Here is a 57,671-nt window from a genome sequence, read left to right on the forward strand (position 1 = left end):
ATCCGCCAGCGACACCTCCGGCCGCTCACCCAGCAAGGCCAGCAACCGCGCCGCCTGCCCCGGCAACGCCGCCTCACTCTTCGCCGACACCACCAGCGGCACGGCGCCGCCCTCGACCGGCTCGGCCGCGGCAGCCACCTCGACCGGCGCGTACTCCAGGATGGTGTGGGCGTTGGTGCCACTGATACCGAAGGAGGAGACCGCCGCGCGGCGCGGCCGGCCGGTCTGCGGCCACTCCCGCGCCTCGGTCAGCAGCTCCACCGCACCCGAGGCCCAATCCACCTTCGGGGACGGCTCGTTCACGTGCAGAGTCTGCGGCAGCACACCGTGCCGCATCGCCATCACCATCTTGATGATGCCGCCGACACCCGCCGCCGCCTGGGTGTGCCCGATGTTCGACTTCAACGAACCCAGCCACAACGGCCGCTCCGCCGACCGCTCCTGACCATAGGTCGCGAGCAGCGCCTGCGCCTCGATCGGGTCACCCAGCGGCGTCCCGGTGCCGTGCGCCTCGACCGCGTCGATCTCCTCGGCCGGCAGACCCGCGTTCGCCAGCGCCTGCCGGATCACCCGCTGCTGCGACGGACCGTTCGGCGCCGTCAGACCGTTGCTCGCACCGTCCTGGTTGACCGCCGAACCACGCACCACCGCCAGCACCGGGTGCCCGTTGCGCCGCGCGTCGGAGAGCCGCTCGACGAGCAGCATGCCCACACCCTCACCCCAGCCCGTGCCGTCCGCATCGGACGAGAACGCCTTGCAGCGCCCGTCCGCCGACAGACCGCGCTGGCGGCTGAAGTCCACGAAGGTCTCGGGCGTGGCCATCACGGTCACGCCGCCCGCGAGCGCCATCGTGCACTCGCCGTTGCGCAGTGCCTGGATCGCCCAGTGCAGTGCGACCAGCGAGGAGGAGCAGGCGGTGTCGACCGTGACGGCCGGGCCCTCCAGACCGAAGGTGTAGGCCACCCGCCCGGAGGCGATGCTGCCGGACACACCGGTGCCCAGGTAGCCCTCGACGCCGTCCGGCAGCTCGCTGATCCCGGTGGCGTAGTCGTGGTACATCACACCGGCGAAGACGCCGGTCCGGCTGCCCTTGAGCGTGGCCGGGTCGATGCCGGCCCGCTCGATCGCCTCCCAGGAGGTCTCCAACAGCAGGCGCTGCTGCGGGTCCATCGCCAACGCCTCGCGCGGCGAGATCCCGAAGAACGCCGAGTCGAAGAGACCGGCGTCGTGCAGGAAGCCGCCCTCGCGGGAGTAGGTGGTGCCCTGGTGGTCCGGGTCCGGGTGGTAGAGACCGTCCAGGTCCCAGCCACGGCCGGTCGGGAAGCCGGAGACCGCGTCGCCGGCCTCGAAGACCAGCCGCCACAGGTCCTCGGGCGACTCCACGCCACCGGGGTAGCGGCAGGCCATCCCGACGATCGCGATCGGCTCGTCGACCGCCACGGCGGCGGCCGGGCCGGTCGCGGCGGTGTCCGAAGCGTCGCCCAGCAGCTCGGCGAGCAGGAAGGCGGCCAGCGCCAGCGGGCTCGGGTAGTCGAAGACCAGCGTCGCGGGCAGCCGCAGACCGGTCACACCGTTCAGCTCGTTGCGCAGCTCGACCGCGGTCAGCGAGTCGAAGCCCAACTCCTTGAACGCCCGACCGGCCTCCACGGCGGTCGCATCGGCGTAACCCAGCACCGCCGCCACCCGACCGCACACCAGGTCGAGCAGCGCGGCCTCCCGCTCGCCCGCCGGCAGCGCCAGCAGCCGACCGGCCAGCTCCGAGCCGCCGGCCGAGCCGGCCCGCGCGACCCGGCGGGCGGGGACCCGGACCAGACCGCGCAGCAGAGCGGGCAGCGTGCCGGCGGCGGCCTGGGCCCGCAGCGCGGCGAGGTCGAGGCGCATCGGCACCAGCGCGGCCTCGCCCGTGGCGGTGGCGGCGTCGAGCAGGGTCAGGCCCTCCGCCGAGGAGAGCCCGTGGATGCCACCGCGGCTCATCCGCTGGACGTCGAGTTCGTCCAGGCTGCCGACCATGCCGCTGCTGTCGGCCCACGGGCCCCAGGCGAGCGAGGTGGCGGCGAGGCCCTGGGCGCGGCGCTGCTGCGCCAGCGCGTCCAGGAAGACGTTCGCCGCGGCGTAGTTGCCCTGGCCGGGGCTGCTCAGGGTGCCGGCGGCCGAGGAGAAGAGCACGAACGCCGACAGCCCGTCGGTGAGTTCGTGCAGGTTGAGCGCCGCGTCCAGCTTCGGACGCAGCACCGTGTCGAGCCGCTCGGGGGTGAGCGAGGAGACGATCCCGTCGTCCAACACACCGGCCGTGTGCACCACGCCCGTCACCGGGTGCTCCGCGAGCAGCGCGGCCAACGCGTCACGGTCCGCCACGTCACACGCGGCGACGATCGCGTGGGCACCCAACTCGGCCAGCTCGGCGACCAGTTCGACCGCACCCGGCGCGTCCACACCGCGCCGCGAGACCAGCAGCAGGCTCCGCACGCCGTGTTCGACCACCAGGTGCCGGGCGACCAGACCGCCCAGCATCCCGGACGCGCCGGTCACCAGCACCGTGCCGTCAGCGTCGAACACCGGCGCCGGCTCCACGGCGGCGACCCGCGCCAGCCGGGGCGCGCGCAGGGCGCCGGCACGGACCGCCAGTTCCGGCTCACCCGCGGCGAGCGCGGCCGACAGGGCCTCGCGGGAGAAGTCGCCGCCGTCGAGGTCCAGCAGCACCAGCCGGTCGGGGTTCTCCCCCTGCGCGGCGCGGACCAGGCCCCAGACCGGGGCGTGGGTGAGGTCCGCGAGGCCGTTCCCGTCGGCCGCGACCGCGCCCCGGGTCACCAGGACCAGGCGGGAGGCGGCGAACCGGTCGTCCGCCAGCCAGTCCTGGACGACGGCGAGCGCGCCGTGCAACGCGGACCGGACCGCCTCGGCCGGGTCGGTGGCGTCGGTGTCAGCATCGGCGTGCAGCGTCAGGAACACCGCGTCGGGGGCGGTCAGGCCACCGTCCACCGCCGCACCCAGCGCAGCGAGGTCGGCGAAGGCGGTGGTGGTGCCGCCGGCCACGGCCAGCGGGTCGGTACCCAGCACGGCCCAGCGGCCGGCCGGCGCCGCCGACACCGGCAGAGCGACCCACTCCACCCGGAACAGCGACTCCACGAAGCCACCGCGGGCGCTGCGCACCTGGCTGTCGGAGACCTCGCGGGAGACCAGCGACTCGACCGCGGCGACCGGCTGGCCGGCCTCGTCGGCCAGCAGCAGCGCGGCGGCGTCCTGGTTGCGCTCGGAGAGCCGCAGCCGCAGCGCGGTGGCGCCGGTGGCGTACAGGGTCACGCCGTTCCAGGCGAACGGAATGCGCGCCTGACGGGGGGCTTCCTCGCCCACCGGGCCGGTGATGTCCAGGCCGAGCGCGTGCAGCGCGGAGTCCAGCAGCGCCGGGTGCAGACCGTAGAGCGCGGCCTCCTCGTGCGCGGCCTCCGGCAGGCGGAGCTCGGCGTAGACGTCGCCGTCGTGGCGCCAGGCGGCGCGCAGGCCCTGGAAGACCGGGCCGTAGCCGAAGCCGGCCGCGGCCAGCCGCTCGTACAGGTCCTCGACGGCGACCTCGACCGCGCCGGCCGGCGGCCACTCGGTCAGCTCGAACGCCGGCTCGGCGCCCGTGGCGGGGGCGAGCACACCGGTGGCGTGCCGGGCCCACGGCTCTCCCCCAGCCTGGAGGCTGGCATGTGCCCCCACGGCCAGCGCGTCCTCCAGTCGCGAGTGCACGGTGAGCGGACGGCGTCCGGACTCGTCCGCGGCACCCAGCGCCAGCCTCAGCTGGACACCACCACGCTCGGGCAGGACGAGCGGCGCCTCCAGCGTCAGCTCCTCCAGCACCTCACAGCCCACGCCGTCACCGGCCCGGATGGCCAGCTCGACGAAAGCGGTGCCCGGCAGCAGGATCGAGCCCATCACGACGTGTTCGGCCAGCCACGGGTGCGACTGCACCGACAGGCGGCCGGTGAACACCACACCGTCGGCGTCCGGCAGTTCGATGCTGGCGCCGAGCAGCGGGTGCCCGGCGGCGCCGAGACCGATCGACGTCACGTCACCCATCGCCAGCAGCGGCGTGCGCGGCCAGTAGCGCTGGCGCTGGAAGGCGTAGGTCGGCAGGTCGACGCGCCGGGCGCCGGCACCGGCGTAGAACGCCGTCCAGTCGACGTTCGCACCGCGCACGTACGCCTGGGCGAGCGCGGCGGTCAGCGTGCGGACCTCCGGGCGCTCGGCCCGCTGGACCGGCGCGAGCGCGGTGCCGTCCTCGGTGACGCAGTCCTGGCCCATCGCGGTGAGCACACCGTCCGGGCCGAGCTCCAGGAAGGTGCGGACGCCCTGGCTCTCCAGGGCCTGGACGGCGTCGCGGAAGCGGACCGCCTCGCGGACGTGGCGCACCCAGTACTCGGGGGTGGTGAGGTCGGCCTCCTGGTCGAGGGTGGAGACGATCGGGATCCGCGGCGCGTGGAACTCCAACGACTCCGCGACGGCCCGGAACTCCTCCAACATCGGGTCCATCAGCGGCGAGTGGAACGCGTGGCTCACCGTGAGCCGCTTCGTCTTGCGACCCTGCTCAGCCAGCTCGCCCGCGACCTCCAGCACCGCCGCCTCGGCACCCGAAAGCACCACGGACATCGGCCCGTTGACCGCCGCGATCCCCAACTCGGCCTCCCGGCCGGCCAGCAGCGGCAGCACCTCGTCCTCGGCCGCCTGCACCGCCACCATCGCACCACCGGCCGGCAGCGCCTGCATCAGCCGACCACGCGCCGCCACCAGGGTCGCGGCGTCCGCCAGCGACAACACACCGGCGACATGCGCGGCCGCGATCTCACCGATCGAGTGACCCGCCAGGAAGTCCGGCAGCACACCCCAGGACTCCAGCAGACGGAACAGCGCCACCTCGATCGCGAACAACGCCGGCTGCGTGAAGCCGGTCTCGTGGATCGACTCGCCCTCGGCGGCGAACATCAACTCGCGCAGCGGACGGTCCAGGTACTGGTCCAGGTGCGCGAACACCTCGTCCAGCGCGTCCGCGAACACCGGGAAGGCCTCGTACAGTTCACGGCCCATCCCGGCCCGCTGGCTGCCCTGACCGGTGAAGAGGAAGGCGAGCCGGCCCTCGACGGCCGGGCCCTCGACCACGTTCGCCGCGGACTCGCCCGCCGCCAACGCGCCCAGCCCGCGCAGCAGTTCCTCCCGCTCACCGGCGATCACCACCGCGCGGCGCTCAAGCGCCGCCCGGCCGGTCGCCAACGAGTACGCCAGGTCGACGAGTTCGCCGTCCCCGGCAACCGGCAGCAGCCGCTCCGCCTGGCCCCGCAGCGCGGTGTCGTGCTTCGCGGAGAGCACCACCGGCAGCACCGACGGCGCCACCGACGCCTCGATGGCCGCCTGCTCCGCGAGCTCCGGCGCCTGCTCCAGGATGGTGTGCGCGTTCGTCCCGCTGAACCCGAAGGACGAGATGCCGACCCGGCGCGGCGCACCGGTCCGCGGCCACTCGGTGGCCTCGGTCAGCAGCTCCACCGCGCCCGTCGACCAGTCGACGTGCGGCGTCGGCTGCTCCGCGTGCAGGGTCTGCGGCAGCACGCCGTGCCGCATCGCCATGACCATCTTGATCACACCGGCCACGCCGGCCGCGGCCTGGGTGTGCCCGATGTTGGACTTGATCGAGCCCAGCCAGAGCGGCTGGTCGGCCGGCCGCTGCCCGTAGGTGGCGAGCAGGGCCTGCGCCTCGATCGGGTCACCGAGCGCCGTGCCGGTGCCGTGCGCCTCGACCGCGTCGACCTGGTCGGCCGTCAGCCCGGCCGAAGCCAGCGCCTGGCGGATCACCCGCTGCTGCGACGGACCGTTCGGGGCGGTCAGACCGTTGCTGGCACCGTCCTGGTTGACGGCGCTACCGCGAACGATCGCCAGCACCGGGTGCCCGTTGCGCCGGGCGTCGGAGAGCCGCTCCACCAGCAGCATGCCCGCGCCCTCGCCCCAGGCGGTGCCGTCGGCGGCGGCGGAGAAGGCCTTGCAGCGGCCGTCCGCCGACAGCCCGCGCTGGCGGCTGAAGTCGAGGAAGGTGTCGGGCGTGGCCATCACGGTGACGCCACCGGCGAGGGCGAGCTCGCACTCGCCGTTGCGCAGCGCCTGCACCGCCAGGTGCAGCGCGACCAGCGAGGAGGAGCAGGCGGTGTCGACGGAGACCGCCGGGCCCTCCAGGCCGAAGGTGTAGGAGAGGCGACCGGCCAGCACGCTGGCCGAGGTGCCGGTGCCGAGGTGGCCTTCCAGCTCCTCGGGCGAGTTCATCAGCAGCGCGAGGTAGTCCTGGCCGTTGGTGCCGGCGAAGACGCCGGTTCGGCTGCCGCGCAGCGTGCCCGGGTCGATGCCCGCCCGCTCGAACGCCTCCCAGCTGGTCTCCAGCAGCAGGCGCTGCTGCGGGTCCATGGACAGCGCCTCGCGCGGCGAGATACCGAAGAAGGCGGGGTCGAACTCGGCCGCGTCGTAGAGGAATCCGCCCTCACGGGTGTAGATCCTGCCGACCCGCTCCGGGTCCGGGTCGTAGAGCGTGTCGACGTTCCAGCCGCGGTCGTCCGGCAGACCGGACATCGCGTCGGTGCCCGCGACGAGCAGCTGCCACAGCTGCTCGGGGGTGCTGACGCCACCGGGGAAGCGGCAGCTCATCGCGACGATGGCGATCGGCTCGTCGTCCACCGCGGCGGACGTCACGTTCGGCGTCGCCGCGCCGGCCGCCTGCTGGCCGAGCAGCTCGGAGCGCAGGTGCTCGGCGAGCGCGTCGGCCGTCGGGTAGTCGAAGACCAGGCTGCTCGGCAGGCTCAGGCCGGTGGTCGCGTTGAGGCGGTTGCGCAGCTCGACGGCGGTCAGCGAGTCGAAACCGAGCTCCTTGAAGGCCCGGCCGGACTCCACCGTCTCCGTGCCGGTGTGGGCCAGGACGGCGGCGACGTTGGCGCGCACCAGCTCGAGCAGGGCGCGCCGCTGCTCGGCCTCGGACAGGCCGGCCAGCTGGCCGGTCGGCGAGCCGGCGGCGACCGGCGCCTCGGCGCCGGCGGCCGGGCGGGCCTCCGGGAGGTCCCCGAAGAGCTCGCTGGGGCGGGCGGCCGTCATGACGGACAGGAAGCGGTCCCAGGCGATGTCGGCGACCGTGAGGGCGTCGTCACCGTGGTCCAGGGCCTGCTGGAGGGCGGCGACGGCCAGCGCCGGAGCCATCGGCGGGACACCGTCGCGGCGCAGCCGCTGCTCGAGGGTCGCGTCGGCGGCCATGCCGCCCTGCGCCCACGGGCCCCAGGCGATCGAGGTGGCCGGCAGGCCGTCGGCGCGACGCTGCTCGGCGAGCGCGTCCAGGAACGCGTTGGCGGCGGCGTAGTTGCCCTGGCCGGCGTTGCCGACCGTGCCGGCGATCGAGGAGAAGAGCACGAACGCCGAGAGTCCGTCGGTGAGTTCGTGCAGGTTGCGGGCCGCGTCCACCTTCGGACGGGTGACGCCGGCGAAGCGCTCGGCGGTCAGGCCGTCCACCATGCCGTCGTCCAGCACGCCGGCGGTGTGGAACACCGCCGACACCGGCTGCTCCAGCGACGCGAGCAGCGCGGCCAGCGCGTCACGGTCGGCCACGTCACACGCGGCGACGGTGGCGGTAGCGCCGAGCGCGGCCAGCTCCTCCCGCAGTTCGGCGGCGCCCGGAGCGTCCGGGCCGCGCCGGCTGGTGAGCAGCAGGTGCTCGGCGCCGTTGCGGGCCAGCCAGCGGGCCACCTCCGCGCCCAGCGCACCGGTGCCGCCGGTGACCAGCACGGTGCCGGACGGCTGCCAGGTGACGGCCTCGCCTCGGGACGAACGCACCAGGCGGCGGGCGAAGACACCCGACGCGCGAACCGCGACCTGGTCCTCGCCACCGACGCCGGCCAGCACACCGGCCAGCCGCGCGAGGACCCGCTCGTCGATCGAGGAGGTCGCGGGGAGGTCGACCAGACCACCCCAGCGCTCCGGGTGCTCCAGCGCCACCACCCGGCCCAGACCCCAGACCTGCGCCTGTGCGGGGTTGGCCAGCCGGTCCGAGCGGCCCGTCGACACCGCGCCGCGCGTCACGCACCACAGCGGCGCGACGACACCCGCGTCTCCCAGCGCCTGCACGAGCGTCGCGGTGAGCATCGGCTCCCCGTCCGGCGCCGGCAGCCACACCACGCCGGCGACCGCGGTGGCGTCATCCACCGCGTCACGCAGCAGCCGCGCGACCGAGTCGCGCTCCACGGCCGCGCCGTCGACCTCGACCTGCCGGACCTCGACGCCACGCGCGGACAGCGCGCGCAGCACGGCGAGCACGGCGGTGTCCTCCGCCGACCCGGCCGGGAACGCCACCAGCCAGCTGCCCGAGAGGGCACCCGAGGCGGCCTGGCGCAGCGGCTTCCAGGTGATCCGGTAGCGCCAGCCGTCCACCGTCGCCTGCTCGCGGCTCTTGCGGCGCCAGGCCGAGAGCGCGGGCAGCACCGAGCTGAACGGCTGGTCGCCGCCCAGCTCGAGGGCCGAGGAGAGGGCGTCCAGGTCACCGCTGTCGACGGCCGCCCAGAAGCTGGCGTCCACCGCGTCGGTCTGCGTCTCGGCCGGGACCGCCGGGGCGGCGGCGTTCTCCAGCCAGTACCACTCCCGCTGGAAGGCGTAGGTCGGCAGGTCCACCCGCCGCGCACCGCGTCCGGCGAACACCGCCGGCCAGTCCACGGCCACACCGCGCACGTGGAGTTGGCCGAGGGCGGTGGTCAGCGTGCGGGCCTCGGGACGGTCGGCGCGCAGCACCGACGCGAACACCGCGCCCTCGGTGGCGCAGTCCTGGCCCATCGCGGAGAGCACACCGTCCGGGCCGAGCTCCAGGAAGGTGCGGACGCCCTGGCCCTCCAGGGCCTGGACGGCGTCGCGGAAGCGCACCGCCTCGCGCACGTGCCGCACCCAGTACTCGGGCTCGGTCAGCTCGACCGTCTGGTCGAGGGTGGAGACGATCGGGATCCGCGGCGCGTGGAAGGCCAGACCCGCCACGACGGCCCGGAACTCCTCCAACATCGGGTCCATCAGCGGCGAGTGGAACGCGTGGCTCACCGTGAGCCGCTTCGTCTTGCGACCCTGCTCAGCCAGCTCGCCCGCGACCTCCAGCACCGCCGCCTCGGCACCCGAAAGCACCACGGACGTCGGCCCGTTGACCGCCGCGATCCCCAACTCGGCCTCCCGGCCGGCCAGCAGCGGCAACACCTCGTCCTCGGCCGCCTGCACCGCCACCATCGCACCACCGGCGGGCAGTTGCTGCATCAGCCGACCACGCGCCGCCACCAGGGTCGCGGCATCGCCCAGCGAGAGCACACCCGCGACGTGCGCGGCGGCCAGCTCACCGATCGAGTGACCCGCCAGGAAGTCCGGGCGGACGCCCCAGGACTCGACGAGCCGGAACAGCGCCACCTCGACCGCGAACAGCGCCGGCTGGGTGTACGCCGTCTCGTCGATCCGCTCGCCCGTGAGGACGACATCCTTCAGCGGGCGGTCCAGGTGGCGGTCCAGCTCCATGCAGACCGCGTCGAAGGCCTCCGCGAACACCGGGAACACGGCGTGGAGTTCGGCCCCCATGCCGACCCGCTGGCTGCCCTGACCGGTGAACAGGAACGCCGTCCGGCCCGCCGTACCGGCGGTGCCGAGCAGCGCGTCGGCAGCCGGCTCACCGGCGGCCAGCGCGGCCAGCGCACGGACGAACTCCGCGCGCTCGCCGGCGACCAGCACCGCGCGGTGCTCCAGCATCGCCCGGCCGGTCGCCAACGAGTAGGCCAGGTCGCCGGTGGTCGGCCCGGTCTCCGTGTCGAGCTGGGTGAGGTGGGTGAGCAGCGCCCGCGCCTGGTCGCGCAGGGCCTCCTCGCCGCGGGCCGAGAGGAGCCACGGCTGGACGGCGGGCATCGGCGCGCCGGCGGCCTCGACCTCGGCGTCCTCGAAGACGGGTGCCTGCTCCACGATGGTGTGGGCGTTGGTGCCGCTGAAGCCGAAGGACGACACACCGGCCCGGCGCGGCCGGCCGGTCCGCGGCCATTCGCGCGCCTCGGTGAGCAGCTCGACCGCGCCCGCCGACCAGTCGACGTTCGCGGAGCGCTCGTCCGCGTGCAGGGTGCGCGGCAGCACGCCGTGGCGCATCGCCATCACCATCTTGATGATGCCGCCGACACCCGCCGCCGCCTGGGTGTGCCCGATGTTGGACTTCAACGAGCCCAGCCAGAGCGGCTGGTCGGCCGCCCGGTCCTGCCCGTACGTCGCCAGCAGCGCGTGCGCCTCGATCGGGTCGCCCAGCGGGGTTCCGGTGCCGTGCGCCTCGACCACGTTCACCTGGTCGGCCGTCAGTCCGGCGTCCTTGAGCGCCTGGCGGATCACCCGCTGCTGCGACGGACCGTTCGGCGCCGTCAGACCGTTGCTCGCGCCGTCCTGGTTGATCGCCGAGCCGCGCACGATCGCCAGCACCGGGTGCCCGTTGCGCCGGGCGTCGGAGAGCCGCTCCACCAGCAGCATGCCGGCTCCCTCGGCCCAGCCCGTGCCGTCCGCGCCGGCCGAGAACGCCTTGCAGCGCCCGTCCGAGGCCAGGCCGCGCTGGCGGCTGAAGTCGATGAACGCCTCCGGCGTGGCCATGACGGTGGCGCCACCGGCGAGCGCCATCGTGCACTCGCCCTGACGCAGCGCCTGCACCGCCAGGTGCAGGGCGACCAGCGAGGAGGAGCAGGCGGTGTCGACGGTGACGGCCGGGCCCTCCAGGCCCAGGGTGTAGGCGACGCGCCCGGAGGCGACGCTGCCGGCGGTACCGGTGCCCAGGTAGCCCTCGACCCCGTCCGGCAGCTCGCTGACCGCGGTGGCGTAGTCGTGGTACATCACCCCCGCGAAGACGCCGGTGCGGCTGCCCTTGAGCACGGCCGGGTCCATGCCGGCCCGCTCGATCGCCTCCCAGGAGACCTCCAGCAGCAGGCGCTGCTGCGGGTCCATCGCGATGGCCTCGCGCGGCGAGATGCCGAAGAACGCCGGGTCGAACAGGCCCGCGTCGTGCAGGAAGCCACCCTCGCAGGAGTACGAGGTGCCCTTGTGGTCCGGGTCCGGGTGGTAGAGGTTCTCCACGTCCCAGCCACGGCCGGCCGGGAAGCCGGAGATCGCGTCGCCGCCCTCGGTGACCAGCCGCCACAGGTCCTCCGGCGACTGGACGCCGCCCGGGTAGCGGCAGGCCATGCCGACGATGGCGATCGGCTCGTCGACCGCCCGGGCCGGTGCCGAGCTGGTGGCCGCGGCCGCCGGGTGGGCGCCGACGATCTGGGTGCGCAGGTAGTCGGCGAGCGCGGCGGGGGTCGGGTAGTCGAAGATCAGGGTGGGCGGCAGGCGCAGGCCGGTCGCCGTGTTGAGCGCGTTGCGCAGCTCGACGGAGGTCAGCGAGTCGAAACCGAGGTCCTTGAACGCGCGGCCGGCCTCGATCACCTCGGGCGAGGCGTGGCCCAGTACGGCGGCCACCCGCACGCGCAGGACCTCGAGCAGCTCGCGCTCCAGCTCGGCCTCGGAGAGGCCGGCCAGTCGGCGCATGAGCTCCGAACCACCGCCCGCGCCGGCCAGCGCGGCCCGACGGGCGGGGACCCGGACCAGACCGCGCAGCAGGGCGGGCAGCGTGCCGGCGGCGGCCCGGGTGCGCAGGGCGGTCACGTCGAGGCGCATCGGGACCACGACGGCGTGGCCGAGGCCGGCGGCGGTGTCGAGCAGGGCCAGGCCCTCGGCGTTGGCGAGGCCGGACATGCCGTCGCGCGCCAGGCGCTGGAGATCGGCGGCGTCCAGGGTGCTCGCCATGCCGCCGTCGGCCCACGGGCCCCAGGCCAGCGAGAGCGCGGGCAGGCCGAGCTGGGCCCGGTGGATGGCCAGCGCGTCCAGGAAGGCGTTGGCGGCGGCGTAGTTGGCCTGGCCGGCGCCGCCGAGGGTGGCGGCGTTCGAGGAGTAGAGCACGAAGGCGGCCAGGTCGAGCCCGGCGGTCAGCTCGTGCAGGTTGAGCGCGGCGTCCACCTTGGGCCGCAGCACGGCGTCGAGCCGCTCCTCGGTGAGCGAAGAGAGCACGCCGTCGTCCAGGACGCCCGCCGTGTGCACGACGGCGGTGAGCGGACGCTCCAGCGAGCCGAGCAGTTCGGCGACCGCCGCACGGTCGGCCACGTCGCACGCCGCCACCGTCACGGTGGCGCCCAACTCGGTCAGCTCATCGGTCAGTTCGGCCGCTCCCGGGGCGTCGGCGCCGCGCCGGCTGGTGAGCAGCAGGTGCCGGGCGCCGTGCTCGGTGACCAGGTGCCGGGCGGCCACGGCGCCCAGCGCGCCGGTACCACCCGTGATCAGGACGGTGCCGTCCTGGTCCAGCCGCCAGGCCGTACCGCCCTGCGACTCGGTCAGCGCCTCGTCCGTGGCGACCCGGGCCAGCCGCGGCACGTGGCAGCCACCCTCACGGATCGCCAACTCCGGCTCACCACTGGCCAACCCAGCCGCCACCGAAGCCACCGAGGACCCAGCCGCGTCCAGATCCAGCAGCACGAACCGCTCCGGATTCTCAGCCTGCGCGGAGCGAACCAGACCCCACACCGCCGCACCCACCGGATCGGCCAACACCTCACCCGCCAACGGCGCCACCGCACCCCGGGTCACCACCACCAACCGCGCGTCCGCGAACCGATCCTCGGCCAACCACGCCCGCACCAACCCCAGAACCCGGTGCGTCACCTCCCGCACCGCACCCGCCGACAACTCACCCACCGACGCCGCACCCGACACGAACACCACGTCCGGCACCACCTCGGCCGCCGCCAACCCCGCCAGATCAGCGAAGCCCCCGACAACCACACCAGCCGCCGCAAAAGCATCCGACAGACCCAGACCACCACCGACGACCGACCAACCACCACCCTCGACCACACCCGCCGCAGCCGGCAACGCGGCCCACTCCACCCGGAACAACGACTCGTGATGAGCACCGCGAGCAGCACCCAGCTGCTCGACGGAGATCTCGCGCAGCGCCAGGGAGCGCACCGACATCACCGGCCGGCCGGTGCCGTCGGCGAGGTCCAGGGCGATCTCGCCGCGGCCCAGCGGGGTGATCCGCACGCGCAGCGTGGACGCACCGGTGGCGTGCAGGGTGACGCCGCTCCAGGCGAACGGCAGGCCGCCGCGGAGCGCGTCGTCGGAGGTGTCGGCACCCAGCGCGTGCAGGGCGGCGTCCAGCAGGGCGGGGTGCAGACCGAACCGGTCGGCGTCGTCCTCGGCCCCGGTGGGCAGGGCGATCTCGGCGAGGATCTCGGTGCCGCGCAGCCAGGCGGCCCGCAGGCCCTGGAAGGCGGGCCCGTAGCCGAAGCCGGCCTCGACCAGGTCGGTGTGGATCTGCTGGACGTCGACCGGGCGGGCGTCGGCGGGCGGCCAGGCGGCGAGGTCGAAGCCGGCCGGCGCGGCGCCGGCGCTGAGCACACCGGTGGCGTGCCGGCTCCACGGCTCGTCGGCCGGGGCGCCCTCGATCCGGGAGTGCAGGCTGAGCGAGCGGCTGCCGTTCTCGTCGGCGCCGCTGACCACGATCTGCAGCTGCACACCGCCCTGCTCGGGCAGCAACAGCGGCGCCTCGAGGGTGAGTTCCTCGATCAGGTCGCAGCCCACCTGGTCACCGGCGCGGATCGCCAGGTCGACGAAGGCGGTGCCGGGCAGCAGTACGGTGCCCCGCACGGCGTGATCGGCCAGCCAGGGGTGGGTGTCCAGGGCGAGCCGGCCGGTGAACAGGAAGCCGTCGACGTCGGCGAGGGCCACCGCGGCACCCAGCAACGGGTGGTCGGCGGAGTCGAGGCCGATCGCGGCGACGTCACCGAGCGGGTTGCCGCCCTCCAGCCAGTAGCGCTCGCGCTGGAAGGCGTAGGTCGGCAGGTCCGCCCGACGGGCGCCCTGGCCGGCGAAGACCCCGTCCCAGTCGAGGGCCTGGCCGCGGACGTGCGCCTCGGCCAGCGCGGTGGTGAAGGTGCGGACCTCGGGGCGCTCGGCGCGCAGCACCGGCAGGAACGCGACGGGCTCGGTGACGCAGGACTGGCCCATCGCCGAGAGCACGCCGTCGGGGCCCAACTCCACGACGGTGCTGACGCCTTCGCGCTCCAGTACGCGCATCGCGTGGTGGAAGCGGACGGCCTCGCGGACGTGCCGCACCCAGTACTCGGGGGTGCCGATCTCCTCGGCGGTGACCAGCTCGCCGGTGAGGGTGGAGACGATCGGGACGGTCGGGGCGGCGTAGTTCACCACCTGGGCGCAGCGCCGGAATTCGGCGAGCATGCCGTCCATGTGCGGGGAGTGGAAGGCGTGGCTGACCCGCAGCCGCCTGGTCTTGCGGCCCTCGGCCTGCCAGTGGGCGGCGACGGCGAGCACGGCGTCCTCGTCGCCGGCGATCACCACGGCCTCGGGTCCGTTGACGGCGGCGACGGCGACCTGGCCCTCGCGGCCGGCGATGCTCGCCAGCACCTCGGCCTCGGTGGCCTGGAGCGCCACCATGGCGCCGCCGCCGGGCAGTTCCTGCATCAGCCGGCCACGGGCGGCGACCAGCAGCGCGGCGTCCTGCAGGGTGAGGACGCCGGCGACGTGGGCCGCGGCCAGCTCGCCGATCGAGTGACCGGCCAGGAAGTCGGGACGCAGGCCCCAGGACTCGGCGAGGCGGAAGAGCGCCACCTCGAGCGCGAACAGCGCCGGCTGGGTGTAGGCGGTCTGGTGCAGCAGCTCGGCCTCGGCCGAGCCCTCGGCCGCGAACAGCACCTCGCGCAGCGGGCGCTCCAGCTGGAGGTCGAGGTGACCGCACGCCTGGTCGAGGGCCTTGGCGAAGACCGGGAACGTCTCGTACAGCTCGCGGCCCATGGCCAGGCGCTGGCTGCCCTGGCCGGTGAAGAGGAAGGCGGTGCGGCCCGCGTCCGGCGTGCCCTGGACGAGGCCGGGCAGACCGGTGCCGTCGGCCAGCGCGCGCAGCGCCTGCTCGAACTCCGCGCGGTCGCCGGCCACCAGCGCGGCCCGGTGCTCGAAGCTCGCGCGGGTGGTGGCCAGCGAGTGACCGAGGTCGGCGGGGCTCTGCCCGGGGTCGGCCGCCAGGTGCGCGTGCAGCCGCTCGGCCTGCTCGCGCAGGGCCTCGGGGGTCTTGGCGGAGAGCACCCAGGGCAGCACCGCAGGTGTGACGGCGACCGGCTCGGCGTCCGCGACCGGCTCGGTGGCCTGCGGGGCCTGCTCGATGACGGTGTGGGCGTTGGTGCCGCTCATGCCGAAGGAGGAGACGCCGGCGCGGCGCGGGCGGCCGGTCTCGGGCCACGGCGTCGCCTCGGTGAGCAACTCGACGGCGCCGGCGCTCCAGTCGACGTGCTCGCTGGGCGTGTCGACGTGCAGGGTGCGCGGCAGCACGCCGTGCCGCATCGCCATCACCATCTTGATGACGCCGCCGATGCCGGCGGCGGCCTGGGTGTGGCCGATGTTGGACTTCAGCGAGCCGAGCCGGAGCGGCCGTTCGGCGGGGCGGTCCTGGCCGTAGGTGGCGAGCAGCGCCTGGGCCTCGATCGGGTCGCCGAGGGTGGTGCCGGTGCCGTGTGCCTCGACCGCGTCGACCTCACCGGCCGTCAGACCGGCGTCGGCCAGGGCCTGCCGGATCACCCGCTGCTGCGAGGGGCCGTTGGGGGCGGTCAGGCCGTTGCTGGCGCCGTCCTGGTTGATCGCCGAGCCGCGCACGATCGCCAGCACCGGATGACCGTTGCGCCGGGCGTCGCTGAGCCGCTCGACCAGCAGCATGCCCACGCCCTCGCCCCAGGCGGTGCCGTCGGCGGCGTTGGCGAACGGCTTGCAGCGGCCGTCGGGAGCCAGGCCGCGCTGGCGGCTGAAGGCGATGAACGAGCCGGGGTTGGCCATCACGGCCACGCCGCCGGCCAGCGCCACGCCGCACTCACCGCGGCGCAGCGACTGCACGGCCAGGTGCAGGGCGACCAGCGAGGAGGAGCAGGCGGTGTCGACGGTGACCGCCGGGCCCTGGAAGCCGAAGGTGTAGGAGAGCCGGCCCGAGGCGACGCTGCCGGCGGTGCCGGTGACCAGGTAGCCCTCCATGCCCTCGGCGGCCTCGTGCAGGCGCGGACCGTAGTCCTGGGCCTCGGCACCGATGAAGACGCCGGTACGGGACTCGCGCAGGGTGCCCGGGTCGATGCCGGCGCGCTCGAACGCCTCCCACGCGGTCTCCAGCAGCAGTCGCTGCTGCGGGTCCATGGCCAGCGCCTCGCGGGGGCTGATGCCGAAGAAGCCGGGGTCGAAGGTGTCGGCGTCGTGCAGGAAGCCGCCGGCCTGCGCGTAGCTGGTGCCCGGGTGGTCCGGGTCCGGGTCGTAGAGCCCGCCGAGGTCCCAGCCACGGCCGGCCGGGAAGGCCGAGATCGCGTCGACGCCGTCGGCGACCAGCTGCCACAACTGCTCGGGGCTGTTCGCGTCGCCGGGGAACCGGCAGGCCATGGCGACGATCGCGATGGGCTCGTCGTCGGCGGAGCCGAGCGGCTCGGGAAGGTCGCCGGCGGCGGCCAGGCCCAGGATCTCGGCACGCAGGTGCCGGGCGAGCGAGGCGGCGGTGGGGTGGTCGAAGACCAGGGTGACCGGCAGGCGCAGCCCGGTCGCGGCCTGCAGCCGGCTGTGCAGGTCGACGGCGGCCAGCGAGTCGAAGCCGAGCTCCAGGAACGGCCGGTCGGCCTCGACGGCGGCGGACGGCCTGCCGCGCAGGGATTCGTTCGCGTGTTCCAGCACGAGGTTCAGCAGCAGGCGCTGCTGATCGGCCTCGGAGCGCCCGGTCAGCCGCTGCCGCAAGGACGACAGCGCGCCCGAATTTCCGGTACCCGTACCGTCCGGCCCCGAAATAAGACCCTCGGACTGGTTCATCATCGCGCGCTCCACCACCCAGCAGACGGTATCTAAAACCATCGGCCAGCCTGCCATCGGCGGTGAACAGCAGATACCCCTACGTCCCCCTAGGCACCCCTACCCAATCCTCCGGGTACCCCTGGGTATATCCGGGCGCCCTGGAAGGCATTTCCACCGGACCGGTCGCCTAATCACGCGAAAATACCTTCCGGCCACCCGCGGGAAAGTCGGAATTCTTATTGCGAGGCCTCGGCGGGGGCTGTCCGCCGAGGCCGATCCGGTTCGCGGACCGCGGTCAGTCCCGTTCGAGGAAGGGGGTGAGCAGGTCGGGCACGGCCTGCTCGGCGAGGGACAGCCCCTCGGCGAGGGTCACGTCGCGCACCCGGTAGGCGCCACGGCCGGCGGCCGTGGTGGCGGTGAGGGTGAGCAGGCCGCTGCGGCGTTGGAACAGGGAGCGGCTCACGGTCCAGCCGATCACACCGGTGCGCTGCAGGGCGACGGTGCGGCGGGCGAAGGTGCCCGAGCGGGTCACCAGGTAGTCGTCCACCAAGGCGTGGCCCAGGGCCCGGTGGGCATCGACGGCCAGCCACACCGCGACGGGCAGCAGGACGACGGCGACCACGCCGGCGGCCGGGAGGAATTCTGGCACCCAGATGCCGGGCAGCGCCACCACGGCCGCGGTGAGCGTGACCAGCGCCACGCCCCGGTTGATCCGGCGGCGCCGCGCCACCTTCGGGTGGGCGACCAACTCGGCTGCCACGGGCGACGGTTGGACGTCCGGACGGAGCTCGTTCGCCACCCGCAGGGCCACCGCGCGGGGCGCGGGCGGCAGCAGGGCGCCGCGGGTGCGGTTCTCCTCGGCGTTGCCGAGACCGGTGGCGACCGCGTGCAGCCTGGCCCCGCCGCCCCACCGCAGCAGCAGCGGCTCGATCAGCTCGAAGCCGCGCAACCGGCGCTCCTCGATGGAGACCGAGCGGTGGATCCACAGGCCGCGCCGCACCCGCAGGACGCCGCCGTCCTCGCGCTCCAGGCGGTACCCGGACCAGCCCTCGACGTACTGACCGACCGCCACGACCGTGCCCAGGGCGGCCAGCACCAGCAGCAGCGCCGGCAGGGAGACCCAGAGCGGCACCGCGGTGAAGGCGGCGACCAGCTGGTGCACGACGCCCAGCCGCAGCGGGTCGATCTGCATCTCGTGCAGGGTGTTGTAGCAGATGCCGAGGGCCGCCAGGAGTCCGCCGACGCCCCAGACGGTGAGCGGGGCGTAGCGCAGCCAGGACCAGGAGAGTTCGGCGACGGGGGCCGGGACGAGGGGTTCGACCGGGCCGGCGCCGGTCGGCGGGTGGGCGAGCAGGGCGGCCCGGCGGTTCAGCAGTTCCTGCTGCAGTGCGTTCGCCTGGGCGATGGTGACCCCGTCCAGCGAGAGCCCGTGGGCCGCCGAACCGCCGTGCACGGCGGCGCCGACGCTCACGGTGGCGAGTCCGAGCAGGCGGTGCAGCGGGCGGGCGGTGACCTCCGCACTGCGGATGCGCTCCAGTGGGACGGCGCGGCGGCTGCGGAAGAGCAGGCCCGAGCGCATTTCCAGCCGAGCTTCGGTGATCCGGTAGCCGGTGGTGAGGACCCGCGTCAGGTTGATGCCGGTGACGATCAGGAAGGCCACGGTGAACGAGGAGAGCGTGATCAGCCCCTGCAGGTTGAGCCGGCCGCCGGTGCCGATCAGGGTGCCGATGCCGGTGATGACGGGGGCGACCAGCCAGCTCAGGTGAAGCGGTATCAGGCGGGGACTCAGCCGATGCCAGGCGGGCTCGACGGCCGGGGGCGTACCGCGATCGGTGCCGGTGGTCACGTCCCGGGTCACGTCGCGTCCCCCGCGGTGGCCTGGGTGGCGGTGGTCAGGTGCTCGACGACCTCGGCGGCCCGCCTGCGGTCCAGGCCGCGGATGATCAGGGCACCCGCGGCGGAGGCCGTGGTGACCTTGATGCCGCTGAGGCCGAAGAGCTGCTCCAGCGGCCCGCGCACGGTGTCCACGGTCTGGATCCGCGACAGCGGGGCCACCCGCCACCGCTGCCAGAGCCAGCCGGAGCTGGTGTAGACGGCCTGGTCGGTGGTCTCCCAGCGGTGCACCCGGTAGCGCCACAGCGGCATGACGACCAGGTAGCCGAGCCCGAGCAGCGCGACCGCGAGGAAGAGCGGACCGAAGACGAACCGGGCCGGCGGGATCAACAGGTAGAGCGCACCCAGCAACAGGGCGGTGGGCAGCGGGATCAGCGCGGCGCGCACCATCCACCAGGCGATGGCGCGGCGCTCCACCCGGTGGCGGGGCGGCCGCAGACGAGGTCCGTCGGGGAGGGGCACGGTGTTGGTTCCTCTCGCTCTGCTGTCGGAGCTGCGCGGCTGTCGGAGCTACACGACCGCGGCGCGCAGCCGGCGGCGGCGGTTCATCACCACGACGGTCCGCGCCAGCACGGTGGCCAGCGCCATCAGCACCAGCGCGTTGGAGAAGACCTCGGGCCCGCTGATCCGGTACTTGACGGAGAAGGTGATGATCGCGGCGGTGTACCAGTGCTCGATACCGTAGACGAAGAGCACCCGGGCACCCGACATCGCGAGCCAGAACAGCGCGTACAGCACACCGGCCCGAGTGTAGACCTGCCCGGACGGGTCCCTCTCGGCAGGCAGCATGGCGCCGGCGGCCAGGCCGAAGATGGTGCCCAGGCCGATGCCGACCAGTTGCAGGGAAAGGTCGTTGCCGCTCAGCTGCGGGGAGTGGAAGAAGAGCACCATGACCACCGCCACCGCGACCAGCGGCCGCACCAGCCGCATCGTGTTCACCTTGCGACGGCCGAGATCGCCGCCGAGGATGACCAGCAGCACCGTCCCGCTGACCACCAGCGTGGTCATGAAAGCACTCATCGCCCGTACTCCAGAAGTCCCGTCCACCGTGCGGTTCTCGCACTGCACTCCAGGCTAGGAACGGGCGGCACGGCGCGGAACGACCGGCCGGTGGAACCGGCTGTCCACCGATCGACGGACACCGTGAGCCGGTCGTCCCGGCCGCGCCATCGCGTGGTGCGCGGCGCACCGGGCGTGGTAGGACTGGTCAGCGTGCCAGCAAGCGTTGCCCCTGACCAGCCCGTTGTCCAGCCGCCGGCCGTGGAACCGAGCCACGGCCCGGCCGAGGTGAGCCGCGACCAGGATCCGGTGCGGCGCTGGTTCAGCCTCTGGGACGCCTACTTCGGCCTCTCCTACCTGGTCACCACCGGGCTGCTGCTCACCTCGGGGAACTCGCCGGGGCGGGTGGCGGGGGCGGTGGCCGCGCTGACCCTGGTCGTCCCGTGGTACGCGGCGTTCGGCCGGCCGCTGCTGCTGCTCGGCGGCGGTGGCAAGCCGACGCGCGCACGGTGGTTCGCGGCCGGTCTGGGCGTCCTGTTCGGCACCGCCACGCTGCTCGACCTGGCCTCCTCCTTCGCGCTCTTCGCGATCTGTCCGATGCTGCTGATGAGCCTGCCCTCGGCGCCGGGCATCGCGGTGGTGCTGCTGGCCAACCTGGTTCCGCCGATCCTGCTCTGGGTCACCAGCGGCCAGTTCGGTGAGGCCGTGCTGGGCATCCTGCCGCTCACTCTGCTCGGCATCGCACTCGCCGTACTGGTCGGCCTGTGGATCACCCGGGTCGTCGAGCAGAGCCGCGAACGGGCGCTGCTGATCGAGGAGTTGGAACTGAGCCGGGGCCAGGTGGCCCGGCTCTCCCGACAGGCCGGCATCGCCGCCGAGCGCGAGCGGCTGGCCCGCGAGATCCACGACACCGTGGCGCAGGGGCTGACCAGCCTGATCGCGCTGATCCAGACGGCCGACTCGGAGCTGGCGGACGAGCCCGAACTGGCCCGCCGGCACCTGGCGTTGGCCGCCCGGGTGGCCACCGACAACCTCGCCGAGACCCGCGGCTTCGTCGCCGCGCTCACTCCGGTCGCGCTGCGCGGGAACTCGCTGGGCGAGGCCGTCCGCCGCCAGGGCGAGGCGCTGGCGGCGGAGACCGGCCTGACGGTCGACCACACCACCGAGGGCACCGAGTTCCCGCTGCCGACCGCGGTGGGCGTGGTGCTGCTGCGCGGCGCGCAGGAGGCGTTGGCCAACGTCCGCAAGCACGCCCGCGCCCAACGGGTGTCACTGCGCGTCGAGTTCACCGACGCGGCGGTGCGACTGCGGGTCGCGGACGACGGCCGCGGCCTCGCGGAGCCGTCCCACGGGCCGGGCGAGGAGCCGCCGGGGTACGGGCTGCGCGGCATGCGGGCCCGGGTCGCCGAGGTCGGCGGGACGGTCGAGGTGACCGGCACGCCGGGCCACGGCACGGTGGTGGAGGTCGTGGTCCCGCTGGGCGCCGCCACGACGAGGAACGCGGAGGGGTCACGATGAACGCCGAGCAACCGACCGCGGGGTCGATCGCCGTCCTGATCGTCGACGACCACCCGGTGGTGCGCGAGGGCCTGAGCGCGATGCTGGAGTCCGCGCCCGGCATCCGGGTGGCGGGGACGGCCGGCAGCGGCGAGGAGGCGGTGGTGCGCGCCGCGGCGCTCGAGCCCGACGTGATCCTGATGGACCTGCGGATGGGCGCGATGGACGGCGCCACCGCCACCGCCCGGATCCTGGCGCACTCACGCCGCCCCAAGGTGGTGGTGGTCACCACCTACGAGGACGACGCCGACATCCTGCGCGCGGTCGAGGCCGGCGCGGCCGGCTACCTGCTCAAGGGCAGCTCGCGGGCGGACCTGATCGAGGCGGTCCGGGCGGCCGCCCGCGGCGAGACGGTACTCTCCCCCGCCGTCGCCGGCCGGCTCTTCCGGGCCCGCTCCCAGGAGCAGCCGCCGCCGCTGTCGGGGCGCGAGTGCGACGTGCTGCGCCTGGTCGGCCGTGGCCTGACCAACGCCGACATCGGCCGCGAACTGCACATCGGCGAGGCGACGGTGAAGACCCACCTGCTGCGGGTCTTCAAGAAGCTCGACGTCTCCGACCGGACCGCCGCGGTGCTCGCCGCGATACGGCGCGGTCTGCTGGACTGACCGGCCCGGACGCGACCGGACCGGTCCGCGGACCCACGCGGACCGGTCCGTTCCCGACGCGGCGTCAGGCGAGGTCCTCGCCCTCGCTCGGGCCGGCCGCGGCCTCGGCGAGTTCGGTCATCCGGCGCTTGTCCGGCTTGCCGTTGCGGTTGAGCGGGAACTGCTCCACCACGATCACCCGGTTGGGCTGCTCGTAGGGGGGCAGCAGGTCGGCCAGGACCTGCCGCCAGTGCGCGGAGTCCCGCTGCTGCTCGTCCTCCACGAAGAAGACCAGGCTGCTGCCGCGACGCTCGTCGGACAGCGGGACGACCCGGGTCGAGCAGCCGCCGGCGGCCGCCTTGCGCTCGATGATCTCGGGGTAGAGCGTGTAACCGTTGCGGTGCACGGCGAACTTGCGGCCCAGCACGAAGAGGTTGCCGGCCGCGTCGAAGTGACCGAGGTCGCCGGTGCGGAAGACGCTCTGGTCCACCGGGTCGATCCCGCCGTCCTGCGTGAGGTAGCCGACCATCACGTCCGGGGTCTCGATCAGCAGCTCGCCCACCTCGCCGGCCGGCACCTCGCGGTCCTCGTCGTCCACCACCCGAACCCGCAGCCCGTCCATGACCTGCCCGCAGGCCACGGCGTTGTCGCTGGTCGCGAAGGCCACGTTGCCGGCCTCGGTGCTGCCGTAACTGTCCAGCAGCGGCAGGCCGAACCGCTCGACGTAGCAGTCCACCAGCGACTGGTCGAGCGGCGCGGCGCCGCTGCAGAACATCCGGACCGAGTCGAGCGAGTCGGCGAGCGCCGGCCGCTGCCGGATGATGCTCAGCATGCTGCGGTAGGTGGCCGGGGTCGCGTCCAGCACGGTCGCACCCGAGTGCCCGGCCATCCGCAGCGCGCGGTCGGGGCGCTTGTAGGGGGCGATCACCAGGGAGCCCCGGACGATCCAGGCGATCAGGACCATCGACAGGCCGTACTGGTGCGAGAAGGGCAGCAGCGGCAGCAGCACGTCGTCCGCGCAGTGGCCCATGTGGCGCGCGTTGCGCTCCAGGTTGCGCAGCATCCGGCCGCCGTTCTTGACGATGCCCTTGGGCTCGCCGGTGGACCCGGAGGACCACATGATCAACGCGTCGTCCAGGTCGGACCAGGCGCCGAAGTCGAGCCGGCGGTCCGTCACCTCCAGGTCGGGGGCGGAGGCCAGCAGTTCGTAGAGGTAGACCGGGTCGGCCTCGGCGGGCACCGGGGCGTCGTCGTCCACCAGCACCAGCTTGGTGCCGGCCCGACGGATGATGGAGGCGGTGGCCTCCTGCCTCTCCTGCTGGTCCACCAGGACCACCGAGGCACCCAGGTGCATCAGGGCGAACAGGACCGAGACGTAGCTGATCGAGTTACCGGCCTTGAGGAGCACCCGGTCACCGAGCCCGGCCCCCCGCTCACGCAGGACCTGGGCGATGCGGAGGGTGTCCTGCTCGAACTCGGCGAGGGTCGCTACGGAGGTCTCCGCGAGGATCTTGGCCGGCATCGGCTCCACTCATCCTTCTCGTACTCGACGGCCACCGCCGACGCCCGCACCCGGGCTGCCGGGGAGTGGTCGGAGGGGTTCGGGGCGGGCTGAGCCCGTACGTACCGGAGAGTATCGAGCCCCTGTCCGAGGTTAGAACCCCTATCCGACCCCACCCGCCCCGACCGCACCGGCGCGTCGGGAAACCGTCAACTCCACGGTGTCAGAAGGGATCCGGCGCGACGAACCGGCGGCCGGGCAGGCCAACGCGGCGAGCGGCCGCTACGGGCCGCTCGCCGGTGGTCGGACGGGCACGGGGCGACGCCCGCCCCGCTCGATCAGCCGCGTACCACCGTGATCGCCGTCGCCACCAGGCCGTCCGCGGCGACCCAGTGGCCCTCGAAGCCCGTCAGCCGCCGACCCTCGGCGAACGGGCCGGGCACCAGCAGCCTCGCGCTGAAGGTGCCGTCCGGGTCGATCGTCAGGGCGGCCTCGGAGAAGTCCAGCATCACCTTGGCCAGCGGGAACCACGCCTTGTAGACACTCTCCTTGGCACTGAAGAGCAGCCGGTCGCCGTGCACGGTCGGGTCCGCGCGTCGCAGGGCGGCCAGCATCGGCAGCTCCTCGGGGAGCGCGATGGCCTCCAGGACCCCCTCCGGGAGGGGCTCGTTGACCTCGGCGTCGATGCCGAGGGTCAGCACCGCCTCAGCCGGGGCCAGGGCGGCTGCGCGGTAGCCGGCGCAGTGGGTCATGCTGCCCACCACGCCCATGGGCCAACGGGGTTCGCCCTTCGGGCCGGGCAGCAGCGGGACCGGCGGCAGGCCGAGCACGGCCAGCGCGCGCCGGGCGCAGGCCCGTACCGCGCGGAACTCCTGCTGGCGGCGCGGGACCGAGCGGCTGATGTGCTCGACCTCGGCGGGGAAGAGGTCGATGGGCTCGTCCAGGGCGCGGCTCTCGGCCGACGTGACGGGCTCGGGAAGGATCAGCTCGATCAACGCTTCGTCACCTCGGGGAAGATCTGGCGCAGTCCGGTCGGCACGGCGTCGCCCCGGCGGCGCCACTCGCGCGGATAGCCCACCGAGACCTCCTCGAAGCGGACGCCGTCGTAGTGGGTGACCCGGGGGATGTGCAGGTGACCGTAGACGACCGCCGCCACGTTGAAGCGGGTGTGCCAGTCGGCGGTGGCGGTGGTGCCGCACCACTGCGCGAACTCGGGGTAGTAGAGGACGTCGGTGGGCTGGCGGACCAGCGGGTAGTGGTTGACCAGCACGGTGGGAACCGCCGGGTCCATCGCGGCCAGCCGCTCCTCGGTGGCGGCCACCCGGGCCCGGCACCAGGCCTCCCGGCTCGGGTACGGGTCGGGGTGGAGCAGGTACTCGTCGGAGCAGACCACGCCCGTCTCGTGCGCGCGGGCCAGTGCCTGCTCCTTGGTCGCGGTGCCGGCCGGCCGGAAGGTGTAGTCGTAGCCGACGAAGAGCGGGGCGATCCGCACCGGGCCCTCGGGGCCGGGCCACACCGGGTACGGGTCCTCGGGGGTGTGCACGCCCAGACGGCGGCAGACCTCCACCAGGTGCCGGTAGCGCTCGACGCCGCGCAGCTGGACGGGATCCGAGGGGTGGGTCCACAGCTCGTGGTTGCCCGGCGCCCAGACCACGGTCGCGAACCGCTCGCTGAGCAGGCCGAGCGTCCACTCGACGTCGGCGACCAGCTCGCCGATGTCACCGGCGACGATCAGCCAGTCCGCGGGCGTCCTCGGCCGCAGCTCGCGGACGATCTCGCGGTTCTCCTGGTAACTGATGTGCAGGTCGCTGGTGGCGAGCAGGGCGCCGCCCGATCCGCTGGTGCTGTTCGTCAAAGGGTCGTGCCTTTCGGTCGGCGGTCCGTCAACTCGCGGGCCGCAGGGCCGACTCCGGTGCGATGGTGGCGGTCGAGAAGTTCTCGACGGTGCACTTGAGCCGGCGCAGCAGGCGGTCCCGGCCGACGATACTGATCCGCCGCACGCCCTGCGCGGCCAGGGTGTCCACGACGCCGGGCCAGCGCATCGGACGGGTGAAGCCGCCGAGGATCCAGTCGCGGGCCTGCTCGGCGGAGTTCACCAGCGAGCCGTCCTGGTCGGAGACGATCGGCAGCACCGGGTCACGCAGCTGGTAGCCGCTCAGCACCTCGCGGTCGATCCGCTCGCGCAGCTCGCCGAAGATGCCCGCGTGCGCCGGCGGGCGCATGGTGTAGAGCGAGTAGCCGCCCGCCTCGCCGATCCGCCGCTTGAAGCCCTCCAGGGCCCGCTCACTGAGCGAGACCATGAACATGTCCCGGTCCATGTACGAGGAGATCTCGAACCACTCGCCCGCGTCCGTCAGTTCGGCCAGCAGGGTGTCCAGGGTGTCCGCCGGGACCTTGACGAAGGAGTGGGTGACGATGTCGGTGTGCTGCTCGGCGAAGTAGTCGCGCTCGCAGCGGGCGGTCTCGGCGACCAGGCGGACGGCCTCCTCGAAGGGCAGCACGCCCGCGTGGGCGGCGGCGGCCATCTTGCCGAAGCTGACTCCGGCGCAGTGGCTCTCACCGGACTGCCCGCTCCACTCGACCAGCGCGAGCGACACCACGAAGGAGGTGACCTGGGCGACCTCGGCGTAGTCGTCCTCGCTCTCCCGCAGGGCGTCGAAGACGCTGTAGCCGAGCACCTCGTCGGCGACCGCGAACCGGCTCCTGGCGGCCGCGTTGACCACCATGAACCGGCCGAAGTCGGCGAATCGAGAGGGGCCCATGGCGGGAAAGACGATAGCGTCGCTGCCCGGCTCACCGATCGTCATGTCAACCCGTTCTGTCGGCCGTCGGAGTCCGGTCGAGCCTATCCGCGCCGGCGCCGGACGCCACCCCCTGTCCACTCCCCTACCGACCCCTGCGCCGGCCGTCCCGCGCGATTCGGCAGTACCCGGACGCGCGCCGCTAGGGGGACGTTAGGGGTTGTCCGGCCTGGGCGGGATCCATAGCTTCGGTCCCGGCAATGCCCGCTCCGGATGACTCCGCAGCCGATGATTCCACCGCATCCCGAGGAAACCCGCGATGAGAATTGCTTGCTGGCAGGCCGCGTGCGGCTCCCCGAACGTTCCGCGGCTGCTGGAGCGGCTGCGGGAGGCGGCCCGGCAGGCGGCCGAGGCCGGCGCGCGGTTGCTGATCGCCCCGGAGATGACGGTGGGCGGCTACCCGCTGCGGGCGGGCACGCTGGCCGAGGCGGCCGAGCCCGTGGACGGGCCGCACGGCGCCGAGGTGGCCCGGATCGCCCGCGAGTACGGCATCGCCGTGGCCTACGGTTGGCCGGAGGACGACGGGTCCGCGGTCTACAACGCGGTCCGGCTGGTCTCCGCCGAGGGCGTCACGCTGGCCTCCTACCGCAAGGCGCACCTGTTCGGCGAGGTGGACCGCTCCCGGTTCACGCCGGGCGACCACGGCGTGGTGCGGGTACGGCTGGGCGACCTGACGGTGGGCCTGCTGGTCTGCTACGACGTCGAGTTCCCGGAGTCCGTGCGTGCGCACGCCCTGGCGGGTACCGAACTGCTGCTGGTGCCCACCGCGTTGATGCGCCCGTGGGAGGTGGTCGCCCGCACCGTGGTGCCCGCCCGGGCCTTCGAGAGCCAGCTCTACGTCGCCTACACCAACTGGATCGGCGAGCGGGGCGGCCTGGACTTCTGCGGACTGACCACGGTGGCGGCCCCGGACGGCACCCGGCTGACGCTGGAGGAGCCCGTCGAGGGCCTGCTGCTGGCCGAGATCGACCCGGCCGTGGTGGCGAAGGCGCGCGCCGACACTCCCTACCTCCATGACCGGCGCCCCGAGCTCTACCAGGACCTGCCCGACGCCCTGGGCTGACCCGGGAGCCGGGCCCCGAAAGGTGTCCCCAGATGTCCCTCAGTGCCAGTGAGTTCCGTGCCGGCGCGCATCCGACGGCGCGTGACGTGCGTGACGTGACCGCACCGCTGACCATGTTCAGCCCCGACTTCCCGTTCGCCTACGACGACTGGCTGAGCCACCCGGCCGGACTCGGGTCGGTGCCCGAGCAGCGGCACGGCACACCGGTGGCCGTGGTGGGCGGCGGCGTGGCCGGCCTGGTCGCGGGCTACGAGCTGATGCGCCTCGGGCTGCGCCCGGTGCTCTACGAGGCCGGGGAGCTGGGCGGCCGGATGCGGTCGGTGCCGTTCGAGGCGGACCCGGAGTGCACCGCCGAGCTGGGGGCGATGCGCTTCCCGGTCTCGGCCACCACGCTGTTCCACTACGTGGACGCGCTGGGTCTGCGGACCCGGCCGTTCCCCAACCCGCTCGCCGCCGGCACCCCGAGCACGCTGGTGCACCTGGGCGGCGAGCGGCACTACGCGCGGGATATCGAGGACCTGCCGTCGGTCTACCAGGAGGTGGCCGACGCCTGGGAGAAGACCCTGCGCGACCAGGCCGAGCTGGCGGTGATGGAGGACTCGGTCCGGCGACGGGACACCGCGCTGCTCAAGGCGGTCTGGAACCGGATGGTGCGGACCCTGGACGACCAGTCGTTCTACGGGTTCCTCGCCACCTCGCCGTACTTCCGGTCGTTCCGGCACCGGGAGCTGTTCGGCCAGGTCGGCTTCGGCACCGGCGGTTGGGACACCGACTTCCCCAACTCGATCCTGGAGGTGCTGCGGGTGGTGTTCACCGGCGCCGACCAGGAGCAGGTGAGCATCGTCGGCGGCACCGGCCGGCTGGTCCAGGGCCTGTGGACGCTCGCCGCCGGCCGGGCGGCGCACTGGCCGGCCGACACCTCACTGGCGTCGCTGCACGGCGACAGCCCCCGTCCGGCGGTCACCGGGCTGCGCCGGGTGGCCGACGGCGTGCTGGTCGAGGACGCCGAGGGCGGCTGCGAGACGTACCCGGCGGTGGTCTTCACACCGCACGTGTGGACGCTGCTGAACCGGATCGACTGCGACCCGTCGCTGCTCTCCACCCCGCACTGGACGGCCGTCGAACGGACCCACTACATGGGTTCCTCCAAGCTGTTCGTGCTCACCGACCGACCGTTCTGGCTGGACCGCGACCCGGTCACCGGCCGGGACACCATGAGCATGACGCTCAGCGACCGGATGCCGCGCGGGGTCTACCTGTTCGACGAGGGGCCGGACCGGCCCGGGGTGATCTGCCTCTCCTACACCTGGAACGACGACTCGCTGAAGGTCGCCACGCTGAGTGACGAGCAGCGCCTGGAGGTGCTGCTCGGCCAGCTCCGCGAGATCTACCCCGAGGTGGACCTGCGCCGGCACATCGTCGGGCCGCCGATCTCGGTGACCTGGGAGACCGAGCCGCACTTCATGGGCGCCTTCAAGGCGAACCTGCCCGGACAGTACCGCTACCAGCGGCGGCTGTTCACCCACTTCGTGCAGGACGACTTCCCGCCCGAGCAGCAGGGCCTCTTCCTGGCCGGTGACGACGTGTCATGGACCGCCGGGTTCGCCGAGGGCGCGGTCACCACGGCGCTCAACGCGGTCTGGGGAGTGGTCCGTCACCTGGGGGGCGCCGGCCACCCGGCCAACCCGGGTCCGGGGGACGTCTTCGAGCAGATCGCGCCGATCCTCCTGCCAGAGGAGTGAACCGCCGCACGGGGGAACGCACGGGGGAACAGCCATGGCACAGTTGATCAGCGCGACGGAGGCCACCTGGGTCGAACTCCTCACGGGCCTGGATCCGGCGGAGTTCGAGGAGCTGCTGCGGACGCTGCGGCCGTACGCGGAGGCCGACACGCCGCGGGCGGGGCGCCGCTGGACGCTCTCGCTGGCGGACCGGGTCCTGCTGGTGTCGCTCTACCGGCGCGCCAATCTGACGGTGCGCGAGGTCGCGGTGCTGTTCGGGATCTCCAAGTCGGCCGCCGACCGGATCGTCGGACACCTCGGACCCCTGCTCGACCTCCCGCCGCTGCGGCACCGGCGCTGCCGGCTGACCGTGCGGATGGAGCGGGTCGACGGCACGGCTCCCCCATCCGTGCCCACCGGTCGCTGAGCCCCGACCTCCGGTCCGCGATCGCGCGGGCCCGCCCGGGTCGGCGAAGCGATCGGCCGTGCTGGCCGAATATCACCCCGACTGCGACAACCCGACACCGAGCCGACGGCCGGTCGGGTCCGATGATTCCATCGGACCCGACCGGCCGTCGGCGTAACGGGCGCGAGAACTACGGGACAACCGCGTTACGGAGTTCCGTCGATGTACACGGACTCGTTATCCGCGATGGTGAACCTTTGCGGTCGATCACGCGTCGGGCCAAGCTGGCTTGTTAACGGTGTGTTTGCTCCGGCTGCTGCTTTCCGCACCTGCCGGAATCAGTCCGATTTGCCCCGTATTGCCGGGTGGTGTGCGTCACGCGACGCCCCTCGCCCGGTACTGTCGGTTCATCATCCTCAATTCCTGATCAGTTCTTGACGGCAAGCGTCGTGTCGCAGACCACGGCAGTGTTATGTTTCAGATCAGTTGTCCCGCAACTCGGTCGATGCCAACCCCGAACGGCCCGCCGACGCCCGGGATCCAGACTGTCGCGTTTCGGCAGGGGTGGCCGAACTCCGATTAGTCACCGCTCATCAGGCATTCGCCAGAATTCTCATGAAGTTCACCGGGGAGAACAGTGTCCAAGCACGGAGTACGGCCGCCGTCAGGCGTGTCGGTGGCCGTCGTGCGGGGCACCCCGCCCTCCCCCCGAAGCAGACCCCACTCCACGCAATGTCCGTCCATCACCAGACACCACCTGGGCCGGAATCAGGACCCGAAGCAAGGAGCGACCACATGACGGGCCGACCCGGCCTCATCGAGCGCGCCGAGGAGCTGCTCGCCCTCACCGCAATCACCACAGCCGCGATCCAGGGCACCGGGTCGGTCGGCCTGGTCGTCGGCCCCGTGGCGAGCGGCAAGTCCGTGCTGCTGAGCGCGGTGTGCGAGGACGCGAGCAGAGCCGGCGCCACCGTACTGCGGGCCACCGGCGCGCAGGCCGAGCAGCGCACCCCACTCAGCATCGTGGGCCAGCTGCTCCAGCAGGCCCCGCTCAGCGCCGAGCGCTGGTGGCAGGCCCAGCGCCTGCTGGAGGCGGCCACCCGGGCCGCCCGGCCGCACAACCCGGACATCGGCCAGGAGGCCGACCCCTACCAGCTGCCGAACGACCTGGTCCAGGCGCTCTGCGCGGTGCTCTTCGAACTCTCCGAGTCCGTCCCGCTGCTGATCTGCGTCGACGACGCGCACCACGCGGACGCGTACTCCCTGCAGTGGCTGCTCTTCCTGATCCGCCGGCTGGGCACCGCCCGGGTCGCCGTCGTCCTCACCGAGCGCACCGCCCGCCAGCACCCGCAGCCCGCCTTCCACGCCGAGTTGCTGCGTCAGCCGCACTGCCGCCGGATCATGCTCGGGCCGCTCACCCACGAGGGCGTGGTCCAGCTGCTCGGCACCCGGCTGGACGACCAGCGGGCCGACCAACTGGCCTCCCGGGTCGACGCCTTGACCGGAGGTAACCCGCTGCTGGTGCACAGCCTGCTGGAGGACCTGCGTTCCTGCACCCGGCTGCCCTCCGAGCGGCACCCGGCCGGTCTGGGCGGCGGGTTCGCCTTCTCCCAGGCCGTGGTCAGCTGCCTGCACCGCAGCGAGCCCGCCGCGCTCGCGGTGGCCCGCGGCATCGCCGTCTTCGGCGACCACGCCTCGGACCACCTGCTCGGCCAACTGCTCGGCCTCTTCCCCGGCCTGGTGAAGGGCGTGATCGACGGCCTGGACTCGGCCGGCCTGCTGGAGTACGGCCGGTTCCGACACCCCGCGGTGCGCACGGCCGTCCTGCACGACACCGACGCCGCCGACCTCAGCCGGCTGCACGCGCAGGCCGCCCGCCTGCTCTACGCCCAGGGCGCACCGGAACGGGCCATCGCCGAGCAGCTGTTGGCCTCCGACCAACCCGGCGAGACGTGGAGCACCCGGGTGCTGTGCGACGTCGCCCGGCAGGCGCTCTTCGACGGCGACGCGGACCTGGCCCGGCGCTGCGTCGAGCACGCCCACCGCGGCTGCTCCGACACCCGCCAGCGCGGCGAGGTGCTGACCCTGCTGGCCGGTGTCGAGTGGCAGCTCCAGCCCGGCAACGCCACCCGCCACCTGCCGATGCTCTCCGCCGCCCTGCGCGCCGGCGAGTTGGGCGACCGGCACTCGGTGGTGGTCGTCAAGTACCTGCTGCGGCACGGCCGGATCACCGAGGCCACCACCGTCCTCAACCACCTGCTGGCCCAGGACCGCCCGGTGGACGGGCGCACCAGCGCCGAGCTGCAGACCGTCAGGTTGCAGCTCTCCAGCTCCTACCCGGGCGTGCTGGCCGAGCTGCCGCCGTTCGAGGCGTCCAGCCCCACGAAGGACCGCGCCCCCGCGGCGGTGCGCGCCAACCCGCAGCTGCAGGCCGCCACCGCCCTCGACGAGGTGCTCAGCGGCCGGGCCGACGAGAACACCTTCCTGGGTGCCGAGCAGGTGCTGCGCAGCATCGGCCTGACCTACCGGCACTGGGAGCAGGTCGAGTTCGCCCTGCTGGCACTGATCTACGGCGACCAGCTGGAGCGGGCCGCGCACTGCTGCGAGCAGTTGCTCAACCGGATCGGGCGCGCCGCCGAGGGCTGGCGGCCGCCGCTGCTCGCCCTGCGCAGCCAGATCGCGGTGCGCCAGGGACAGCTGGTCGACGCCGAGCGCTACGCCAAGAGCGCGCTGGAGCAGATGCCCTGGCAGGGCTGGGGGGTGAACATCGGCCTGCCGATGGCGACCCTGCTGATGGCCCAGACCCTGATGGGCCGTTACGAGGACGCCGCCCAGCTGCTCAACCGCCCGGTCCCGCAGGCCATCTACCAGACCCGCTACGGCATGCACTACCTGCACGCCCGTGGCGAGTACCGGCTGGCCACCAACCACCCGCACGCCGCCCTGGACGACTTCCTGATCTGCGGCGAGATGATGCAGGACTGGGACCTCGACCTGCCGAGCGTGGTGCCCTGGCGCGGGGCCGCGGCCCGGGTGCACCTGCAGATGGGCAACCACCAGCAGGCCAAGGTGCTGATCGACGAACAGTTCAAGCGGCTCCAGCCGGGCTCCTCCCGCTCGCGCGGCATCACGGTGCGGCTGAGCGCGACCGTCGCCGAGCTCAAGTTCCGGCCCGCCCTGCTGCGCCAGGCGGTGGACGAGCTGCAGCGCTGCGACTCCCGGGTCGAACTGGCCCTGGCGCTGGCCGACCTGGGCTACACGCACCAGAGCCTGGGCGACCACAAGCGGTCGCGGATCATGATGAGCCGGGCCTGGCAGCTGGCCAAGGAGCACTCCGCCGAGCCGGTCCAGCGCGGCCTGTCCAGCATGTTCTCCGACCTGCGCGAGGAGGCGGCGCCCGCGGCCGCCGCTCCTGACGCCGGCGGGCTGAGCGACGCCGAGCGGCGGGTCGCCTCGCTGGCCGCGCTCGGGCACACCAACCGGGAGATAGCCCGCGAGCTGTTCATCACCGTCAGCACGGTGGAGCAGCACCTGACCCGGGTCTACCGCAAGCTCAAGGTCACCCGGCGCTCGGACCTGCCGAGCGAACTCTGCCTGGCGACCAGCGGCACCGCCTCCTGACCCGCACCGCTCCGCCCGTGCCACCGCGGCCCGGAGTGGTCGGCCGACGCCGACCGCTCCGGGCCGCGGGGGGGGGGGGGCGCCCGCCCCCCCCCCCCCCCCCCCGCCCCCCCCCCCCCCCCCCCCCCGCCCCCCCCCCCCCGCGCCCCCCCGCCCGCCCCCCCCCCCCCCCCCCCCCCCCGCCGGGGGGGGCCGCCCCCCCCCCCCCCCCCCCCCCCCCCGCCGCGTGCCGTACGGCCTCCCGCCCGCACGGCCCGCGGCGCGCCGCTCAGCCGGCCAGGGCCCGCAGCCGGTCGGTGATCTCGCCCAGCACCGCCTGCTGCTGGGTGGCCAGGTAGAAGTGGCCGCCGGGGAAGACCCGCAGCGAGAACTCGCCGGTGGTCTCCTCCGCCCACGCCTTGGCCTCCTCGACGGTGGACTTGGGGTCGTCGTCGCCGATCAGCACCACGACCGGGCTGCTCAGCGGGCCGCCCTCCGGGCGCTGGTAGGTCTCGATCGCCCGGTAGTCGTTCCGGATCGCCGGCAGGATCATCCGCAGGATCTCCTCGTCACCCAGCAGCGCGGTGTTGGTTCCGCTGAGCGACTTGAGCTCGGCCACCAGGCCGTCGTCGTCGCGCTGGTGCACGAACTCGGCGCGGTGGGTGCCCGGGCCGCGCCGCCCGGAGGCGAAGAGGACCGCCGCGGGACGCCCGTCGGCCTCCAGACGACGGGCCAGCTCGAAGCCCAGGACCGCGCCCATGCTGTGGCCGAACAGGGCCAACGGCTTGTCGTCCAGCTCGCCGAGCGCCCGGTACACCTGGTCCGCCAGCTCGGCGACGGTGCCGATGCTCGGCTCGGAGCGGCGGTCCTGACGGCCCGGGTACTGCACCGCGAGCACCTCGATCTCCGGGGCCAGCGCGGCCGAGACCGGGAAGTAGAAGCTGGCCGAACCGCCCGCGTGCGGCAGGCAGAGCAGGCGGACCTTGGCGTCCGGGGCCGGGTGGAAGCGGCGGATCCACAGGTCGTACTCGGCGCTGGTGATGGTCATCGGGTTTGTCTCGTCCTTCTCTCGTCGTGCTGAGTGGTCTGTGGGAGTGGCGGCCGCCCCGGCCCGTCGGGGGCTGGGCCGGAGCGGCGGCGGCCGCGCCGGGCGGGGGTCGCCCGCCCGGCGCCGTTGGTGGCGCGAGGCGTCAGCCCACCGAGCGCAGCCACTGGTCGATCAGCTCGGCCGTGGTGGTGGCGTGCTCCTCCATCACGGTGAAGTGGTCGCCCGGGCCGTCCACCGCGGTGTGCGGCAGCGGCCAGGACGCCCCCGCCGCGCCCGCTGGCACCTCGCCGGCGCCCGTGGCGGTGAGCGCCTCGGCGGCCTTGAGCAGCAGGGTCGGCGCGGTGATCGCGGCGGGCCGCCAGCCGGCGAACAGCCGCAGGTAGCCGCCCATCGCGGTGAGCCTGGTGTCGTCCATCGGGACGTATCCGCCATCGCGGGCGAGCATCGCGCCGGTCAGCGCGGGCAGCACCGCGGCCGCGGCGTCCAGGCCGCCCGCCTCGCCGGTGTCGGCCCCTGCCTCGCCACCGTCGGCGAAGGCGTAGGTGTCCACCAGGACGACCCCCTCCGGGCGGGCGCCCAGCTCTTCCAGCCGGCCCGCGACCGCCTGGGCCAGCAGGCCGCCGGTCGAGTGGCCGAGCAGGACGAACGGGGCTCCCGCGGTGGCCCGCAGGACCGCCCGCGCGCCCAGTTCGAGCATCGCCTGCGCCGTCTCGGGCAGCGACTCACCCTCCAGGAAGCCCGGCAGCGGCATCGCCAGGACCCTGCGCCGGCCGCGGAAGGCCGCCGCGATCCGGGCGTACTGGTGCGGGCCGGAGATCGCCAACAGCGAGGGCAGGCAGACCAGGACGGGCTGCTCGGGCCCCTCCGCCAGCTGCAGCAGCTCCGGTACCAGCTCGCTCACCGACTCCGCCGCGAAGACCGGCCGGAAGCGCGAGGCGGCGAAGAGCAGGGCCATGAACTCCTGGCTGCGCCCGCTCTCGGCGGCGGTGCGCAGCATCGCCCCGATGGTGCCGACCGGCCGGCTCTCCGGCACCGCTCCCGGCACGGTCGGAGCGTCCGCCGACGCCAGCTGCTCGCGCAGCCGGACGGCCAGTCGCCGCGGGGTGGGGTGGTCGAAGAGCAGCGTGGCCGGCAGCCGCAGACCGGTCGCCAGGGCCAGCCGGTTGCGCAGCTCCACCGAGGTCAGCGAGTCGAAGCCGATCTCCAGGAAGCCGCGTTCGGCGTCCACCGCCTCCGGGCTCGGGTGCCCGAGCGCGGCGGCGGCGTGGGCGCGCACCAGGTCGAGCAGGACGGCCTCCCGTTCCGGCTCGGTCCGGCCGGCGAGCCGCTCGGCAAGCGCGCCGGCCGACTCCTGCTCGCCGGCCGCCGCCCGGCGCACCGGCACCCGCAGCAGGCCGCGCAGCAGCGCCGGCAGCTGCCCGGTCGCGGCGGCGTGGGCGCGCAGGCCGGCCAGGTTGAGCTTGACCGGCACCAGCAGGGCCTCGTCCAGCGCGCCGGCGGCGTCGAACAGGGCCAGACCCTCCGCGTTGGAGAGCGGCGCCACACCGCCACGGGCCATCCGCTGCAGGTCCGCCTCGGCCAGGTCGCCGGTCATGCCGCTGCTCTCGGCCCACAGACCCCAGGCCAGCGAGGTCGCCGGCAGGCCGTGGGCCCTCCGGTGCTCGGCGAGCGCGTCCAGGAAGGCGTTGGCGGCGGCGTAGTTGGCCTGACCGGGACCGCCCAGGACACCGGCCACCGAGGAGAACAGCACGAAGGCGTCCAGCTTCTGATTGACCGTCAGTTCGTGGAGCAGCCAGGCCGCGTCGACCTTGGGACGCAGCACCCGGTCCACTCGCTCGGGGGTGAGCGAGACCACGGCTCCGTCGTCGAGCAGGCCGGCCGCGTGCACCACGGCGGTCAGCGGGTGCTCGGCCGGCACCGCGGCGAGCAGCTCGGCCATCGCCGTCCGGTCGGCCGCGTCGCACGCCGCGAACCGCACCTCGGCGCCGAGTTCGGCCAGCTGGTGCTTCAACTCGGCCGCACCGTCGGCGGTTTCACCGCGCCGGGAGACCAGCAACAGGTGCCGCACGCCGTGTTCGGCGACCAGGTGGCCGGCCAGCAGGCGGCCCAGCGAGCCGCTGGCACCGGTGAGCAGCACCGTGCCCGACGGGTTCCAGGCGGCCCGGTCGGGCTCGGCCGGCTGGGCGGGGAGGGCCACCCGGGTCAGCCGGGGAGCCAGGATCCGCCCGGCCCGGACGGCGAGTTGGGGCTCGTCGAGGGCGAGTGCGGCGGGCAGCGCCCGGGCGGAGTCCTCGTACTCGTCCAGGTCGATCAGGACGAACCGGTCGGGGTTCTCGGTCTGCGCGGAGCGGACCAGGCCCCAGACGGCGGCCGACGGGAGGTCGGTCACCTCCTCCCCCGGTCGGGCGGCCACGGCGCCGCGGGTGACCAGCACCAGCCGCGCGTCGGCCGTGCACTCCTGCGCGAGCCAGTGCTGGACCAGCTCCAGCGCCCGGTGCGCCACCTGGTGCGCCGCCAGCGCGACGTCCAGGCCCTGGTCGGCGAGCCGCGGGCAGCGGGCCAGGACGATCCGCGGCATCGGCGCGCCCGCGGCGACCGCCGCCGCCAGCGCGGCCGGGTCGGCGTGGACGACCGCGCCGGCTCCGCCGCCGAGGTCCTCGTGGTCCGGGCCGAGCAGCGCCCAGTCCGGGCCGCCGGCGACGGGCTCGGCGGGCGCCGGCACGGTGACCCACTCCCGGCCGAACAGCGCGTCGCCCACGCCGCCACCGGCGGCGCCGAGTTGCTCGGGCGAGACCGGGCGCAGCGCGAGCGAGTCGACGGCCGCCACCGCCGCGCCGGCGGCGTCGGCCAGTTCCAGCGCCACCGCGTCCTCACCCACCGGACGGATCCGCGCCCGCAGTTCGGACGCGCCGGTGGCGTGCAGGCGCACCCCGCTCCAGGCGAACGGCAGGCGCCCGCCACCGGTGTCCGCGAGGATCCCGCCGAGGGCCAGGGTGTGCAGCGCGGAGTCGAGCAGGGCCGGGTGCAGCCCGAAGGCCGCGGCCTGCGCCCGGTGGTCCTCGGGCAGCGCCAGCTCGGCGAAGAGCTCGTCATCGCGCCGCCAGGCGGCCCGCACGCCCCGGAAGGCCGGACCGTAGGCGAAGCCGAGCGTGGCGAAGCCGTCGTAGAGGCCGTCCACCGGGACGGGCTCGGCACCGGCCGGCGGCCACTCGGCCAGCGCGAACTCCGGAGCGGGCGAACCCGCGGCCAGTTCGCCGGTGGCGTGCCGGGTCCACGGCAGGTCGAGCGGAGCGTCCTCGAGCCGCGAGTGCAGGCTGAACCGGCAGCGCCCGGAGGTGTCCGGCGCGCCCACGGTCACCTGCACCCGCACCCCGCCGCGCTCGGGCAGCACCAGCGGCGCCTCCAGGGTCAGCTCCTCCAGCCGGTCGCAGCCGGCCTGGTCGCCGGCCCGGATCGCCAGCTCCACGAAGGCCGTGCCGGGCAGCAGGACCGCGCCCATCACGGCGTGGTCGGCCAGCCACGGGTGGGTGTCCAGGGCGAGCCGGCCGGTGAAGAGGTGGCCGTCGGCGTCGGCGAGCGCGAGCGAGGCGCCCAGCAGCGGGTGGTCCGCCGCGCCCAGGCCGGCCGAGGACACGTCCCCGAACGTCCCGGTGAACGGCTTGGGCCAGTAGCGCTCGCGCTGGAAGGCGTAGGTGGGCAGGTCGACGCGCCGAGCGCCGGTGAGGCCGGCCGACCAGTCGAGCTTGACGCCGCGCACGTACAGGCGGGCGAGGGCGCCGGTGAACGTCCCGGCCTCGGCCCGGTCGCGCCGCAGCACCGGCACGAAGTCGGCCTCCCCGGTCACGCAGTCCTGGCCGAGGGCGCTGAGGGTGCCGTCCGGGCCCAGCTCCAGGAAGGTCCGCACGCCCTCGTTCTCCAGGGTCGCGATCGCCTCGCCGAAGCGCACGGCCTCGCGCACGTTGCGCACCCAGTACTCGGGCACGGTCGGGTCCGCGGACTGGTCGACGGTGGAGACGATCGGGATCCGCGGGGCGTGGTACTCCAGGGTCTCCGCGAGGGCCCGGAACTCGGCCAGCATCGGGTCCATCAGCGGCGAGTGGGACGCGTGACTGACGGTCAGCCGCTTGGTCCTGCGGCCCTCGGCGGCCAACTTCCCGGCCACCTCCAGCACCGCCTGCTCGGCACCCGAGAGCACCACGGCCAGCGGGCCGTTGACCGCGGCGATGCCCACCTCGTCCTCGTGACCGGCCAGCAGCGGCAGCACCTCCTCCTCGGCCGCCTGCACCGCCACCATCGCACCACCGGCCGGCAGCGCCTGCATCAACCGGCAACGGGCCGCGACCAGGGTCGCCGCGTCCGCCAGCGACAGCACGCCCGCGGCGTGCGCGGCGGCCAGCTCGCCGACCGAGTGGCCGGACAGGAAGTCCGGCCTCACACCCCACGACTCGACCAGGCGGAAGAGCGCCACCTGGAGGGCGAAGAGCGCGGGCTGGGTGTGGCCGGTCTCGTCGATCCGCTCGCCGGTGAAGACGATCTCCTTCAGCGGCCGGTCGAGGTGCCGGTCCAGCTCCGCGCACACGGCGTCGAAGGCCGCCGCGAACACCGGGAACGCCTCGTACAACTCGGCGCCCATCCCGGCCCGCTGACCGCCCTGGCCGGCGAAGAGGAACGCGGTGCGACCGGCCGAACCGGCCTGCCCGGCCACCACCCGGGATGCCGACACCTCGGCGCGGGCCAGCGCCCGCAGCGCGCCGAGCAGCTCCTCGCGGTCAGCACCGATCACCGCCGCCCGGTGCTCGAAGGCGGCCCGGGAGGTCACCAGCGAGTAGGCGACGTCGGCCGAGTCCATCGCGGGCTCGGCGTCCAGCCAGGCCAACAGTCGCTCGGCCTGGTCCCGCAGGGCCGGCTCCGAGCGGGCCGACAGCACCCACGGCACCACCGCCCCGGAGGCGACGGGCGCGACGGAGGCGGCGGGAGCGGCCGGCGCCACGGGCTCGGGCGCCTGCTCGATGATCACGTGCGCGTTGGTCCCGCTGAACCCGAACGACGACACGCCCGCCCGGCGCGGCTCGTCGGTCCGCGGCCACTCCCGCTGCTCGGTCAGCAGCTCGACCGCGCCCGCCTCCCAGTCCACGTGCGGGGTCGGCTCGCTGACGTGCAGGGTGCGCGGCAGCACACCGTGCCGCATCGCCATCACCATCTTCATGATCCCGGCCGCACCCGCCGCCGCCTGGGTGTGGCCCAGGTTCGACTTGATCGAGCCCAGCCAGAGCGGCCGCTCGGCGGTGTGCTCCCGCCCGTAGGTGGCCAGCAGCGCCTGCGCCTCGATCGGGTCGCCCAGCGGCGTCCCGGTGCCGTGCGCCTCGACCACGTCGACCTCAGCGGCCGACAGCCCGGCGTTCGCCAGCGCCTGCTTGATCACCCGCTGCTGGGCCGGGCCGTTGGGGGCGGTCAGACCGTTGCTCGCGCCGTCCTGGTTGACCGCGCTGCCGCGCACGATCGCCAGCACCGGGTGCCCGTTGCGCCGCGCGTCGGAGAGCCGCTCCACCAGCAGCATGCCCACGCCCTCAGCCCAGCTGGTCCCGTCCGCGTCGGCGGAGAACGCCTTGCACCGGCCGTCGGCGGCCAGCCCACGCTGGCGGCTGAACTCGACGAACGGCGCCGGCGAGGCCATCACCACCGAACCGCCGGCCAGCGCCAGCGAGCACTCACCGGACCGCAGGGCCTGGGCGGCCAGGTGCAGCGCGACCAGCGAGGAGGAGCAGGCGGTGTCGATGGTCACCGCCGGGCCCTCCAGCCCGAAGGTGTACGAGACGCGGCCGGAGGCCACGCTGCTGGAGCTGCCGGTGCCGACGTAGCCCTCCAGGGCGTCCGCCGAGGTCATCAGCAGTGGACCGTAGTCGCCGTACATCACACCGGCGAAGACGCCGGTGCGGCTGCCCCTGAGGGTGGCCGGGTCGATGCCGGCCCGCTCGAACGCCTCCCAGGAGGTCTCCAGCAGCAGCCGGTGCTGCGGGTCGACCGAGACCGCCTCGCGCGGCGAGATCCCGAAGAAGGCCGGGTCGAACCCGGCGGCGTCGTGCAGGAAGCCGCCCTCCCGGGTGTAGGAGGTGCCGGGCTGCTCCGGGTCGCTGTGGTAGAGCGCCTCCAGCGGCCAGTCACGGTCGGTGGGGAAGCCGGAGACCCCGTCCACCCCGTCCACCACCAGGCGCCACAGGTCCTCGGGCGAGGTCACCCCGCCCGGGTAGCGGCAGGCCATACCGATGATCGCGATCGGATCGTCGTCCGTCGCCGCCACGGCGACGGCGGCGACGGCGGCGGGCAGCGAGCCCAGCAGTTCCTCGCGCAGCAGCTCGGCCAGGGCGACCGGGTTCGGGTAGTCGAACACCAGGGTGGCCGGCAACCGCAGGCCGGTGACCACGTTCAGGCGGTTGCGCAGCTCGACGGCGGTCAGCGAGTCGATGCCGAGGTCCTTGAACGCCCGGTCGCCCTCCACCGCGTGCGCGCCGGCATAGCCCAGCACCCCGGCGGCCTCGGCACGCACCAGCTCCAGCAGCGCCGCCTCGCGGTCGGCCTCCGGCAGGGCGGCGAGCCGCTGCGCCAGCTCCGAGGCGCCCGCCTCGGCCGCGGCCTGCGCCGCGCGGCGCACCGGCACCCGCACCAGACCGCGCAACAGCGGGGGCAGCAGGCCCGCCTCGGCCTGGGCGCGGAGCCCGGCCAGGTCCAGGTGGATCGGCACCAGCGCGGCCCGTTCGGTGGCCAGCGCCGCGTCCAGCAGGGCCAGACCCTCTTCGGCGGTCAGCGCGCCGACCCCGCCACGGGCCATCCGCCGCACGTTCGAGCTGTCCAACTCGCCCGCCATGCCGCCGTCCTCGGCCCACAGGCCGAAGCCCAAGGAGGTGGCGGGCAGGCCGGCCGCGCGCCGCAGCCGGGCCAGCGTGTCCAGGAAGGCGTTGGCGGCGGCGTAGTTGGCCTGCCCCGCGGTGCCGAAGGTGCCGGCCGCGGAGGAGAACAGCACGAAGGCGGCGAGGTTCTGATCCTTCGTCAGCTCGTGCAGGTGCCAGGCGGCGTCCACCTTGGGGCGCAGCACGGTGTCGATCCGCTCGGGGGTGAGCGAGGAGATGACGCCGTCGTCCAGCACGCCCGCGGTGTGCACCACCGCGGTCAACGGGTGCTCCAGCGAGCCGAGCAGCGCCGCCAGCGCGGCACGGTCGGAGACGTCGCAGGCGGCGAGCGCCACCTGGGCGCCCAGCTCGCCGAGTTCGGCCGCCAGTTCGGCGGCACCGGGCGCCTGCGCGCCGCGCCGGGAGACCAGCAGCAGTCGGCGGGCACCGTACGCGGTCACCAGGTGGCGGGCCACCAGGGCACCCAGCGAACCGGTCGCACCGGTCACCAGCACCGTGCCTTCCGGGTCGACGGCCGGCAGCGACTCCTCGGCCGCGACCGGCTCGCGCACCAGCCCGGGCGCGTGGGCGACGCCGGCGCGCAGCGCGAGCTGCGGCTCCCCGGTGTCGACGGCCCGCGCCAGGGCGCCCAGCGAGGCGGCCTCCTCGTCCAGGTCGACCAGTACGATCCGGCCCGGGTTCTCCGCCTGCGCGGACCGCACCAGGCCCCAGACCGCGGCGGACGGCAGGTCGGTGACCTCGTCACCGGTGCCGGTCACCACCGCGCCACGGGTCAGCACGACCAGCCGGCTGTCGGCGAGCGCCTCCTCGGCCAGCCACTGCTGGACCAGGGCGAGCACCCGGTGGACGCGCCGGTGCGTGGTCGCGGCGATGTCGTCCCCGGCCTCGGACTCGGCCGGCTCGCCGAGCGCGCCGACGGCGGCGACCAGGGTCCGCGGCGCCGCGGCGCCGTCGTGGACCGCCGCGAGCAGGGCCTCCAGGTCGGCGTGCGCGGCGACCCCGGCCAGGCCGAGGCCGTCGGCGGCGCCGAGCAGGGCCCACGACTCGACACCGGCGCCCGCCGGGTGAACCTCCGGCAGCGGCAGGGACATCCAGTCCAGTCGGAACAGCGCGTCGTGGTAGGCCGTGCGGCTCGCCGCCAGTTGCTCCATCGCCACCGGGCGCAGCACCAGCGACTCCACCGAGGCCACCGGTGCGCCGGTGCCGTCGGCGAGCGTCAGCGCCACGGTGTCGGGGCCCTGCGGCGCGATCCGCACCCGCAGGGCGACCGCGCCGGCCGCGTACAGCGAGACGCCCGACCAGGCGAACGGCAACCGGGCCTGACCGGTGTCCGCCAGGACGCCACCGAGACCGATGGCGTGCAGCGAGGCGTCCAGCAGCGCCGGGTGCAGACCGAAGAAGCCCGCCTCGGTGCGGCTCTCCTCCGGCAGCTCGACCTCGGCGAAGAGCTCTCCGCCGTGCCGCCAGGCGGCGCGCAGGCCCTGGAAGACCGGACCGTAGCCGTAGCCGGCGGCCGCGAAGCCGTCGTAGAGCGCCTCGACCTCGACCGGCTCGGCACCGGCCGGGGGCCAGGCGGCGAGCTCGGCGGCCGGCACCACGGTGCCGCCGGGGGCGAGCACACCGGTGGCGTGCCGGGTCCACGGCTCTGCCCCGGCCTGGAGGCCGGGGGGTGTCCCCACGTCCAGCGCGTCCTCGAGCTGGGAGTAGAGGTTGACGGTGCGACGGCCGGAGTCGTCCGCGGTGCCGACCCAGAGCTGCACCCGCACCGCGCCCTTGGCGGGCAGGAACAGCGGCGCCTCCAGCGACAGCTCGTCCAGTCGGCCGCAGCCCACCTGGTCACCCGCGCGGATCGCCAGCTCCACGAAGGCGGTACCGGGCAGCAGCACGGTGCCGTTCACCGCGTGGTCGGCCAGCCACGGGTGGCTGTCCAGCGCGAGCCGGCCGGTGAACAGGTGGCCGTCGGCGTCGGCGAGCGCGAGCGAGGCGCCCAGCAGCGGGTGGTCGGCGGCGCCCAGACCGGCGGAGGCGACGTCGCCGACCCAGCCGGTCAGCGGGCGGGGCCAGAAGTACTCCTGCTGGAAGGCGTAGGTGGGCAGGTCGACGCGCCGGGCACCGGTGCCGGCGAAGACCGCCTCCCAGTCCAGCCTGGCGCCGCGGGTGTGCAGCTGGGCGAGGGCGGTGGTGAAGCTCTCCGTCTCGGCGCGGTCGCGGCGCAGCACGGCGGCGAAGTGGGCGTCCTCGGTGACGCACCCCTGGCCGAGCGCGGTCAGGGTGCCGTCCGGGCCGAGCTCCAGGAAGGTGTGAACACCCTTTCGCTCCAGGGTCGCGACGGCGTCGCGGAAGCGCACGGCCTCGCGGACGTGGCGCACCCAGTAGTCGGGGGTGGTGAGGTCAGCGGACTGGTCGAGGGTGGAGACGATCGGGATCCGCGGGGCCTCGAAGGTCAGACCCGCCACAACCGTGCGGAACTCGTCCAACATCGGGTCCATCAGCGGCGAGTGGAACGCGTGGCTCACCGTGAGCCGCTTCGTCTTGCGGCCCTCGGCGGCCAGCTTCTCGGCCACCTCCAGCACGGCCTGCTCGGTACCCGAAAGCACCACGGAGGTGGGCCCGTTGACGGCGGCGAGGCCCAACTCGGCCTCCCGGCCGGCCAGCAGCGCCAGCACCTCGTCCTCGGCCGCCTGCACGGCCACCATCGCACCGCCAGCGGGCAGTCGCTGCATCAGCCGACCACGCGCCGCCACCAACTTCGCCGCGTCCGCCAGCGACAGCACCCCGGCGACGTGCGCGGCCGCGATCTCACCGATCGAGTGCCCGGTCAGGAAGTCCGGCCGCAGGCCCCAGGACTCGACCAGGCGGAACAGCGCCACCTCGATCGCGAACAACGCCGGCTGGGTACGGGCCGTCTCGTCGATCCGCTCGCCCGCGAAGACGACATCCTTCAGCGGCCGGTCCAGCTGCCCGTCCAGCTCCGCGCAGACCGCGTCGAATGCCTGCGCGAACACCGGGAACGCCTCGTACAGTTCACGGCCCATCCCGGCCCGCTGGCTGCCCTGACCGGCGAACAGGAAGGCCGTGCGGCCCGCCGAACCGACCCGTCCGGTGGCCACCCGGGCCGCCGACTCGCCGCGGGACAACGCCTCCAGCCCGCGCCGCAGTTCGTCGGGCCCGGCGCCGACCACGGCCGCCCGGTGCTCGAAGGCGGCCCGGGTCGTGGCCAGCGAGAAGCCGACATCCGCCGGGTCCGCCTGCGCCCCGCCGTCCAGGTGGCTCAGCAGCCGCTCGGCCTGCCCGCGCAGCGCTTCCGCCGTGCGGCCGGACAGCACCCACGGCACCAGCGGGGTCCGTCCGCCGGCCGCGGGCCGCTCCTCGCCGGCCTCCGGAGCCTCCTCCGCCGGAGCCTGCTCCAGGATGATGTGGGCGTTGGTGCCACTGAAGCCGAAGGACGACACCGCCGCGCGGCGCGGCTCGCCGCCCTGCGGCCACTCACGGGCCTCGGTCAGCAGCTCGACCGCGCCCTCGGTCCAGTCCACGTGCGTGGACGGCTCGGTGACGTGCAGGGTCTTCGGCAGCACGCCGTGCCGCATCGCCATGACCATCTTCATGATCCCGGCGGCGCCGGCGGCGGCCTGGGTGTGACCCAGGTTCGACTTGATCGAGCCGAGCCAGAGCGGCCGGTCCGCCGGACGTCCCTGGCCGTAGGTGGCCAGCAGCGCCTGCGCCTCGATCGGGTCACCCAGGGTGGTGCCGGTGCCGTGCGCCTCGACCACGTCGACCTGGTCACTGGTGAGGGCGGCTCCGGCGAGCGCCTGCTTGATCACGCGCTGCTGCGAGGGGCCGTTGGGGGCGGTCAGGCCGTTGCTCGCGCCGTCCTGGTTGACCGCGCTGCCGCGCACGATCGCCAGCACCGGGTGCCCGTTGCGCCGCGCGTCGGAGAGCCGCTCGACGAGCAGCATGCCCACGCCCTCGCCCCAGCCGGTGCCGTCCGCGTCGTCCGAGAACGCCTTGCACCGGCCGTCGGTCGCCAGACCGCGCTGCCGGCTGAACTCCACGAAGGTGCCCGGCGTCAGCATCACGGTCACCCCACCGGCCAACGCCAGCGTCGACTCACCCGACCTCAGCGACTGGCAGGCCAGGTGCAGGGCGACCAGCGAGGAGGAGCAGGCGGTGTCGATCGTCACCGCCGGGCCCTCCAGACCCAGCGTGTAGGACACCCGGCCCGAGGCGATGCTCGCCGAGGTGCCGGTGCCGACCTGACCCTCCAGGCCCTCGACCGACTGCTGGAGCAGCACGCCGTACTCGTTGTACATCACACCGACGAAGACACCCGTCCGGCTGCCCTTGAGCATGGCCGGGTCGATGCCCGCCCGCTCGAACGCCTCCCAGGACGCCTCCAGCAGCAAGCGGTGCTGCGGGTCCATCGACATCGCCTCGCGCGGGCTGATGCCGAAGAACGCCGGGTCGAACGCCCCCGCGCGGTGCAGGAAGCCACCCTCACGGGAGTAGGACGTGCCCGGGTGGTCCGGGTCCGGGTGGTACAGGTTCTCGACATCCCAGCCACGGTCCTCCGGGAAGAAGGAGACCGCGTCCCGCCCGTCGGCCACCAGGTCCCACAGGCCCTCGGGCGAGGCCACCCCGCCCGGGAACCGGCAGGCCATGCCGACGATCGCGATCGGCTCCTGTTCGCCGTCCTCGTACTCCTTCAGTCGGCGACGCGTCTCGTGGAGATCCGCCGTCACCCGCTTCAGGAAGTACCGCAGCTTCTCCTCGGCCGCCATCTCAGCCGGCATGTCAGGTCACCTCTCGGGGATGTTGCAGAAAGATCGGACGGTGGTCAGGAGATGCCGAATTCCTTGCCGATGAAGTCGAAGAGGTCGTCATCGGTGGCCTCGTCGAGTTGCTCGGCGACGACGGCCTCCTCCTCGGCCGTGACCTGCTGGTCGTTCCACCGGGCGAGCAGTGCCTGCAGGCGGCCGGCGACCCGCAGGTGGCCCTCGCCGTCCGGCACCGTGCCCAGCAGCGCGGCTTCCAGCCGGTCCAGCTCGGCCAGCAGCGGCACGACCGCCTGGGCCGGGTCGGGCACGGTCTGCGCCCGCAGCAGGTCGACCAGGGCCATGGGCGTCGGGTAGTCGAAGACCAGGGTGGCCGGCAGTCGCAGGCCGGTGACCCCACCCAGGCGGTTGCGCAGCTCGACGGCGGTCAGCGAGTCGAAGCCCAGGTCCTTGAAGGCCCGGTCGGCCTCCACCGCGTGCGGCCCGGCGTAGCCGAGGACCGCCGCGACCTCCGAGCAGACCAGTTCCAGCAGGACGGCATCGCGCTCGGCATCGGGCACGCCCGCGAGCCGCTCGGCCAGGGTCGGGCCACTCGCCTCGACCGCGCGCCGCTTGGGCACCCGGACCAGGCCGCGCAGCAGCGGCGGCAGCAGGCCCGCCTCCGCCTGCGCCCGCAGACCGGCCAGGTCGAGGCGGACCGGCACCAGGACCGGCTCGCCGGACAGCGCCGAGGCGTCCAGCAGCGCCAGACCCTCCGCCGAGGAGAGCGGCAGCACACCGCCGCGCGCCATGCGCTCGACGTCGGCCGATCCCAACTCGCCCGCCATGCCGCCGTCCTCGGCCCACAGGCCCCAGGCCAGCGAGGCCGCCGGCAGGCCGGCCGCCCGGCGGTGCTGGGCGAGCGCGTCCAGGAAGCCGTTCGCCGCCGCGTAGTTGCCCTGACCGGCCGCGCCGAACACCCCGGCCGCCGAGGAGAACAGCACGAAGGCGGCGAGGTTCTGATCTCTCGTCAGCTCGTGCAGGTGCCAGGCCGCGTCCACCTTCGGCCGCAGCACGGCGTCCATCCGCTCGGGGGTGAGGGACGAGATCACACCGTCGTCCAGCACACCGGCGGTGTGCACCACCGCGGTCAACGGGTGCTCCAGCGAGCCGAGCAGGGCCGCCAGCGCGGCACGGTCGGACACGTCACAGGCGGCGAAGCTGGCGGAGGCGCCCAACTCGCCCAACTTGGAAGCGAGTTCGGCTGCTCCGGGCGCCTCGGCACCGCGCCGGGAGACCAGCAGCAGACGGCGTGCGCCGTACTCGGTGACCAGGTGCCGAGCCACCAGGCCGCCCAGCGAACCCGTGGCACCGGTCAGCAGGACCGTGCCCTGCGGGTCCACCGACGACAGGGTTCCGTCCGCCGCGAGCGGGACCCGCGCCAGGCGCGGCGCGAGGGCGGCACCGGCGCGCAGCGCGAGCTGCGGCTCACCGGCGTCGATCGCCCGCGACAGGGCGGCCAGCGAGCCGGCCTCCTCGTCCAGGTCCACCAGCACGATCCGGCCCGGATTCTCCGACTGCGCCGAACGCACCAGACCCGACACCGCGGCCGCGGCCAGGTCACGGACGTCCTCACCGTCACCGGCGGCCACCGCACCACGCGTCACCACGACCAGCCGCGAATCCGCGAACGCGTCCTCGGCCAGCCAGCCCTGCAGCAACTCCAGCGCACGGTGCACGGCAACATGGGTCGCCGCCGCCACGTCCACACCGTCAGACTGCGGCAGCAACGGCACCACCACCGTGTCCGGCAGCAGCTCGGCCAGCTTAATCAGATCATCACACCGCTCGGCACCCGCAAGCCCGAGGTCGTCATCGCCGAGCACCGCCACCACGCCGAGCGAGGCGACCGTCGGCAGTGCCACGGCCGTCCACTCCGGACGGAACAGCGCCTCGTGCCGACCTCCGCCACCACCCAACTGCTCCGGCGAGAAGGCCCGCAACACCAACGAGTCGACCGACGCCACCGGCACACCCGCCGCATCCGCGACCGCGAGCGACACCGCGTCCGCGCCGGCCGCGGCGATCCGCACCCGCAGCTCGGCCGCACCCGCCGCATGCAGCGACACACCCGACCACGCGAACGGCAGCCGACCCTGACCCGTCTCCTCCACCAGGCCGCCCAGACCGATCGCGTGCAACGCGGCATCCAACAACGCCGGGTGCAGACCGAACAGACCCGCCTCCGACCGGCTCTCCTCCGGCAACGCCACCTCGGCGAACAACTCACCGTCCCGACGCCAAGCCGCCCGCAGGCCCTGGAACACCGGACCGTAACCGAACCCGGCCAGGGCAAAACCGTCGTACAGCCCGTCGACCGCGACGGCCTCCGCACCGGCCGGCGGCCACTGCACCAGCTCGGTGGGCGCCTCGGCCGCGCCGACCGCGAGCAGGCCGTTGGCGTGCCGGGTCCACGGCTGGTCGAGCGGCGCGTCCTCGGCCCGCGAGTAGAGGCTGATGCCGCGCCGGCCGGTGCCGTCAGGCGTGCCCACGGTGACCTGCACCTGCACCGCGCCCTTGGCGGGGAGCACCAGCGGCGCCTCCAGCGTCAGCTCCTCCAGCAGCCCGCAGCCGACCTGCTCACCGGCCCGCAGCGCCAGCTCGACGAAGGCTGTACCCGGCAGCAGCACGGTCTCGGCCACCGCGTGGTCCGCCAGCCACGGGTGGGTGTCCAGTGCGAGCCGGCCGGTGAAGACGTGGTTGTCGACGTCCGCCAGGGCGAGGGAAGCGCCCAACAACGGGTGATCCGCCGTGCCGAGACCGGCGGAGGCGACGTCGCCGACCCAGCCGGTCAGCGGGCGGGGCCAGAAGTTCTCGTGCTGGAAGGCGTAGGTGGGCAGGTCGACGCGCCGGGCGCCGCGCCCGGCGAAGACCGCCGGCCAGTCCAACTTGCCACCCCGCACGAAGAGCTGAGCCAGCGCGGCGGTGAAGGTCTCCGCCTCCACCCGGTCGCGACGCAGCACCGGCGCGAACACCGCGTCCTCCGTCACGCACTCCTGGCCGAGCGCGGACAGCGTCCCGTCCGGACCCAACTCCAGGAAGGTGCGGACACCCTGGCCCTCCAGGGTCGCGACGGCGTCGCGGAAGCGGACCGCCTCGCGGACGTGGCGCACCCAGTACTCGGGCTCGGTCAGCTCGGCCGTCTGGTCCAGCGTCGAGACGATCGGGATCCGTGGCGCGTGGAAGGTCAGACCCACCACGACCGTGCGGAACTCCTCCAACATCGGGTCCATCAGCGGCGAGTGGAACGCATGGCTCACGGTCAGCCGCTTGGTCCGCCGACCCTCGGTGGTCAGCCGCTCCGCGACCTCCAGGACGGCCTGCTCGGCACCCGAAAGCACCACCGAGGTAGGCCCGTTGACCGCCGCGAGGCCCAACTCGGCCTCCCGGCCGGCCAGCAGCGGCAGCACCTCGTCCTCGGCCGCCTGCACCGCCACCATCGCACCACCGGCGGGCAGTTGCTGCATCAGCCGACCACGCGCCACCACCAGCTTCGCCGCATCCGCCAGCGACAACACACCCGCCACATGCGCGGCCGCGATCTCACCGATCGAGTGACCCGCCAGGAAGTCCGGGCGGACGCCCCACGACTCGACCAGCCGGAACAGCGCCACCTCGACCGCGAACAACGCCGGCTGCGTGTAAGCCGTCTCGTCGATCCGCTCACCCGCGAAGACGACATCCTTCAGCGACCGGTCCAGCTGCCCGTCCAGCTCCGCGCAGACCGCGTCGAACGCCGCCGCGAACACCGGGAACGCCTCGTACAGTTCACGGCCCATCCCGGCCCGCTGGCTCCCCTGACCCGTGAACAGGAACGCCGTCCGGCCCGCCGACCCGGCCCGACCGGCCACGGACCGCGCCGACGACTCACCACGGGCCAGCGCTTCCAGCGCGCCGCGCAGCTCGGCCGGCTCGCCGCCGATCACCACCGCCCGGTGCTCGAAGGCCGCCCGGGTCGTGGCCAGCGAGAACCCGACGTCCGCCAGGTCCGCGTCCGGCTCGGTCTCCAGCCGGCTCAGCAGCCGCTCGGCCTGCCCGCGCAACGCCTCCACCGTCCGCCCCGACAGCACCCACGGCACCGCCGACGTCCGCGCCTCGACCCCGTGCTGCCCGGGTATCTCCTCGACGGCCGGCGCCTGCTCCAGCAGAACGTGCGCGTTGGTGCCGCTGATGCCGAAGGACGACACCGCCGCGCGGCGCGGCTCGCCGCCCTGCGGCCACTCACGGGCCTCCGCCAGCAGCTCGACCGCGCCCGCCGACCAGTCCACGTGCGTGGACGGCTCGGTGACGTGCAGGGTCTTCGGCAGCACGCCGTGCCGCATCGCCATGACCATCTTCATGATCCCGGCGGCGCCGGCGGCGGCCTGGGTGTGGCCCAGGTTCGACTTGACCGAGCCGAGCCAGAGCGGGGAGTCGGCGTCCCGGTCCTTGCCGTAGGTGGCGAGCAGGGCCTGTGCCTCGATCGGGTCACCCAACCGGGTCCCGGTGCCGTGCGCCTCGACCACGTCGACCTGAGCGGCCGACAGCCCGGCGTTCGCCAGCGCCTGCTTGATCACCCGCTGCTGGGCCGGGCCGTTGGGGGCGGTCAGACCGTTGCTCGCGCCGTCCTGGTTGACCGCGCTGCCACGCACGATCGCCAGCACCGGGTGCCCGTTGCGCTCGGCGTCGGAGAGCCGCTCGACCAGCAGCATGCCCACGCCCTCGCCCCAGCCGGTGCCGTCCGCGTCGTCCGAGAACGCCTTGCACCGGCCGTCCACGGACAGTCCCCGCTGGCGGCTGAACTCCACGAAGGTGCCCGGCGTCAGCATCACGGTCACCCCACCGGCCAACGCCAGCGTCGACTCGCCCTGGCGCAGCGACTGGCAGGCCAGGTGCAGGGCGACCAGCGAGGAGGAGCAGGCGGTGTCGATGGTCATCGCCGGGCCCTCCAGGCCCAGCGTGTAGGACACCCGGCCGGAGGCCACGCTGCCCGAGGTGCCGGTGCCGACCTGGCCCTCCAGGCCCTCGACCGACTGTGCGAGCAGCATGCCGTACTCGTTGTACATCACGCCGACGAAGACGCCGGTCCGGCTGCCCCTGAGGGTGGCCGGGTCGATGCCGGCCCGCTCGAAGGCCTCCCAGGAGGTCTCCAGCAGCAGCCGCTGCTGCGGGTCGATCGACATCGCCTCGCGCGGGCTGATGCCGAAGAACGCCGGGTCGAACGCCCCCGCGCGGTGCAGGAAGCCACCCTCACGGGTGTACGAGGTGCCCGGGTGGTCCGGGTCCGGGTGGTACAGGTTCTCGACATCCCAGCCACGGTCCTCCGGGAAGAAGGAGACCGCGTCCCGCCCGTCGGCCACCAGGTCCCACAGGCCCTCGGGCGAGGCCACCCCGCCCGGGAACCGGCAGGCCATGCCGACGATCGCGATCGGCTCTCCGTCGTCCTGGCTCCCCATGTCCACCATGGCGGCCGCCGTGGCCGGCAGCCCGGCGCCGGGGAGCGAGCCCAGCAACTCGGTGCCCAGCAACTCGGCGAGCGCGGTCGGGGTCGGGTAGTCGAAGACCAGGGTGGCCGGCAGTCGCAGGCCGGTGACCCCGCCCAGGCGGTTGCGCAGCTCGACGGCGGTCAGCGAGTCGAAACCGAGCTCCTTGAACGCCCGGGTGGCGTCCACCGAGGCGTGGTTCGGGTAACCGAGGACCGCCGCGACCTCCGCGCAGACCAGCTCCAGCAGCGCGGCGTCGCGCTCGGCCTCGGAGAGCGCCACCAGCCGCTGTGCCAGCGCCGAACCGGCCAGTCCGCCGGCCGCACCGGCGCTCGTGGCAGTGCGCCGCACCGGTCCGCGGACCAGACCGCGCAGCAGCGGCGGCAGCAGGCCCGCGGCGCCCTGGGCCCGCAGGCTCGCCAGATCCAGCTGAACCGGGACCAGCAGCGGCTCGGGCGACCGCACGGCCACGTCGAAGAGCAGCAAGCCGTCCTCCGCGGTCAGCGCCGTGACGCCGCCGCGCGCCATCCGCTCGACGTCCGAGCGGACCAGGGCGGCGGCCATGCCGCCGTCCTCGGCCCACAGGCCCCAGGCCAGCGAGGCCGCCGGCAGACCGACCGCCCGGCGGTGCTGGGCGAGCGCGTCCAGGAAGCTGTTGGCGGCGGCGTAGTTGCCCTGGCCGGCCGCGCCGAACACCCCGGCCGCCGAGGAGAACAGCACGAAGGCGGCGAGCTTCTGATCCTTCGTCAGTTCGTGCAGGTTCCAGGCCGCGTCGACCTTCGGCCGCAGCACGGCGTCGACCCGCTCGGGGGTGAGCGAGGAGATGATGCCGTCGTCCAGCACGCCGGCGGTGTGCACCACGGCGGTCAGCGGGTGTTCCAGAGAACCCAACAGCTCGGCCAGCGCGGCACGGTCGGACACGTCACAGGCCGCGACGGTGACCTCCGCACCCCGCGCCGCCAGGTCCGCCACCAGCTTGTCCACGCCCTCCGCCGCGCGACCGCGGCGCGAGACCAGCAGCAGCCGGCGCGCGCCGTACTCGGTGACCAGGTGGCGGGCGAACAGGCCACCGAGGGTGCCGGTGGCCCCGGTCAGCAGCACGGTGCCCTCGGGGTCCAGCGCCGGCGGGACGCTCTCGGCGCGCGCCCCCACCCGCACCAGGCGCGGGGCGAAGGCGGCACCGGCGCGCAGCGCGAGCTGCGGCTCACCGGCGTCGATCGCCCGCGACAGGACGGCCAGCGAGCCGGCCTCCTCGTCCAGGTCCACCAGCACGATCCGGCCCGGATTCTCCGACTGCGCCGAACGCACCAGACTCGACACCGCGGCCGCGGCCAGGTCACGGACGTCCTCACCGTCACCGGCGGCCACCGCACCACGCGTCACCACGACCAGCCGCGAATCCGCGAACGCGTCCTCGGCCAGCCAGCCCTGCAGCAACTCCAGCGCACGGTGCACGGCCACATGGGTGGCCGCCGCCACGTCCACACCGTCAGACTGCGGCAGCAACGGCACCACGAGCGTGCCGGGCGTCAGCTCCACGGCCGCGCCCAGCTCGGTGCAGCGCACCGCGTCGGCCAGGCCGAGGTCGTCGTCCCCGAGCACCGCCACCACGCCGAGCGAGGCGACCGTCGGCAGTGCCACGGCCGTCCACTCCGGACGGAACAGCGCCTCGTGCTGACCTCCGCCACCACCCAACTGCTCCGGCGAGAAGGCCCGCAACACCAACGAGTCGACCGACGCCACCGGCACACCCGCCGCATCCGCGACCGCGAGCGACACCGCGTCCGCGCCGGCCGCGGCGATCCGCACCCGCAGCTCGGCCGCACCCGCCGCATGCAGCGACACACCCGACCACGCGAACGGCAGCCGACCCTGACCCGTCTCCTCCACCAGGCCGCCCAGACCGATGGCGTGCAGCGAGGCATCCAGCAGCGCCGGGTGCAGACCGAACAGACCCGCCTCCGACCGGCTCTCCTCCGGCAACGCCACCTCGGCGAACAACTCACCGTCCCGACGCCAGGCCGCCCGCAGGCCCTGGAACACCGGACCGTAACCGAACCCGGCCAGGGCGAAATCGGCGTACACCGACTCGACGGAGACCGGCTCCGCGCCGGCCGGCGGCCACTGCGCCAGCTCGAAGCCCGGCGCCCGCTCGCCCTCCGCCAGCAGACCGGCCGCATGCCGCGTCCACAGTTCTCCCCCAGCCTGGAGGCTGGGAGATGCCCCCACGGCGAGCGCTTCCTCCGGCCGGGAGAACACCGACAGCTGGCGCCGGCCGGCCTCGTCGGGCGCGCCCACCGAAACCTGCACCTGGACGCCGCCGCGCTCGGGCAGGACGAGCGGCGCCTCCAGCGTCAGTTCCTCCAGCAGCCCGCAGCCGACCTGGTCGCCGGCCCGGATCGCCAGCTCGACGAAGGCCGTTCCGGGCAGCAGTACGGTCTCGGCCACCGCGTGGTCCGCCAGCCACGGGTGGGTGTCCACCGCCAGTCGCGCGGTGAAGAGCAGGCTGTCGGCGTCGGCCAGGCCCACGAAGGCACCCAGCAGCGGATGCTCGGCCAGGTCGAGGCCGAGTTGCGCGGCTGCCGCCTCGCCCACCAGGATCGGCGGCGCCTCCAGCCAGTAGCGCTCGTACTGGAAGGCGTAGGTGGGCAGCTCGACGTGCCCGGCGCCCAGCCCGGCGAAGACCGCCGGCCAGTCCAACTTGCCACCCCGCACGAAGAGCTGAGCCAGCGCGGCGGTGAAGGTCTCCGCCTCCACCCGGTCGCGACGCAGCACCGGCGCGAACACCGCGTCCTCCGTCACGCACTCCTGGCCGAGCGCGGACAGCGTCCCGTCCGGACCCAACTCCAGGAACGTGCGGACACCCTGGCCCTCCAGGGTCGCGACGGCGTCGCGGAAGCGCACCGCCTCGCGGACGTGGCGCACCCAGTACTCGGGGGTGGTGAGGTCAGCGGACTGGTCGAGGGTGGAGACGATCGGGATCCGCGGGGCCTCGAAGGTCAGACCCGCCACGACGGCCCGGAACTCCTCCAACATCGGGTCCATCAGCGGCGAGTGGAACGCGTGGCTCACCGTGAGCCGCTTCGTCTTGCGACCCTGCTCAGCCAGCTGCCCGGCCACCTCCAGCACGGCCTGCTCGGTACCCGAAAGCACCACCGAGGACGGGCCGTTGACGGCGGCGAGGCCCAACTCGGCCTCCCGGCCGGCCAGCAGCGGCAGCACCTCGTCCTCCGCCGCCTGCACCGCCACCATCGCACCACCGGCCGGCAGTCGCTGCATCAACCGACCACGCGCCACCACCAGCTTCGCCGCATCCGCCAGCGACAACACACCCGCCACATGCGCGGCCGCGATCTCACCGATCGAGTGACCCGCCAGGAAGTCCGGGCGGACGCCCCACGACTCGACCAGCCGGAACAGCGCCACCTCGACCGCGAACAACGCCGGCTGCGTGTAAGCCGTCTCGTCGATCCGCTCACCGGCGAACACCACGTCCTTCAACGGACGGCCCAGCTGCCCGTCCAACTCCGCACAGACCGCGTCGAACGCCTCGGCGAACACCGGGAACGCGCCGTACAACTCGGCACCCATCCCGGCCCGCTGGCTGCCCTGACCGGTGAACAGGAACGCCGTCCGGCCCGCCGACCCGGCCGTCCCCAGCACCGCGCGCGCCGCCCGTCCGCCGGCCGCCAGCGCGGCCAACTCCACGTCGAGCAGCTCGCGTTCGGCGACCGGCAGCAGAGCACGGTGCTCGAAGGCGCCACGCGTGGTGGCGAGCGACCAGCTGACGTCGAGCAGCGAGGACTCGGGCCGCTCGCGCAGGTGTTCACGCAGCCGCTCGGCCTGCGCGCGCAGTGCCTCGGGGCTCTTGGCCGACAGCACCACGGGCAGCACGCGCGCGGGGGCCACCGGGTCCGACTGGGTGGCCGCGGCGCCGCGCGGCGCGGGCGGCTCCTCGATGATGGTGTGCGCGTTGGTGCCGCTGATGCCGAAGGAGGAGACGCCGGCCCGGCGCGGCCGGCCGGTCTGCGGCCACTCGCGGGCCTCGGTCAGCAGCTCGACCGCGCCCTCGGTCCAGTCCACGTGCGTGGACGGCTCGGTGACGTGCAGGGTCTTCGGCAGCACACCGTGCCGCATCGCCATGATGACCTTGATGATGCCGGCGACGCCGGCGGCGGCCTGGGTGTGCCCGAGGTTCGACTTGACCGAGCCGAGCCACAGCGGCCGGTCGGCCGCACGCTCCCGGCCGTAGGTGGCCAGCAGCGCCTGCGCCTCGATCGGGTCACCCAGGGTGGTGCCGGTGCCGTGCGCCTCGACCAGGTCGATCTGGTCCGCGGTGAGCGCCGCCGAGGCCAGCGCCTGCTTGATCACGCGCTGCTGAGAGGGGCCGTTGGGGGCGGTCAGGCCGTTGCTGGCGCCGTCCTGGTTGATCGCCGAGCCGCGCACGATCGCCAGTACCGGGTGACCGTTGCGGCGGGCGTCCGACAGGCGCTCGATCAGCAGCATGCCGGCGCCCTCGGCCCAGCCGGTGCCGTCCGCGTCGTCGGAGAAGGACTTGCAGCGCCCGTCACGGGCCAGGCCGCGCTGGCGGCTGAAGTCGATGAAGGTGCTGGGGGCGGCCATCACGGTCGCACCACCGGCCAGCGCCAGCGAGCACTCGCCGGTGCGCAGCGCCTGGATCGCCCAGTGCAGGGCGACCAGCGAGGAGGAGCAGGCGGTGTCGACGGTGACCGCCGGGCCCTCCAGGCCGAGCACGTAGGAGACCCGGCCGGAGGCGATGCTGCCCGAGTTGCCGGTGCCGAGGTAGCCCTCGACGCCCGGCGGGATGGCGGGCAGGCGGGAGATGTAGTCGTGGTACATGATGCCGGCGAAGACGCCGGTCCGGCTGCCGCGCACGGTCTCCGGGTCGATGCCGGCGCGCTCGAAGGCCTCCCAGGAGGTCTCCAGCAGCAGCCGCTGCTGCGGGTCCATGGCCAGCGCCTCGCGCGGCGAGATGCCGAAGAAGGCCGGGTCGAACTCGCTGGCGTTGTGCAGGAAGCCGCCCTCGCTGGTGTACGAGGTGCCGGGGTGGTCCGGGTCCGGGTGGTAGAGGTTCTCCACGTCCCAGCCGCGGTCGGTGGGGAACGACGAGATGCCGTCGGTGCCGGCGGCGATCATCCGCCACAGGTCCTCGGGCGAGCGCACGCCGCCCGGGTAGCGGCAGGCCATGCCGACGATGGCGATCGGATCGTCGGTGAGGGCCGCCGCCGCGACGGGCGTGGCCTCGGCGGTGGCCTCGCCCAGGCCCAGCGCCTCGGTGAAGAGGTAGCCGGCGAGCGCGGCGGGTGTCGGGTAGTCGAAGACCACGGTGGCCGGCAGCCGCACGCCGGCCGCGGTGTTCAGACGGTTGCGCAGCTCGACCGAGGTGAGCGAGTCGAAGCCGGTCTCCCGGAAGGCCTTGGCCGGGTCGACGACGTGCGCGCCCGCGTGGCCGAGCACTTGGGCGACCTGGGAACGGACCAGTTCCAGCAGTTCGCGCTGCTGCTCCTCCTCCTCCAGCAGGAGCAGCCGCTTGACCAGCGAGGTGCCGGCGGCGGTGGCACCGGTGGCGGCCAGCCGGCGGGCCGGGGTGCGGACCAGGCCGGTCAGGACGGCGGGCAGCTGGCCGGTTCGGGCCTGGCGGCGCAGGCCGGCCGCGTCCAGCCGGATCGGGACGAGGGTGGCGGCGGGCTGGCCGAGCGCGGCGTCGAAGAGGGCCAGGCCCAGCTCGGTGGTGAGGGGGGCGACGCCGCTGCGGGTCATCCGCTGGACGTCGGCCTCGTCCAGGGTGCCGGCCATGCCGCCCGCCCACAGGCCCCAGGCCAGCGAGGTGGCCGGCAGGCCGGCCGCGCGGCGGTGCTCGGCGAGGGCGTCGAGGTAGGCGTTGGCGGCGGCGTAGTTGCCCTGGCCGGCCGCGCCGAGGACGCCGGAGGCGGAGGAGAACAGCACGAAGGCGCTCAGCGCCTGGTCCTTCGTCAGCTCGTGCAGGTTGAGCGCGGCGTCCACCTTGGGACGCAGCACGGTGTCGACCCGCTCGGGGGTGAGCGAGGAGATGATGCCGTCGTCCAGCACGCCGGCGGTGTGCACCACGGCGGTCAGCGGGTGCTCCAGCGAGCCGAGCAGTCCGGCGAGCGCCTCGCGGTCGGCCACGTCGCAGCCGGCGAGGGTCACCTGGGCGCCCAGCTCGCCGAGTTCGGCGGCGAGTTCGGCGGCACCGGGGGCCTCGGCACCGCGGCGCGAGACCAGCAGCAGCCGGCGCGCGCCGTACTCGGTGACCAGGTGGCGGGCGAACAGGCCACCGAGGGTGCCGGTGGCCCCGGTCAGCAGCACGGTGCCCTCGGGGTCCAGCGCCGGCGGGACGCTCTCGGCGCCCGCCCGCACCCGCACCAGGCGCGGGGCGAAGGCGACA

17 protein-coding genes and 2 pseudogenes (1 of these 19 running past the window's edge) are annotated in these 57,671 nt (G+C 74.2%); 6 read left to right on the forward strand and 13 right to left on the reverse strand.

Going from position 1 to position 57,671, the window contains the following annotated elements:
• The 5 genes and pseudogenes from ACIGXM_RS22530 to ACIGXM_RS22550 form a co-directional block, all read right to left on the reverse strand.
• A partial coding sequence (locus ACIGXM_RS22530; RefSeq protein ID WP_396563741.1) for a type I polyketide synthase occupies positions 1-12,510 on the reverse strand: 12,510 nt, incomplete at its 3' end.
• Positions 12,493-16,968 (reverse strand): annotated as a pseudogene (locus ACIGXM_RS22535) (type I polyketide synthase); the annotation flags it as partial. The gene ACIGXM_RS22530 and the pseudogene ACIGXM_RS22535, both read right to left, overlap by 18 nt.
• 220 nt (positions 16,969-17,188) lie before the next feature.
• On the reverse strand, positions 17,189-18,751 hold the full coding sequence (locus ACIGXM_RS22540; RefSeq protein WP_396563579.1) for a PH domain-containing protein: 1,563 nt from the start codon (positions 18,749-18,751) through the stop codon (positions 17,189-17,191).
• Complete coding sequence (locus ACIGXM_RS22545; RefSeq protein ID WP_396563743.1) at positions 18,748-19,176, reverse strand: PH domain-containing protein; 429 nt, start codon at positions 19,174-19,176, stop codon at positions 18,748-18,750. Before ACIGXM_RS22545 ends, ACIGXM_RS22540 begins: the two co-directional genes overlap by 4 nt.
• A 120-nt stretch (positions 19,177-19,296) precedes the next feature.
• The gene (locus ACIGXM_RS22550) at positions 19,297-19,806 is read right to left on the reverse strand and encodes a hypothetical protein (protein WP_396563581.1); all 510 of its coding nucleotides are present in this window, start codon (positions 19,804-19,806) and stop codon (positions 19,297-19,299) included.
• Positions 19,807-20,046: 240 nt separating this feature from the next.
• On the opposite strand from ACIGXM_RS22550, the gene ACIGXM_RS22555 reads away from it, so the two are divergent.
• Both ACIGXM_RS22555 and ACIGXM_RS22560 read left to right on the forward strand, forming a co-directional pair.
• Positions 20,047-21,303: a histidine kinase gene (locus ACIGXM_RS22555; RefSeq protein WP_396563583.1), complete on the forward strand. Its 1,257-nt coding sequence runs from the start codon at positions 20,047-20,049 to the stop codon at positions 21,301-21,303.
• Positions 21,300-21,947, forward strand: coding sequence for a response regulator (locus tag ACIGXM_RS22560; protein WP_396563585.1), 648 nt, complete (start codon positions 21,300-21,302; stop codon positions 21,945-21,947). The genes ACIGXM_RS22555 and ACIGXM_RS22560 overlap by 4 nt, the downstream gene beginning before the upstream one ends.
• Before the next feature lie 64 nt (positions 21,948-22,011).
• On the opposite strand, the gene ACIGXM_RS22565 is transcribed toward ACIGXM_RS22560, so the two are convergent.
• The 4 genes from ACIGXM_RS22565 to ACIGXM_RS22580 all read right to left on the reverse strand — a co-directional run bounded on the left by ACIGXM_RS22565 (position 22,012) and on the right by ACIGXM_RS22580 (position 26,189).
• Positions 22,012-23,448: a class I adenylate-forming enzyme family protein gene (locus ACIGXM_RS22565; protein ID WP_396563587.1), complete on the reverse strand. Its 1,437-nt coding sequence runs from the start codon at positions 23,446-23,448 to the stop codon at positions 22,012-22,014.
• A gap of 317 nt (positions 23,449-23,765) precedes the next feature.
• On the reverse strand, positions 23,766-24,422 hold the full coding sequence (locus ACIGXM_RS22570; protein ID WP_396563589.1) for a 4'-phosphopantetheinyl transferase: 657 nt from the start codon (positions 24,420-24,422) through the stop codon (positions 23,766-23,768).
• The gene (locus tag ACIGXM_RS22575) at positions 24,419-25,282 is read right to left on the reverse strand and encodes a metallophosphoesterase family protein (RefSeq protein ID WP_396563591.1); all 864 of its coding nucleotides are present in this window, start codon (positions 25,280-25,282) and stop codon (positions 24,419-24,421) included. Before ACIGXM_RS22575 ends, ACIGXM_RS22570 begins: the two co-directional genes overlap by 4 nt.
• Before the next feature lie 28 nt (positions 25,283-25,310).
• Positions 25,311-26,189, reverse strand: a complete 879-nt coding sequence (locus tag ACIGXM_RS22580) for an ACP S-malonyltransferase (RefSeq protein WP_396563593.1) — start codon at positions 26,187-26,189, stop codon at positions 25,311-25,313.
• 298 nt (positions 26,190-26,487) lie between these two features.
• Between ACIGXM_RS22580 and ACIGXM_RS22585 the strand changes: the two genes are divergently transcribed.
• The 4 genes from ACIGXM_RS22585 (at position 26,488) to ACIGXM_RS22600 (ending at position 33,039) form a co-directional block, all read left to right on the forward strand.
• On the forward strand, positions 26,488-27,291 hold the full coding sequence (locus ACIGXM_RS22585; protein WP_396563595.1) for a carbon-nitrogen hydrolase family protein: 804 nt from the start codon (positions 26,488-26,490) through the stop codon (positions 27,289-27,291).
• A gap of 113 nt (positions 27,292-27,404) precedes the next feature.
• The gene (locus ACIGXM_RS22590) at positions 27,405-29,033 is read left to right on the forward strand and encodes a flavin monoamine oxidase family protein (protein ID WP_396563745.1); all 1,629 of its coding nucleotides are present in this window, start codon (positions 27,405-27,407) and stop codon (positions 29,031-29,033) included.
• Between the two features lie 34 nt (positions 29,034-29,067).
• A complete protein-coding gene (locus ACIGXM_RS22595) occupies positions 29,068-29,439 on the forward strand; it encodes a transposase family protein (RefSeq protein ID WP_396563597.1) in 372 nt (123 codons plus the stop codon).
• Positions 29,440-30,213: 774 nt separating this feature from the next.
• Complete coding sequence (locus tag ACIGXM_RS22600) at positions 30,214-33,039, forward strand: helix-turn-helix transcriptional regulator (protein ID WP_396563599.1); 2,826 nt, start codon at positions 30,214-30,216, stop codon at positions 33,037-33,039.
• 268 nt (positions 33,040-33,307) lie between these two features.
• Here ACIGXM_RS22600 and ACIGXM_RS22605 read toward each other — a convergent pair whose 3' ends face one another.
• The 4 genes and pseudogenes from ACIGXM_RS22605 to ACIGXM_RS22620 form a co-directional block, all read right to left on the reverse strand.
• On the reverse strand, positions 33,308-34,066 hold the full coding sequence (locus ACIGXM_RS22605) for a thioesterase II family protein (RefSeq protein WP_396563601.1): 759 nt from the start codon (positions 34,064-34,066) through the stop codon (positions 33,308-33,310).
• Positions 34,067-34,208: 142 nt separating this feature from the next.
• On the reverse strand, positions 34,209-35,063 hold the full coding sequence (locus tag ACIGXM_RS22610) for an alpha/beta fold hydrolase (RefSeq protein WP_396563747.1): 855 nt from the start codon (positions 35,061-35,063) through the stop codon (positions 34,209-34,211).
• A 45-nt stretch (positions 35,064-35,108) separates the two neighbouring features.
• Positions 35,109-45,761: pseudogene (locus ACIGXM_RS22615) on the reverse strand (type I polyketide synthase); the annotation flags it as partial.
• A gap of 44 nt (positions 45,762-45,805) precedes the next feature.
• A protein-coding gene (locus ACIGXM_RS22620; protein WP_396563603.1) for an SDR family NAD(P)-dependent oxidoreductase crosses the window boundary here: on the reverse strand, positions 45,806-57,671 show its 3' portion. The gene runs 4,193 nt beyond the window's last position; only the last 11,866 of its 16,059 coding nucleotides appear in the window; the start codon falls outside the window, past its right edge; its stop codon occupies positions 45,806-45,808.

It is taken from the genome of Kitasatospora sp. NPDC052896, assembly GCF_044547075.1.
Classification (GTDB): Bacteria; Actinomycetota; Actinomycetes; order Streptomycetales; family Streptomycetaceae; genus Kitasatospora.

What these genes read in the sequence shown, in the direction of transcription:
- ACIGXM_RS22545 (WP_396563743.1), bottom strand. Translation starts at nt 19,176, where the DNA reads ATGGTGCGCGCCGCGCTGATCCCGCTGCCCACCGCCCTGTTGCTGGGT.
- ACIGXM_RS22550 (WP_396563581.1), bottom strand. Translation starts at nt 19,806, where the DNA reads ATGAGTGCTTTCATGACCACGCTGGTGGTCAGCGGGACGGTGCTGCTG.
- ACIGXM_RS22560 (WP_396563585.1), top strand. Translation starts at nt 21,300, where the DNA reads ATGAACGCCGAGCAACCGACCGCGGGGTCGATCGCCGTCCTGATCGTC.
- ACIGXM_RS22565 (WP_396563587.1), bottom strand. Translation starts at nt 23,448, where the DNA reads ATGCCGGCCAAGATCCTCGCGGAGACCTCCGTAGCGACCCTCGCCGAG.
- ACIGXM_RS22580 (WP_396563593.1), bottom strand. Translation starts at nt 26,189, where the DNA reads ATGGGCCCCTCTCGATTCGCCGACTTCGGCCGGTTCATGGTGGTCAAC.
- ACIGXM_RS22585 (WP_396563595.1), top strand. Translation starts at nt 26,488, where the DNA reads ATGAGAATTGCTTGCTGGCAGGCCGCGTGCGGCTCCCCGAACGTTCCG.
- ACIGXM_RS22590 (WP_396563745.1), top strand. Translation starts at nt 27,405, where the DNA reads ATGTTCAGCCCCGACTTCCCGTTCGCCTACGACGACTGGCTGAGCCAC.
- ACIGXM_RS22595 (WP_396563597.1), top strand. Translation starts at nt 29,068, where the DNA reads ATGGCACAGTTGATCAGCGCGACGGAGGCCACCTGGGTCGAACTCCTC.
- ACIGXM_RS22600 (WP_396563599.1), top strand. Translation starts at nt 30,214, where the DNA reads ATGACGGGCCGACCCGGCCTCATCGAGCGCGCCGAGGAGCTGCTCGCC.
- ACIGXM_RS22605 (WP_396563601.1), bottom strand. Translation starts at nt 34,066, where the DNA reads ATGACCATCACCAGCGCCGAGTACGACCTGTGGATCCGCCGCTTCCAC.
- ACIGXM_RS22610 (WP_396563747.1), bottom strand. Translation starts at nt 35,063, where the DNA reads ATGCTGCGCACCGCCGCCGAGAGCGGGCGCAGCCAGGAGTTCATGGCC.